Annotated in this window: 56 protein-coding genes, 2 rRNA genes and 1 riboswitch (2 of these 59 only partly in view); of the genes, 55 read left to right on the forward strand and 3 right to left on the reverse strand. The window is 50.0% G+C overall.

The genetic code is table 11. The features are described from left to right. From NYE54_RS00055 to NYE54_RS00065, 3 genes are all read left to right on the forward strand, one after another. A 23S ribosomal RNA gene (locus tag NYE54_RS00055) occupies positions 1–1,570 on the forward strand (it extends 1,360 nt beyond the left edge of the window). A gap of 66 nt (positions 1,571–1,636) precedes the next feature. Then, positions 1,637–1,753: ribosomal RNA gene (rrf, locus tag NYE54_RS00060) — 5S ribosomal RNA — on the forward strand. A 360-nt stretch (positions 1,754–2,113) separates the two neighbouring features. Further along, on the forward strand, positions 2,114–2,551 hold the full coding sequence (locus NYE54_RS00065; protein WP_339269177.1) for a hypothetical protein: 438 nt from the start codon (positions 2,114–2,116) through the stop codon (positions 2,549–2,551). 97 nt (positions 2,552–2,648) lie between these two features. On the opposite strand, the gene NYE54_RS00070 is transcribed toward NYE54_RS00065, so the two are convergent. Next, positions 2,649–3,170 (reverse strand): hypothetical protein, encoded by a 522-nt coding sequence (locus NYE54_RS00070; protein WP_339269179.1) that lies wholly within the window; start codon positions 3,168–3,170, stop codon positions 2,649–2,651. Positions 3,171–3,402: 232 nt separating this feature from the next. Here NYE54_RS00070 and NYE54_RS00075 point away from each other — a divergent pair, with 232 nt between their 5' ends. The 10 genes from NYE54_RS00075 (at position 3,403) to rsmI (ending at position 11,487) form a co-directional block, all read left to right on the forward strand. Continuing rightward, the gene (locus NYE54_RS00075) at positions 3,403–3,588 is read left to right on the forward strand and encodes a sigma factor G inhibitor Gin (RefSeq protein ID WP_071221101.1); all 186 of its coding nucleotides are present in this window, start codon (positions 3,403–3,405) and stop codon (positions 3,586–3,588) included. Between the two features lie 139 nt (positions 3,589–3,727). Next, a complete protein-coding gene (locus NYE54_RS00080; protein ID WP_339269181.1) occupies positions 3,728–5,395 on the forward strand; it encodes an aminotransferase class I/II-fold pyridoxal phosphate-dependent enzyme in 1,668 nt (555 codons plus the stop codon). Positions 5,396–5,484: 89 nt separating this feature from the next. Continuing rightward, positions 5,485–6,129 carry a dTMP kinase gene (tmk, locus tag NYE54_RS00085; RefSeq protein ID WP_339269183.1) on the forward strand — a complete coding sequence of 215 codons (645 nt, stop codon included), beginning with the start codon at positions 5,485–5,487 and terminating at the stop codon, positions 6,127–6,129. Between the two features lie 64 nt (positions 6,130–6,193). Then, a complete protein-coding gene (locus NYE54_RS00090) occupies positions 6,194–6,523 on the forward strand; it encodes a cyclic-di-AMP receptor (protein WP_006207400.1) in 330 nt (109 codons plus the stop codon). 335 nt (positions 6,524–6,858) lie between these two features. Continuing rightward, on the forward strand, positions 6,859–7,302 hold the full coding sequence (locus NYE54_RS00095) for a YaaR family protein (protein WP_076326561.1): 444 nt from the start codon (positions 6,859–6,861) through the stop codon (positions 7,300–7,302). 81 nt (positions 7,303–7,383) lie between these two features. Further along, positions 7,384–8,370 carry a DNA polymerase III subunit delta' gene (gene holB, locus NYE54_RS00100; protein ID WP_076326557.1) on the forward strand — a complete coding sequence of 329 codons (987 nt, stop codon included), beginning with the start codon at positions 7,384–7,386 and terminating at the stop codon, positions 8,368–8,370. A 56-nt stretch (positions 8,371–8,426) separates the two neighbouring features. Continuing rightward, on the forward strand, positions 8,427–9,227 hold the full coding sequence (locus NYE54_RS00105) for a stage 0 sporulation family protein (RefSeq protein WP_076326556.1): 801 nt from the start codon (positions 8,427–8,429) through the stop codon (positions 9,225–9,227). A gap of 32 nt (positions 9,228–9,259) precedes the next feature. Beyond that, on the forward strand, positions 9,260–9,628 hold the full coding sequence (gene yabA / locus NYE54_RS00110; RefSeq protein WP_076326555.1) for a DNA replication initiation control protein YabA: 369 nt from the start codon (positions 9,260–9,262) through the stop codon (positions 9,626–9,628). Between the two features lie 201 nt (positions 9,629–9,829). Further along, positions 9,830–10,597 carry a tRNA1(Val) (adenine(37)-N6)-methyltransferase gene (locus NYE54_RS00115; RefSeq protein WP_339269187.1) on the forward strand — a complete coding sequence of 256 codons (768 nt, stop codon included), beginning with the start codon at positions 9,830–9,832 and terminating at the stop codon, positions 10,595–10,597. Next, positions 10,594–11,487, forward strand: a complete 894-nt coding sequence (rsmI, locus tag NYE54_RS00120; RefSeq protein WP_339269188.1) for a 16S rRNA (cytidine(1402)-2'-O)-methyltransferase — start codon at positions 10,594–10,596, stop codon at positions 11,485–11,487. The genes NYE54_RS00115 and rsmI overlap by 4 nt, the downstream gene beginning before the upstream one ends. Positions 11,488–11,752: 265 nt before the next feature. Here rsmI and NYE54_RS00125 read toward each other — a convergent pair whose 3' ends face one another. Beyond that, positions 11,753–12,007 (reverse strand): AbrB/MazE/SpoVT family DNA-binding domain-containing protein, encoded by a 255-nt coding sequence (locus tag NYE54_RS00125; RefSeq protein ID WP_006207408.1) that lies wholly within the window; start codon positions 12,005–12,007, stop codon positions 11,753–11,755. Positions 12,008–12,329: 322 nt separating this feature from the next. Between NYE54_RS00125 and NYE54_RS00130 the strand changes: the two genes are divergently transcribed. From NYE54_RS00130 to NYE54_RS00190, 13 genes are all read left to right on the forward strand, one after another. Further along, positions 12,330–13,619 carry an HD domain-containing protein gene (locus NYE54_RS00130; RefSeq protein WP_339269189.1) on the forward strand — a complete coding sequence of 430 codons (1,290 nt, stop codon included), beginning with the start codon at positions 12,330–12,332 and terminating at the stop codon, positions 13,617–13,619. 95 nt (positions 13,620–13,714) lie between these two features. Next, positions 13,715–14,479 carry a TatD family hydrolase gene (locus NYE54_RS00135; protein ID WP_098741212.1) on the forward strand — a complete coding sequence of 255 codons (765 nt, stop codon included), beginning with the start codon at positions 13,715–13,717 and terminating at the stop codon, positions 14,477–14,479. Positions 14,480–14,684: 205 nt separating this feature from the next. Then, positions 14,685–14,899: riboswitch (cyclic di-AMP (ydaO/yuaA leader) on the forward strand. 271 nt (positions 14,900–15,170) lie between these two features. Next, entirely contained in the window at positions 15,171–16,358 is a 1,188-nt protein-coding gene (locus NYE54_RS00140) for a 3D domain-containing protein (protein WP_098741213.1), read from the forward strand. Between the two features lie 188 nt (positions 16,359–16,546). After that, entirely contained in the window at positions 16,547–17,098 is a 552-nt protein-coding gene (gene rnmV, locus NYE54_RS00145) for a ribonuclease M5 (RefSeq protein ID WP_339269192.1), read from the forward strand. Next, positions 17,095–17,979 carry a 16S rRNA (adenine(1518)-N(6)/adenine(1519)-N(6))-dimethyltransferase RsmA gene (rsmA, locus tag NYE54_RS00150; RefSeq protein WP_098741215.1) on the forward strand — a complete coding sequence of 295 codons (885 nt, stop codon included), beginning with the start codon at positions 17,095–17,097 and terminating at the stop codon, positions 17,977–17,979. The genes rnmV and rsmA overlap by 4 nt, the downstream gene beginning before the upstream one ends. 113 nt (positions 17,980–18,092) lie before the next feature. After that, the gene (gene yabG / locus NYE54_RS00155; protein WP_076326547.1) at positions 18,093–18,995 is read left to right on the forward strand and encodes a sporulation peptidase YabG; all 903 of its coding nucleotides are present in this window, start codon (positions 18,093–18,095) and stop codon (positions 18,993–18,995) included. Positions 18,996–19,285: 290 nt separating this feature from the next. Then, complete coding sequence (locus NYE54_RS00160) at positions 19,286–19,561, forward strand: Veg family protein (RefSeq protein ID WP_006207415.1); 276 nt, start codon at positions 19,286–19,288, stop codon at positions 19,559–19,561. A 229-nt stretch (positions 19,562–19,790) separates the two neighbouring features. Further along, positions 19,791–19,973 carry a small, acid-soluble spore protein, alpha/beta type gene (locus tag NYE54_RS00165; protein ID WP_076326546.1) on the forward strand — a complete coding sequence of 61 codons (183 nt, stop codon included), beginning with the start codon at positions 19,791–19,793 and terminating at the stop codon, positions 19,971–19,973. Between the two features lie 178 nt (positions 19,974–20,151). Then, a complete protein-coding gene (gene ispE, locus NYE54_RS00170) occupies positions 20,152–21,006 on the forward strand; it encodes a 4-(cytidine 5'-diphospho)-2-C-methyl-D-erythritol kinase (protein WP_076326545.1) in 855 nt (284 codons plus the stop codon). A gap of 109 nt (positions 21,007–21,115) precedes the next feature. Further along, complete coding sequence (gene purR / locus NYE54_RS00175) at positions 21,116–21,943, forward strand: pur operon repressor (RefSeq protein WP_339269195.1); 828 nt, start codon at positions 21,116–21,118, stop codon at positions 21,941–21,943. Positions 21,944–22,126: 183 nt separating this feature from the next. Beyond that, the gene (gene spoVG / locus NYE54_RS00180; RefSeq protein WP_006207419.1) at positions 22,127–22,411 is read left to right on the forward strand and encodes a septation regulator SpoVG; all 285 of its coding nucleotides are present in this window, start codon (positions 22,127–22,129) and stop codon (positions 22,409–22,411) included. 110 nt (positions 22,412–22,521) lie between these two features. Next, a complete protein-coding gene (gene glmU, locus NYE54_RS00185) occupies positions 22,522–23,916 on the forward strand; it encodes a bifunctional UDP-N-acetylglucosamine diphosphorylase/glucosamine-1-phosphate N-acetyltransferase GlmU (RefSeq protein WP_339269197.1) in 1,395 nt (464 codons plus the stop codon). Between the two features lie 81 nt (positions 23,917–23,997). Next, a complete protein-coding gene (locus NYE54_RS00190) occupies positions 23,998–24,951 on the forward strand; it encodes a ribose-phosphate diphosphokinase (RefSeq protein ID WP_006207421.1) in 954 nt (317 codons plus the stop codon). A gap of 153 nt (positions 24,952–25,104) precedes the next feature. Here the strand turns inward: NYE54_RS00190 and NYE54_RS00195 are convergent, their stop codons facing one another. Further along, on the reverse strand, positions 25,105–25,305 hold the full coding sequence (locus NYE54_RS00195; protein WP_006207422.1) for a hypothetical protein: 201 nt from the start codon (positions 25,303–25,305) through the stop codon (positions 25,105–25,107). A gap of 106 nt (positions 25,306–25,411) precedes the next feature. Between NYE54_RS00195 and pth the strand changes: the two genes are divergently transcribed. The 29 genes from pth to NYE54_RS00340 all read left to right on the forward strand — a co-directional run. Beyond that, the gene (pth, locus tag NYE54_RS00200) at positions 25,412–25,975 is read left to right on the forward strand and encodes an aminoacyl-tRNA hydrolase (protein ID WP_076326543.1); all 564 of its coding nucleotides are present in this window, start codon (positions 25,412–25,414) and stop codon (positions 25,973–25,975) included. A 128-nt stretch (positions 25,976–26,103) separates the two neighbouring features. After that, positions 26,104–26,334 (forward strand): anti-sigma-F factor Fin family protein, encoded by a 231-nt coding sequence (locus NYE54_RS00205; protein WP_339269200.1) that lies wholly within the window; start codon positions 26,104–26,106, stop codon positions 26,332–26,334. Positions 26,335–26,520: 186 nt separating this feature from the next. Continuing rightward, complete coding sequence (mfd, locus tag NYE54_RS00210) at positions 26,521–30,048, forward strand: transcription-repair coupling factor (RefSeq protein ID WP_339269202.1); 3,528 nt, start codon at positions 26,521–26,523, stop codon at positions 30,046–30,048. Next, positions 30,032–31,117 carry a peptidylprolyl isomerase gene (locus NYE54_RS00215; protein WP_339269204.1) on the forward strand — a complete coding sequence of 362 codons (1,086 nt, stop codon included), beginning with the start codon at positions 30,032–30,034 and terminating at the stop codon, positions 31,115–31,117. Before mfd ends, NYE54_RS00215 begins: the two co-directional genes overlap by 17 nt. 327 nt (positions 31,118–31,444) lie before the next feature. Then, positions 31,445–31,987, forward strand: coding sequence for a stage V sporulation protein T (gene spoVT / locus NYE54_RS00220; RefSeq protein ID WP_071221080.1), 543 nt, complete (start codon positions 31,445–31,447; stop codon positions 31,985–31,987). A 204-nt stretch (positions 31,988–32,191) separates the two neighbouring features. Then, positions 32,192–33,871, forward strand: a complete 1,680-nt coding sequence (locus NYE54_RS00225; protein WP_339269206.1) for a polysaccharide biosynthesis protein — start codon at positions 32,192–32,194, stop codon at positions 33,869–33,871. A 92-nt stretch (positions 33,872–33,963) separates the two neighbouring features. Then, positions 33,964–35,478, forward strand: a complete 1,515-nt coding sequence (mazG, locus tag NYE54_RS00230; protein WP_339269207.1) for a nucleoside triphosphate pyrophosphohydrolase — start codon at positions 33,964–33,966, stop codon at positions 35,476–35,478. A gap of 166 nt (positions 35,479–35,644) precedes the next feature. Next, the gene (locus tag NYE54_RS00235) at positions 35,645–35,917 is read left to right on the forward strand and encodes an HU family DNA-binding protein (RefSeq protein ID WP_009591918.1); all 273 of its coding nucleotides are present in this window, start codon (positions 35,645–35,647) and stop codon (positions 35,915–35,917) included. Next, entirely contained in the window at positions 35,917–36,195 is a 279-nt protein-coding gene (locus NYE54_RS00240) for an RNA-binding S4 domain-containing protein (RefSeq protein ID WP_339269209.1), read from the forward strand. Before NYE54_RS00235 ends, NYE54_RS00240 begins: the two co-directional genes overlap by 1 nt. A gap of 218 nt (positions 36,196–36,413) precedes the next feature. Continuing rightward, complete coding sequence (yabP, locus tag NYE54_RS00245; protein WP_009591926.1) at positions 36,414–36,695, forward strand: sporulation protein YabP; 282 nt, start codon at positions 36,414–36,416, stop codon at positions 36,693–36,695. Beyond that, positions 36,692–37,261 (forward strand): spore cortex biosynthesis protein YabQ, encoded by a 570-nt coding sequence (yabQ, locus tag NYE54_RS00250; protein ID WP_098741226.1) that lies wholly within the window; start codon positions 36,692–36,694, stop codon positions 37,259–37,261. Before yabP ends, yabQ begins: the two co-directional genes overlap by 4 nt. A gap of 11 nt (positions 37,262–37,272) precedes the next feature. Beyond that, entirely contained in the window at positions 37,273–37,623 is a 351-nt protein-coding gene (locus tag NYE54_RS00255) for a septum formation initiator family protein (protein WP_098741227.1), read from the forward strand. 114 nt (positions 37,624–37,737) lie between these two features. After that, positions 37,738–38,226, forward strand: a complete 489-nt coding sequence (locus NYE54_RS00260) for a S1 domain-containing RNA-binding protein (RefSeq protein ID WP_009591896.1) — start codon at positions 37,738–37,740, stop codon at positions 38,224–38,226. A 345-nt stretch (positions 38,227–38,571) separates the two neighbouring features. Beyond that, a complete protein-coding gene (spoIIE, locus tag NYE54_RS00265) occupies positions 38,572–41,082 on the forward strand; it encodes a stage II sporulation protein E (RefSeq protein WP_339269213.1) in 2,511 nt (836 codons plus the stop codon). Between the two features lie 167 nt (positions 41,083–41,249). Then, a complete protein-coding gene (locus tag NYE54_RS00270) occupies positions 41,250–41,990 on the forward strand; it encodes a vWA domain-containing protein (RefSeq protein ID WP_076326532.1) in 741 nt (246 codons plus the stop codon). After that, positions 41,974–42,894: a serine/threonine protein kinase gene (locus NYE54_RS00275; protein ID WP_339269215.1), complete on the forward strand. Its 921-nt coding sequence runs from the start codon at positions 41,974–41,976 to the stop codon at positions 42,892–42,894. Before NYE54_RS00270 ends, NYE54_RS00275 begins: the two co-directional genes overlap by 17 nt. Positions 42,895–42,942: 48 nt before the next feature. After that, on the forward strand, positions 42,943–44,373 hold the full coding sequence (tilS, locus tag NYE54_RS00280) for a tRNA lysidine(34) synthetase TilS (RefSeq protein WP_339269217.1): 1,431 nt from the start codon (positions 42,943–42,945) through the stop codon (positions 44,371–44,373). Between the two features lie 68 nt (positions 44,374–44,441). Next, the gene (gene hpt, locus NYE54_RS00285) at positions 44,442–44,981 is read left to right on the forward strand and encodes a hypoxanthine phosphoribosyltransferase (protein WP_076326696.1); all 540 of its coding nucleotides are present in this window, start codon (positions 44,442–44,444) and stop codon (positions 44,979–44,981) included. 99 nt (positions 44,982–45,080) lie between these two features. Then, positions 45,081–47,156 carry an ATP-dependent zinc metalloprotease FtsH gene (gene ftsH / locus NYE54_RS00290; RefSeq protein ID WP_339269219.1) on the forward strand — a complete coding sequence of 692 codons (2,076 nt, stop codon included), beginning with the start codon at positions 45,081–45,083 and terminating at the stop codon, positions 47,154–47,156. A 229-nt stretch (positions 47,157–47,385) separates the two neighbouring features. Then, positions 47,386–48,324, forward strand: a complete 939-nt coding sequence (gene nadA / locus NYE54_RS00295) for a quinolinate synthase NadA (RefSeq protein ID WP_098741232.1) — start codon at positions 47,386–47,388, stop codon at positions 48,322–48,324. A 38-nt stretch (positions 48,325–48,362) separates the two neighbouring features. After that, on the forward strand, positions 48,363–49,979 hold the full coding sequence (gene nadB, locus NYE54_RS00300) for an L-aspartate oxidase (protein WP_339269221.1): 1,617 nt from the start codon (positions 48,363–48,365) through the stop codon (positions 49,977–49,979). Next, complete coding sequence (nadC, locus tag NYE54_RS00305; RefSeq protein ID WP_339269223.1) at positions 49,969–50,844, forward strand: carboxylating nicotinate-nucleotide diphosphorylase; 876 nt, start codon at positions 49,969–49,971, stop codon at positions 50,842–50,844. The genes nadB and nadC overlap by 11 nt, the downstream gene beginning before the upstream one ends. Beyond that, the gene (locus NYE54_RS00310; RefSeq protein WP_339269225.1) at positions 50,841–51,605 is read left to right on the forward strand and encodes a type III pantothenate kinase; all 765 of its coding nucleotides are present in this window, start codon (positions 50,841–50,843) and stop codon (positions 51,603–51,605) included. The genes nadC and NYE54_RS00310 overlap by 4 nt, the downstream gene beginning before the upstream one ends. 57 nt (positions 51,606–51,662) lie before the next feature. Beyond that, a complete protein-coding gene (hslO, locus tag NYE54_RS00315; RefSeq protein WP_339269227.1) occupies positions 51,663–52,547 on the forward strand; it encodes an Hsp33 family molecular chaperone HslO in 885 nt (294 codons plus the stop codon). A 20-nt stretch (positions 52,548–52,567) separates the two neighbouring features. Beyond that, positions 52,568–53,503: a peptidyl-prolyl cis-trans isomerase gene (locus NYE54_RS00320; RefSeq protein WP_339273342.1), complete on the forward strand. Its 936-nt coding sequence runs from the start codon at positions 52,568–52,570 to the stop codon at positions 53,501–53,503. A gap of 427 nt (positions 53,504–53,930) precedes the next feature. Beyond that, a complete protein-coding gene (cysK, locus tag NYE54_RS00325) occupies positions 53,931–54,866 on the forward strand; it encodes a cysteine synthase A (RefSeq protein WP_339269229.1) in 936 nt (311 codons plus the stop codon). A gap of 271 nt (positions 54,867–55,137) precedes the next feature. Next, positions 55,138–56,802, forward strand: coding sequence for an anthranilate synthase component I family protein (locus NYE54_RS00330; RefSeq protein WP_339269231.1), 1,665 nt, complete (start codon positions 55,138–55,140; stop codon positions 56,800–56,802). 1 nt (position 56,803) lies between these two features. Further along, positions 56,804–57,385: an aminodeoxychorismate/anthranilate synthase component II gene (pabA, locus tag NYE54_RS00335; protein WP_098741239.1), complete on the forward strand. Its 582-nt coding sequence runs from the start codon at positions 56,804–56,806 to the stop codon at positions 57,383–57,385. Then, positions 57,382–57,671, forward strand: the 5' end (the start) of a protein-coding gene (locus tag NYE54_RS00340) for an aminotransferase class IV (RefSeq protein WP_339269234.1). The gene runs 598 nt beyond the window's last position; the window shows 290 of its 888 coding nt (coding positions 1–290); its start codon is at positions 57,382–57,384; its stop codon lies off the right edge, out of view. Before pabA ends, NYE54_RS00340 begins: the two co-directional genes overlap by 4 nt.

Consider the following 57,671-nt stretch of genomic DNA (forward strand, 5'->3'; position numbering starts at 1 on the left):
TGAGGAAGGCTCGTCCGCTCAGGGTAAGTCGGGACCTAAGGTGAGGCCGAAAGGCGTAATCGAAGGACAACAGGTTGAAATTCCTGTACCACCGTAAACCGTTATGAACGATGGGGTGACGCAGGAGGGTAGTGACGCGGACTGATGGATGTCCGTCCAAGCAGTGAGGCTGATGTGTAGGCAAATCCGCACATCAATAAGGCTGGGCTGTGATGGGGAGTGAAAATTATAGTAGCGAAGGTCATGATCTCACACTGCCAAGAAAAGCCTCTAGTCAGGTGAAGGTGCCCGTACCGCAAACCGACACAGGTAGGCGAGAAGAGAATTCTAAGGCGCGCGGAAGAACTCTCGTTAAGGAACTCGGCAAAATGACCCCGTAACTTCGGGAGAAGGGGTGCCTCGGTAGGGTGAATAGCCCGAGGGGGCCGCAGTGAAAAGGCCCAAGCGACTGTTTAGCAAAAACACAGGTCTGTGCGAAGCCGTAAGGCGAAGTATACGGGCTGACGCCTGCCCGGTGCTGGAAGGTTAAGGGGAGCGGTTAGGGAGTAATCCCGAAGCTGTGAACCGAAGCCCCAGTAAACGGCGGCCGTAACTATAACGGTCCTAAGGTAGCGAAATTCCTTGTCAGGTAAATTCTGACCCGCACGAATGGCGTAACGACTTGGGCGCTGTCTCAACGAGAGATCCGGTGAAATTTTAATACCTGTGAAGATGCAGGTTACCCGCGACAAGACGGAAAGACCCCATGGAGCTTTACTGCAGCTTGATATTGGATTTGGGTACGATCTGTACAGGATAGGTGGGAGCCTTTGAAGCATGAGCGCCAGCTTGTGTGGAGGCGACGTTGGGATACCACCCTGATCGTATCTAGGTTCTAACCTGGTACCGTAATCCGGTACGGGGACAGTGTCAGGCGGGCAGTTTGACTGGGGCGGTCGCCTCCTAAAGAGTAACGGAGGCGCCCCAAGGTTCCCTCAGAATGGTTGGAAATCATTCGAAGAGTGCAAAGGCATAAGGGAGCTTGACTGCGAGACCTACAAGTCGAGCAGGGACGAAAGTCGGGCTTAGTGATCCGGTGGTACCGCATGGAAGGGCCATCGCTCAACGGATAAAAGCTACCCTGGGGATAACAGGCTTATCTCCCCCAAGAGTCCACATCGACGGGGAGGTTTGGCACCTCGATGTCGGCTCATCGCATCCTGGGGCTGAAGTAGGTCCCAAGGGTTGGGCTGTTCGCCCATTAAAGCGGTACGCGAGCTGGGTTCAGAACGTCGTGAGACAGTTCGGTCCCTATCTGTCGTGGGCGTAGGAAATTTGAGAGGAGCTGTCCTTAGTACGAGAGGACCGGGATGGACGTACCGCTGGTGCACCAGTTGTTCCGCCAGGAGCATGGCTGGGTAGCTACGTACGGAAGGGATAAGCGCTGAAAGCATCTAAGCGTGAAGCCCCCCTCAAGATGAGATTTCCCAATTCGTAAGACCCCTTGAAGACCACGAGGTAGATAGGTTGGAGGTGGAAGTGCAGCAATGCATGGAGCTGACCAATACTAATCGGTCGAGGGCTTATCCAAAAACTATTTCAATGTGCTGCAAATTCGTTTCGTATCTAGTTTTCAGGTGATCAAGCATCTGAACCGTTTGGTGGCGATGGCGGAAGGGTTCCACGCGTTCCCATACCGAACACGACCGTTAAGCCTTCCAGCGCCGATGGTACTTGGACCGAAGGGTCCCGGGAGAGTAGGACGTCGCCAAGCGAAAAACCACTGTCGATGTAATCGATGGTGGTTTTTATTTGTTTTTTATGAGAATTGTTTTTTTGATATTTGGATGAAATGCAGATTTAGAGATTGTCCGACTAAGGATATATGCTGCAGCGTGATGTCAGCAGCTTCTCTGTTATATAACATGATCATAAAATTGACGTAAACAGATGAAAATTTTGTTACCGATACCATGCCAAAAATCAGTATAATAGAATTAGGCAAAATCGGGTAGTGATTACCGATTTGCGCAGGCTGTAGGAAATAAGGCCTGATTGGAAGGTTCTCCATTAACCAACCAACTACGAATACTCATCTGGAGACCGGTTATTGTGGGGGAAGGAGGACAATTACATGTTGTGTAAACGTGGTCTGCATGTGGCAGAGATAATCTGCGCGGTTACGATATTGTTGATCGGATCCGGATGTGGGGCATCCGCAGAACCAAGCTGGGAAACCTTTGACGGCGCGGCGAATGTGAAGTCATTCCCGGTTCCGAAGGAAGCGAATAAAACGGAGCAAACAACAGGCAATAGTGACTTGGATTATGTACGGTATGCGCTTCCAGGCTTAAAGGGAGACGACAGCATCCCTGAAGCCTACCTGGAAGAGATTGAGTCCTGGGGATGGAAGCAGAAGGAAGTTGAAGATGACGGTTCTTCGTTAGTATTTGAAAAAGGGAAAAGTATCGTCCACCTATCGGTGCATGACGATTTTCTTATAATTACGGTTCCGAGTCAGCTAAAAAAACAAGCCATACAAGGATTGGAAAGCAATAAAGCCAATGAATAAAGACCTCTTCCCGACTTCGGAATGAGGTCTTTATTCATTGATGAAACGAAAAATAGGGTTTATAGCGCTATGTAGTGATGGACGCAGAACTCTAATATTATTGCTGGTAGTAGGAGATGTCCTGCTCATTCATTTTCAACATGCCATCTTTACGCTGGCCGCTTAGACGCAGCATGGTATAGCCGCGCGGGAGAAGGAACCACAGATGCCAGACCAGAAGCGTGATGGCAAAAGGCAGCGGTGACCAGAAGGCCATGATAGCGCTTAAGACAATCCCTACCCAACAGGTATAGAACTGCACTAAATTAAATACGCGACGGCTGACGTGTTGATCCGGTATATAACCAAGCCAAGGCAACCTCAGACGGAAGCGCCAACGTTTCCGGTAGCTTGTTCCCAATAGGACGAGCACGGTATGCCCGACGACATATTGGATCCATAACATAAGCGGAAAGGCGATTAGCAGATAGAGCAGGAAATACGGTGACACCCAAAATGTCCCTGCAGCCGCAGCAAGCCAAGGCAGAGTTAAGTAGAGGATGAGCAAGCTTTTGGAAAGTTGGATTTTCTTAATTAATCGATAGTGATAAAAGGTGGCTTGACCATGTGGATCTGCCATTGGGCTATACTGTCCCCCTTTAAGTAGAAGTAAATTACGATAGACGGGAAATTTAAGTCTTTTATGTTTTTATCGGACAAAATCATATTTTTATTAAGCTGAAAAAAAAGGTACAGACACAAGGCCACCAAGGGGTACATATATATAAAGCGTAGACCGATATCCTATGAAAAGGTTTAAAATAATAGAAACTGTGTCATACTAATAGGAAAAGGATCAAGGTGGGATGGTTATGGAAGAATTGACCGAACACGTGTGTATCATATGCAATCAGACGAAGACAGAGGGGATTACCATTGTTTCGCAATTCGTATGTGAGGAATGTGAATCCGAAATCGTTCATACCAGCGCGGAAGATGCCAAATATCATTTTTTCATCCGTCAATTAAAACAAATTGCCATGCCGAAAAATGCATAGGCGCGGATACACGCGTCAAATGGGCCTGAATAAAAGGCCTTTTTTTGTTTAGAGGGGACTTTCCGTGCTTGGAGACGTAGGCGTAGGTTTCAAATTGCGTTAAAATAGGTTAGAGAATGTAATCCGAAGGGATATATCAATGACTACACATAGAGAGCGTGCCCCACTAGCAGAGGCTATAATGTTGTATCGAGAACGTGGGGCTTCATCTTTTCATGTACCTGGTCATAAAAATGGCAGGGCATATGCGGGAGAAGGTAAGACTACGGAGATGCTGCGAGAGGCCATGCGCATTGATGTGACGGAAATTACCGGAACCGATGATTTATTTCATCCTGAAGGCGTTATTCAGGAAGCGCAGGAACTAGCCGCAGATTGTTTTGGTGCGGAGGAGAGCTTCTTCCTAGTGGGCGGGAGTACAGCCGGCAATTTGGCATTAGTTCTGACGGTTTGCCGTGAACCGGGCGATATCGTGCTTGTACAGCGGAACGTACATAAGTCCGTGTTGAACGGATTGATGCTGGCCGGTGCCAGGGCGGTGTTTCTTCAACCGGAGCTGGACAAGCAGAGCGGTTTAGCCGTTGCTCCCTCTGTAGCTACACTCGTAGCGGCTCTGGAGGCTTATCCAGAGGCCCGGGGGGCGATCATCACGATGCCGAACTACTACGGGATGGGGAGCGACTTAAAGCCGCTAGCGAAAGCTTGCCATGAGTTCGGCATTCCACTACTCGTGGATGAAGCGCATGGAGCTCATTACGGACAGCACCCCCAGTTGCCTATGAACGCTTTGTCATGCGGCGCGGATGGTGTGGTTCAATCCACACACAAGATGTTAGCCGCCATGACGATGGGAGCCATGCTGCATGTACAGGGCGGGCTGCTCGACCGCAGCCTGCTGCGCCAGCGGCTGGCCATGGTGCAGAGCTCCAGCCCCTCGTACCCGCTCATGGCTTCGCTGGACTTGGCGCGGCGCCTGCTGCACACACAGGGCGCAGACGCCTTCACGGCTGGCCTGGCCGCCGTGAAGGCCTTCCGGCGCGGCCTCGCGAAGCTGCCGCGGTTCGGGCTGCTGCAGCCGCCGCAGCCCAGGGGCCACGCCGCGGGCACAGCCGCAGCGGCGTATACCCGCCAGGACCCGTTCAAGGCGGTCATATATGACCGCACCAGGTCCCTGAGCGGGTATGCACTCCAGCGCGAGCTAGAGGCGCGCGGCTGTGTGCCGGAGATGAGCGACGAGTTGCACGTCGTCTTATTGTTTACGCTGGGATCCACTCGGGAAGATGCGAATCACGTCTTATGGGCCCTTGTGCATATTGTAGAGCAGGGGGAGAAGACAGAAGGGATCGGAACCGAATCCGGCACTACGGCAGAGAGCACGGAATTACTGATCCGGACATTGCGGGATCAGGGGGATTTCATGAGTTATGAGCCGCGAGTAGACCACAAGAATATGGATTCTATCCATTTCGATGTCGATGCTAACTTGTTAACTGAAGCAAGACCAGTCTCCGATGTTTCCACGTGGAACAATTTGCCCTCGGAGATTCCTTATTCGGCCCCAATTCCTTTCTCACTGAAGCCGAATGACAGGGAGAGGTTAGAATCGGTGCCGTTAGAGAAGAGTGCTGGGCGTAAGGCAGGGGAGATGGTTATTCCCTATCCGCCAGGTATACCGATCTTATACCCAGGTGAAGAAATCTCAGCGGGAATGAAACAGAGGCTCCTGGCATTAAGGAATGCAGGGGCGAAATGCCAGGGGATATCCGATCCAGCGCTGCAAACCATTGTCGTTTATAAGGAAACGTAAAGGAAGAGACTCCACTATACGTTGGTAAATATACCGGAGCGTATAATATCGAGCTCCACGATCAACAAATGATGAAAGCAGGATACGCTATGAATAATCGCAGACCACTATTTATTACCATCGAAGGAGGAGACGGATCCGGTAAAACGACTATGATGGGCAGACTCGCCGCTTTTATGCAGAATCATTCGATCCCGTATCTGATTACACGCGAGCCCGGCGGCATTGAGATTGCGGAGAAGATCCGCTCTATTATTCTCGATCCGCAGCATACCGCGATGGATGCACGTACTGAAGCATTGTTGTATGCGGCTGCCCGCCGCCAGCATCTTGTGGAGAAGGTGGAGCCAGCTTTGAGTCAGGGCTTGACTGTGCTGTGTGACCGATTCGTGGACAGCAGTCTGGTTTACCAGGGATATGCACGCGGACTGGGCATGGAGGAAGTATGGAACATCAATCAATTTGCGATCGATACCCGCATGCCGGATCTAACGCTGTTGTTCGATGTGGAGCCGAAGATTGGCATGGCACGGATCACGGCGAATGCAGAACGGGAATTAAATCGGCTGGATATGGAGAACATGGCATTTCACGAGAAGGTTAGGGAAGGCTATCTATTGGTAGCAGAGCGTAATCCGGATCGAATTCGCATTGTAGATGCTTCCAAGACGCCGGCTCAGGTGGAAAGAGAAATGATTCGTCACTTGGAAGACGCGATATTAAAGGATTTTTGAGGTTGTTTGTCAAATAAGTAGTGTTAAGGACATATGATGTCCAAATAAACAAGGAGGGTTTACCATGAAATTGATTGTTGCGATTGTCCAGGATAAAGATAGCAACCGTCTCTCCGCCGCATTGGTCAAAGCTAATTTTCGGGCAACAAAGCTTGCAAGTACAGGCGGCTTCTTGAAGGCGGGGAACACCACCTTTATGATCGGGGTAGACGATTCACAGGTTGAAAGTGTGCTCAGCGTCATTCGCACAAGCTGTAAGGTTCGTGAACAGCTGGTCACTCCGGTAACCCCAATGAGTGGTACAACCGATTCCTACTTGCCGCTTCCGGTCGAAGTACAGGTTGGTGGCGCAACGGTGTTTGTCCTCCCTGTAGAACGATTCGAGCATTTCTAAATTCATTTTCTGGATCTGCGATAGATACGTAACGGATGTTTTTATTGGGATATTTGACGGCTGTGTTCTCCTGTAACCCAAGTCTTCTGAAGCACTTCTGTATCATAATAAAAATAGTTACCGTAGATCGCTGCACTCGGGAGATGCTTTTAATAGATGGATGATCTCGATGGATTCCGGAAAATCACCCAATTCATCGATAATTATCGATGAATCGCTTGACAAGCAAACCATTTCAAGGTACGTTCACGTGAGGCATAGGTTTGTTCGATATGAACGTACCAGGTGCCTCCGTTTTATTAGATGCAAAGAATACGCAACAGGCGGTGGATCAGATGAAAATCAATCCGGGCTTTCGGCCCATGAAAAGTGAACTCACGGTGCCGGATGGCAACGCCAGACCGATTCAGCAGCGATCGTTCTCGGATATGATGCAGCAGCAGGGAGAACGCGCGACCCATGAAGAGTTGAGTCGTCAAATGCGTGAAATTGCAATGCAAGGCGATCGTTTGGCAAAAGTGATGACCGTTCGGGAGCTAAAAGCGTATAAATTGATGGTTCGCCGATTCCTGGAGGAAACGGTTCGTCGCGGTGTGAAAATGAAGGAAACGCGCGGCTGGGACCGCCGGGGACGCGGCAAGCGTTATAATGTAATTGATGAAGTCGATTCTGCGCTGCTCGCGATGGCGGATGAACTGCTGGATACGGAGCAGGGGAGAATTGATCTATTGAACAAGGTTGGAGAAATTCGAGGCATGCTGATCAATCTTGTATTCTAATCGCAAGAAGCAAGGAAGCGGATCGTGATTCATGACTGCTAAGTCTGGAGGATCATGAGGATTGATAGAAAGTGAGGACTTATGTCTTTTAATGATATCGTAGGTCAAGAGACTGCGAAGCAACTGCTGCAAAATGCCTTGCGCCGTAATGCGGTCAGTCATGCCTATCTGTTTAGCGGCCCCCATGGTGCCGGACAGATGCAGACGGCGCTTACGTTTGCCAAGGCATTGTTTTGTACGGAACTTGAAGACGATGCCTGCGGGCAGTGTTTGGAATGCCGCAAGGTAGATCATGGCAATCATCCCGATCTGACGTTGGTTGAGCCTGATGGAGCCAGCATTAAGATCGATCAGATCCGTGATCTTCAGCGTATATTCTCCTATCGATCGGAGAATCGAAATCCCAAAGTCTATATTATTGACCGAGCGGAGAAGATGACCACGCAGGCAGCCAACAGTCTGTTGAAATTTCTGGAGGAACCCCAGGCGCCGGCTGTAGCTATTCTGATTGCCGAGAATGGACAAGCCCTTCTGCCTACCATTCAATCGAGATCCCAGCAGGTTCCGTTCCGGGCTTTGGATCCGCAGATGATGGAGAAGGTTCTTGTAGGGGAAGGTTATCCTGCCGCACTTGTACGCTGCGCAGTTCATCTTTCGTCAGGACTTGATGAGTGCAGGAAAATATTGAGTGAGAATTGGTTTGCAGAAATTAGAAACCTAGTGTTACAATTAGGTAAGGAGTCTTTGAACCGCAGTGGCTCAGCAATTATCACAGCGAGTCAAAAAGTGTTCAAAACCGAGCTCTCTGATCATCTGGACCTATTGTTCAGTATGTTTCATTTATGGTTTAAGGACATGATCCATGTCCAGTATGGAAGGAAAGAGTCTCTCGTTTTCATAGATCAGGCAGAGTATATCTCTGGTCATGCATCAGCCCGCAGCACAGCACAGTGGGTGTCATACATGGATTTGGCCGCAGAGTGTCAGAAGAAGTTACGCTATAATGTCAATGGACAGCTCAGTTTAGAGCAGTTATTGATGGGTTTGGGCGGTAACACTCCGGCGTGAGCACACCCCCAGGCCCGCAGAATGGCCATTATGTACAGGCACAAGGGGGTTTATTTTTGTACAGTGTAGTAGGTGTCCGCTTTAAGAAAGCGGGCAAAATATATTACTTTGATCCGCTCGACCTGCCCGTGGAGAAGGAACAATCCGTCATTGTGGAAACCGCGAGAGGCATTGAGTATGGTCAAGTTGTGATAGGAAAGAAGGAGGTCGGTGAATCGGACGTTGTCCTTCCACTCAAGAAGGTCATTCGGATCGCGGGTGATTCTGATGCCCGTGTGGTTGAAGAGAACAAACAAGCGGCCAAGGATGCATTCACCACCTGTTTAAATAAAATTCGGGATCACGAACTGAAAATGAAGCTGGTTGATGTGGAATTTACGTTTGACCGCAACAAAATCATTTTCTACTTCACGGCCGAAGGCCGTGTGGATTTCCGTGAACTGGTCAAGGATCTGGCCAGTATATTCCGTACAAGAATCGAACTTCGCCAGATTGGAGTTCGTGATGAAGCGAAAATGCTCGGCGGTCTTGGACCTTGCGGACGCGTACTGTGCTGTTCCTCATGGCTTGGTGATTTTGAGCCGGTATCGATCAAGATGGCAAAGGATCAAAGCCTATCGCTCAATCCGACTAAAATTTCCGGGCTATGCGGAAGATTGATGTGCTGCCTAAAGTTTGAGCATGATAATTATGAAAGCGTGAAAGAAGAGCTTCCATCCGCGGGGAAATTGGTCATTACTTCGCTTGGAGAAGGCAAAGTAGTCGGACTGAATGCGGATAAGCGGACGGTTCATGTTCAGCTGTTTGAAATTGGAAAGGTTAAGGAACTTCCAATGGACGACGTTGTCATCAAATAGTCCAATAGAATGTTTATTTTCGGGGTGTAGACTTGGAGAAGAAAAACATTTTTGTGCTCATTCAAGAGTTGGAAACACAGATGGGAAATATACACAGTGAACTGGGTGGACTTAAGCTGGTCATCAAGGAACTGCTGGAAGAGAACCATCGCCTCAGTCTTGAAAATGAACAGCTCCGGAAAATTTTAAAGCGGGAAGTCAATCCGGCAGAATTGGAAAACCCAGTGGCTTTACAACCTCAGCCTCATGTGAAGGATGAGGCACATGAAGATGTGGTCGGCGAGGGGTATGATAACCTGGCTCGGCTGTATCATGAAGGCTTCCACATCTGCAATGTCTATTATGGACATCTGCGGACGGAAGGGGATTGCCTGTTCTGCTTGTCTTTTTTGAATAAATAAGAAGCCGTAGGAGAAACTGCCTACGGTTTTTTTCTAGAATGGAAAGGTTATACTGTAAGGATCGCGATTGAACAAATAACGGCTGCTTGTCATGCAATGTGAAGAGCAGCCTTTTGTGTATTTCATTTTATCAGGTACTATGTAGAGAGCCGATACACCAAAAACGCGTGTTTGGAATTTTGGAGATAAAGGGTTGAAACTATGAAATTGAAAGAAGTGTTATTGCAATCATCCGAGCGGATTGATGATCTGCTCACCCATGAGCTTGGCATCATCCAGAGTGAGGAGGTATTCAGCTTTTCCATGGACGCCGTCCTGCTCGCCAGGTTTGCCAGCATACCGCGCAGGGGCCGTATTTTGGATATGTGCACGGGAAACGGGGTTGTTCCAATCCTGCTGTCGACTCGTACAGGTGCGCTGATCGAGGGGATTGAGATTCAGCCCAGACTTGCGGACATGGCCAGACGGAGCGTCGAGATGAATAATCTCCAGGACCAGATCACGATCCATGAGGGCGATCTGCGGGAACTATACAAGGAACAAGGATATGGAGCGTACGACCTGATTACGGTCAACCCGCCTTATATGCCGATGAATGGCAGCGACTTGAAGCTGAATGAGCACCAGGCGATTGCCAGACATGAAATCCACTGTACGCTTGAGGAAGTGATTGAATCCTGTGCAAAGCTGCTTCGCCAAGGCGGAAAGATGAGCATGGTCCACAAGCCCCTACGACTAGCGGAGATTATCACCTTGATGAGCAAATACCGGATTGAGCCCAAAGTCATCCGATTTGTCCATCCGCGCGTGAATATGGAAGCAAACATGGTGCTTATCGAGGGTATTCGGGACGGGAAGCCTGAGGTTCGGCTGAAGCCCCCGCTGATCGTATATGATGAGCAAGGAAACTACGGACGAGATTTTATGGAAATTTACTATGGAACACATAAGGATGAGACTAAAGAATGAGAAATCTTGTGCAACAGAGTTATGCCGATCAGGGAGAGGGAAGCCCGGGTTCTCTGTATTTGGTGGCAACACCGATTGGTAATTTGGAGGATATGACCTATCGCGCTGTACGCATCCTCCAGGAATGCGATATTATCGCGGCAGAGGATACACGGCAGTCACGCAAGCTGCTGACCCATTTCGAAATTCCGGCTAAGCCGCTGTTTAGTTATCACGAGCATAATAAGGCGGCCAGTGGACCTGAAATTATACGTTATATAATAGAAGGAAAAAATGTGGCACTCGTCAGCGACGCCGGTCTGCCGGCGATTTCGGACCCTGGCAGTGATCTGGTTTCACTTGCGATTGAGGCGGGAATTTCGGTCATTCCGATCCCGGGGGCCAATGCCGCTCTTTCGGCCTTAATCGTGTCGGGTTTGCCGACCGAACGATTCACGTTTATCGGCTTTTTGCCGCGGGAGCGTAAAGATATCATTCAGCAGCTGCAAGTTTTGCAAACGGCGCAGGGAACGCTATTATTTTATGAATCTCCGCATCGCGTGAAAAAGACGCTGGAGATCTTGCAGGAGGTACTGGGAAATCGGAAGGTGACCTTGGCTCGTGAACTGACTAAACGCTATGAGGAATTCTTGCGCGGGAGCATTTCCGAATGCCTGGACTGGCTCACGGAGCATCCGCCGCTGGGGGAATATTGTTTGGTGGTGGAAGCCGGTAGTGCAGAAGAGGAGCTGAAGGAGAAAAATGCCTGGTGGCAGGAGCTTTCGCTGGAGGAGCATGTGGAACATTATGAGCGGGAAGGACTAAGCCGCAAGGATGCCATGAAAAAAACCGCGGGTGATCGCGGTGTATCGAAGAGGGATATCTATAATGCGCTCCTGACGGAATCGTGATAATACTTAACTTGGTGCAGGGGGATAACAAAATAGCCCCACAAAGTGGAGCCTATGCTTCGATGTTTATTCCAAATACTTTGCGGGGACCCCAAAACCAATAAATGAGAATAAAGAATAGCTTACGCTTCGCTGAAAACTTAAATTCTGTAAACTCAAAAAAAGACCCTCCTGCGGCCGGGTTCATAGCCGAGGAAGGCACCAAGGAGATATGAAAAAGGTTAGAATTAACAAAATGTAATAATGCTATTATATACTAAAAATCTTAATTTGTCACAGGTGTAGGGATTTCCGAGATACATTCATGGCAAACAATTTTACCTTTGAAGTAAGTGACATTCTCAGCGTTACCACAGAAGATGCAGGCAGGCTCATATTTCTTAAGCATGATGCGTTCGCCGTCTACATAAATCTCCAATGCATCTTTCTCACCAATTCCGAGCGTACGGCGTAATTCGATCGGAATGACGACCCGTCCAAGCTCATCGACTTTCCTTACAATTCCTGTTGATTTCATCATAACTTATAAATGCCCCTCTCGCCATAATTTAAAAAAGTCATAATTCGACATAGTTCTAGTTTTTATGTTATTTATAGTACCAACGATTCCCAAAACAGTCAACCTATATTTTTGAAAAATCGGAACCTATTTACGAAAGTATAGTGAACAAAACCCTTATATAGCAACGTAATTACCATAATCGTACCAATTATTGCTGCGTTTTTTGATTTGTCGATTTGGAAAGCGCAATTTTCCCTTATTCGACATGGTTCGACATTAGATGTCAAAAGAAGTGTTTATCGGCTAAATCCCAATCGAAACGATAAGGAGTTGAGATGGAATGTATTCACCAATTTCGGAAGAAAAAGTGTTTAAGGATCCCGTCCACAATTATATTCATGTGCAAGACGACATCATCTGGCGATTAATCGATACCCCGGAATTCCAGCGACTCCGCCGGGTTAGACAGCTTGGGACCTCTTTTCTGACCTTTCATGGGGCCGAACACAGCCGATTCTCCCATTCACTGGGAGTCTATGAAATTACGAGAAGAATCATCTCTCAATTCGAACGGAGGGGGTATTCCGATTGGCCTGCCGAGGAAAGGCAAGTTGCGCTCTGCGCGGCTCTGCTGCATGATTTGGGGCATGGCCCTTTCTCTCATTCTATAGAAGAAGCTTTTCATATGAATCACGAGGATTGGACATGCCGGATCCTGCTCGGGGATACTTGCGTCAATCAGGTACTGCGAGAGCTCGGAGCGGATTTCCCCGAGAAAGTGGCTTCCGTGATTAACAAAACCTACGATAAGCCGATTGTGATAAACCTGGTCACTAGTCCGCTGGATGCAGACCGGATGGATTATTTGCTAAGGGATGCGTATTATACGGGAGTTAATTATGGAACGATTGATATTGACCGGATCTTGCGGATGCTGCGGCCATACCGCGATCGGGTCGTTGTGAAGGAATCGGGCATGCACGCCGTGGAGGATTACCTGATGTCACGGTATCAGATGTATTGGCAGGTATATTTTCATCCCGTCACTCGAAGCTCCGAAATCATCCTGCGCCAAATCTTTCGCCGGGCAAAGGAACTGCATGACAGCGGATATGCCTTTCGGTTCATGGTCGAACCGCTTCCTGCGTTGTTTGCGGGCCATATTGACGTGAGTCAATACCTGCGTCTGGATGAAGCCCTGATCCAAACGGCCTTTCTGCAATGGACGGAGGAGGAAGACAAGCTCCTTAGCGAATTATGCGGTCGTTTCATGCACCGAAAGCTCTACAAATATGTAGAAATCGACAATATTGATCTGGAAACCATCGACCGGATACGCCAAGCGTTCCGTGCCGTGGGATTACATCCGAAATATGACCTGGAGATTGATTTTCCAACCGATCTTCCTTATGATAAAGTTCATTCCGATATGCCGCTTAACGAGAAACAGATTCTGCTTCTGGATCGGCATGATGAGCTGAAGGAAATCTCGGAGGTTTCCGATATTGTACGCTCGATCAGCGGTATTCATAAAGGACGGTACCATCTTTATTATCCGGAAGAGAAAGTGACTCCGCTGCTGGCTCAGATGCCGGAGAAGATAGCCGATGTTTTCAAACAACAACATTAACCTAGAGGAATAGACAATGCTTGGTACATCTGCAATTTACCCAGCTAATGGAAGATAAACGACACAGAAACGACAGGAAGGAGAGTGTGGATCTTATGTTGTTCGACACGCACACTCATATGGACGCTCCCCAATTCGACGAAGACCGGGAGGAAGCAATTCAGCGGGCGCTTGAAGCTGGCGTGACCCGGATGATCAATATCGGATTTAACCGGGAGACGATCCCGACTACGATGAAGCTGGCAGAGACTTATGATTTTATATATGCGGCAGTGGGCTGGCATCCTGTAGATGCGATTACCATGGAGGATCAGGACCTGGATTGGATCGCCTCTTTATGCAGTCATGAGAAAGTGGTGGCTATTGGAGAGATCGGCCTGGACTATCATTGGGATACATCTCCGAAAGAAGTGCAGCACCGAGTGCTTCGGCGTCAGATCGGACTTGCCCGGGAACTGAACATGCCGATTGTCATTCATAATCGGGATGCGCATGAAGATATTATCAAAATTTTACGGGAGGAAAAGGCCTCCGAAGTGGGCGGTGTCATGCATTCCTTCTCCGGAAGCTGGGAAACTGCCAAAATATGTCTCGATATGGGATTCCATATTTCATTTGGCGGGCCGATTACCTTCAAGAATGCAAAGCAGCCCAAAGAGGTATTGGCGCAGGTTCCGCTGGATCGATTATTGATCGAAACGGACTCCCCTTACCTGACGCCTCATCCCTTCCGTGGGAAACGAAATGAGACCGCTTATGTGAAATTGGTGGCGGAGACCGCAGCCGAGATTAGAGGGTTGTCTTATGAGGAATTGGCCCAAATTACCACCAAAAATGCACTGGAACGATTTGGTATTTAACGAAAAAGAGAGCAAAAGCGATGAAAAAGGGAGCAATCGCGATTAATTAAAGTTTTTTAATCAGAAAAGGCGTCAATATTACAATAATTTAACCTTTTACATGAGAAAATGTGGTTGAATGTTGCTTTACAACCTGCATGTAAACAGGATATCATCTTTTCAGTGATAGGAAGCTGCGATGTGCAGATCGTAGCCGAATATTTCATGAACCGTCTCGCTTAATCTCCGGAATTCTGGAGAACGGGGGAACCGATACCGCCGTGCATACTGGTCTGAATGCACGCAGCTGTATTTGATTTCTTTTTCGGGTCTTTGGGGTGAATTTGAAGGATCTCGCCATGAGCGGGTATCCGGATCTAGGGCGTCTCTCTTACGTCCGAACCCGACAGCTAACTCCGTAAGCGAAATAAGAGGGGAAATCTCGTGCATACCATTTCCATGATTCTAATCATCAGGAAGCCACGTTAGAGCCTCTAGTACTCTTTCATTGGCTTTCTTTTATTTTTGAATAATGGAGAAGGGATCATCATACTCTTGGTAAACAGGGGGTGGTGGTAGATGGACGAAATGACGGGAATTGACGCAGGGTGTAGATAGATAGCAGGGCGCCTTGTGAGAAAAATTGCTATAGTCACGTCAAATGCATTCATGCGTTTACCTAGACGGCGGGACTATGAAGGAGGATGGAATAGTGGGCATTTTTCAACCTGAAGAAACCCATGAATCACAATCATCCAGCATGTCTTACGCATTGAGATGGAAGCATGACAATTTGCGTCAACTGATGTTGCTCGGTGCCATGGGTGCCGTTACGGTATCACTTCTCATATCGTTGGTCGTACATGATCAGGCAGGCAAGGAGGTTCAGCTTGTCGTCGATGGTCGTGTCACCACAGTAGAAACACGTGGATCATTGCTGCAGGAATTGCTGGATGAGCAAGCGATCACGTTGAGTCCTCAGGATCAGATTTCGATGCCTTTAAACGGCGCGATCCAGGATGGAGATCGGATCATCATTGAACGGGCAATTCCAGTTAAAGTTACAGTAGGCAGCACAACTAAAACCATATTTACATCCCAGGATACGGTTGATCATGTACTTAAAGAGGCTGGTATTACGATCCAGGGTGAAGATATAGTACAACCGGCACAGAACACGAAGCTGACCAGCAATATGAATATCCATGTTGTCCGCGTCACGAAACAAAAAGTTAAGGAGACGGAAGACCGGGAATTCCGTGTGATCAAAACAGCCGACCCATCGCTTGAAAGAGGGGATAACCGCGTAATTCAGCGGGGCGAGTCCGGTCTCATGGTGAACCATTATGAGAAGGTCTACCACAATGGCAAGCTGGTTTCGAAGACGAAGGTCTCCCAAAAAGTCGAGCGCAGAACAAAGGATAAAATTATTGCCGTAGGCACGAAAAAGGTGGAGAAGCCCGTCATTGTTCAGGCGGCCGCCACCGATGTGAAAGCCACACCGGCCAAATTGTCTGGCACGAAGAAAGTAACAACCGCCAAGGCTGTTGAGAACAACGTGGTTTCTCGGGCAGGCGTTGATTTTAAATACAACAAGGTATTGAACAATGTGTCGATGACGGCGTATTCTTCTGAGCAACAAGGAATCGGTACACGCACTGCATCCGGCACACGCGTTACAGAAGGGCGCACCATCGCCGTTGACCCTAATATCATCCCGATCGGATGGTGGGTCTATATCGAAGGCATTGGCTTCCGTCGTGCAGAAGATACGGGCGGCGCCATCAAAGGCAACAAAATCGATGTTTATTATGATTCACTCAAATCGGCCACGAGTTTCGGCCGGAAGAGCGGCCGCACCGTTTATGTGATCGGTCCGGTTAAACCTGAATTGAACTAGACGCATGAATTCCAATTTACAATGCCATTCTAATGCTATACTATTTAGCTTATAATATATAATGATGAAGAAGAGGGAGTATTTCCTCTTCTTTTGTTTTGTTAAGAACGGAGTATACAGAGCTAAGATGGTTGGAAATCTAAAGTTGTACAAGCGTGGCTTTGCTTGGGAAGGAAGAGAACAAACGCATGATTAAAGAAGTGATTGTTGTGGAAGGCAGAGACGATACCGTTGCCATTAAACGGGCCGTAGAAGCGGATACGATCGAAACGGGCGGATCAGCGATCAACAAGCAAATCCTGAAACGTATAGCGCTTGCTCAGGAGCGCAGAGGCGTCATTATATTAACGGATCCTGACCATGCAGGGGAGCGGATCCGCAAAATCGTGGATCAGGTCGTACCCGGCTGTAAGCATGCCTTTATCCCGGAAGCGGATGCTACCCGCAAAGGGGATATCGGCGTGGAGAATGCCTCGCCAGAGGCGATACGGCGTGCGCTGGAGCGGGTCCATACCTCCTTCGAGGGTGGAGAGAGCCTGATTAGTCTGGAGGACATGCTGGAGGCCGGATTATCGGCTCATCCGGAAGCAGCGGCAAGGCGTATGACGATGGGTAATCTGCTGGGGATCGGTTATTGCAATAGCAAGCAGTTCCATAAACGACTGGCCATGTTTCAAATATCACGTGAAGAATTTCTGGCCGCACTTGCACAGTTGGAAGAAGGGGGCGTAAGCCAATGAATCGGATCGAGGATATATCAACACCAAGACGGACGAAGGAGATCATCTCACGGCATGGATTCTCTTTCAAGAAGAGTCTGGGTCAAAACTTTCTTATTGATCAGAATATTCTGTATAAAATTGTGGAAGCTGCAGGACTGGATGAGGATAAGGGAGCCCTTGAGATCGGCCCTGGTATCGGTGCATTAACGGAGAAGCTGGCGCAGACGGCAGGGACCGTCACCGCGGTCGAAATTGATCAGCGCCTGATTCCCATCCTGAGGGAGGTCCTGGAGCCCTATGAGAATGTGAAGGTGCACCATGGAGATGTACTGAAGGTGGATCTTCATGAGCTGTTCCGTCAGGATTTTGCGGGCGTATCGAAGGTAAGTGTGGTTGCGAATCTGCCGTATTATGTGACGACGCCGATTCTCATGAAACTGCTGGAGGAAAAGCTGCCGCTGGAGAATATCGTGGTGATGATTCAGAAAGAAGTGGCAGAGCGGATGGCAGCGGCGCCGGGAAGTAAGGATTATGGCAGCCTTAGCATTGCCGTTCAATATTACAGTGAGCCTAAACTGGTCTGTATTGTGCCGCATACGGTGTTTATTCCGCAGCCGAATGTCGCTTCGGCCGTGATTCGCCTGGCGGTCCGGGAACAGCCTCCTGTTAGTGTAGAAGACGAAGGATTCTTCTTCGAGGTGGTTCAGGCTTCTTTCGCACAGCGGAGGAAGACGATTGCCAACAATCTGAAGAGCCGGTTCTTTCCGGGAGAAGGCCGTGAACGGCTGGAGCAGCTGCTGCAGGAAGCGGGCATTGAGCCCTCACGGCGCGGTGAGACCCTTAGTATTGAAGAGTATGCCCGGCTCAGCAACATATTGTACAACGCGGATATTCGTTAATACAGCCATTAGAGAGCCCATAGGGCCCGCGAAGGCCTTAACGCGATAAATTGATGTTTCGCAAGAACCAATAGTCACAGTGGCCCATACCATAGGGTAGGGGTGATGTTGTGATGAACTTGGGAGACTTGGTCGTTCGTAAATCCTACGGCGGCGATGTAACGTTCCGGGTAGAAGGCATGCGGCAAAATAATAATATCGTCATCAAAGGGACAGAATTCCGGTTACTTGCCGATGCTCCCATTGATGATTTGGTCACGGTCCCGCATCCCAACTTAAGCGAACGTACAAAGCAGGCGCAGATCAAAGCCAATGAGTCGCTGGACCGTCTGCAGAAGCACAGACAGGAGCAGAGTGAGCGTCAACTGGCCAGCCTGCGCAATATTGAAGGCGGACAGCTTGCGGAAAAAGGATATTTTGACGTGCCGGGCAAGGTGCTGCATTTGGATGGAGATCCCCAATACCTGAAGAAGAGTTTGACCTTGTACAATCAGCTTCGGGTCCCAGCGGAAGGCCATTATATCAATGAGTCGGGGATGGCCGATTCATTATATCGTCTTCTTCCGCGGGTAAGACCTGATATCGTGGTAATTACAGGTCATGATGGAGTTCTGAAGAGACGACAGCCATACGATTTATATAGCCTGGACAGCTATAAGAATTCACACAACTTCGTCACGGCGATTCAGGTAGCACGTCAATATGAGCGGAATCTGGATTCCCTGGTCATTGTGGCTGGGGCGTGCCAGTCGCATTTTGAAGCTCTGCTGCAGGCGGGAGCCAATTTTGCCAGCTCGCCAGGGCGAATCCTCATCCATGCGCTGGATCCTGTCTACGTTGCCGCTAAGGCAGCCTATACGTCAGTCAGGGATACCGTCAACATCCATGATGTCGTTCATCATACGATCAGCGGCAGTCAGGGCGTGGGCGGAATCGAGACGAGAGGCAGCTACCGGATCGGTCTGCCCAAGCTGCAGGATTTGTCCACGTTGAAGGTTACGCCTTCGGTCAGTTAGCTCATATTGCGTTCTAAAAGAGGTGTAATAGGCCGTTGTAGAAAGAACAGAGAAGAACCCCACAAGTTGGGGTTTTTTTATTTTTTGTTTCAATTCTTTAAGAAAGTTGTCAAAAAAAATACATAAAGCTTGTCAATTTAGCGCATATTAAAGCAAATGCACACGAGAAATCCAGGGTCAAAAAAAATACGTTGACAATATATTTTTGATGCTGATATAATTAATGTTTTTGAATTGACAAATGACTGAATCTTTTGTATAATGGACAAGGAAAGAGGTGGTCGTCGACAATGGCTAAAAACGCGCTGTTGGAAATCAAACGCAGTCTCGATGCCCATTTAGGGCAAAAAATTACGCTTCGGGCTAACGGTGGCCGTCGGAAGACCGTCGAGCGTACTGGTGTTTTGGAAGAAACGTACCCTTCTGTTTTCATTGTGAAGCTGGATCAAGACCAGCAAACTTTTAAACGTGTGTCCTACAGTTATGCCGATATTCTGACCGAAACCGTGGAAATCATGGTAACCGGTGATGACAACGAGATGCGAATCACCTATATCAAGTCATAACGATATGTCATGAGAGAGCAGTCTCCACTAACAGGGAGGCTGTTTTTTGTTGCCATCGATCCGGGGAATGACAAGCGGGGGTTGAACACATACTAAGGCTGCGCGAGGCCTTCTTCATTCGCATATGCGGTGAAGGAGGTTAGCTTGCAGGGGTTCGTAAAAGCCACTGCAATCGCGCCGGATGCTGTTCATGCCATACTCAATTACATTTTCCAAGGAGGCGGGATTGATGAGCAGGAGAAGACGAAGCATTATGTCCGATCAATTGAAGACCGAATTGGCTAAGGAATTGGGGTTCTACGATACCGTGGAAAAAGAAGGCTGGGGAGGCATTAAGGCCAAGGATGCCGGCAACATGGTAAAGCGGGCGATTGAGCTCGCCGAGCGGGCAGCCAGCAAATCCGATCTGTAAGAGAAAGACCATAATGCGGCAGGGGCTTCCGGTTAAGCGGAAGCCCCTGTTTGTTTACCCCATCAAACGGTCCCATGACTTCAAAGCCTGAGTTTGTTAATATAGAGGCATTAGATGTTTTTCCTCGAATATGTTAAGTTCAAGCATATGGGGAAAAGCTAAGGATAGGTGAACGTTCTTGAAAATATACGAAAAAGCACCGGCCAAAATCAATTTGATGCTGGATGTACTTCATAAACGTCCTGACGGCTTCCATGAGGTAGAGATGGTCATGACGATGATTGACCTCGCCGATCGGCTCGAAATGTCCGAACAGAAGCGGGACACCATCATCATCACCTCACAGGCAGGGTACATACCGCTGGACGAGAAGAATTTGGCCTTTCAGGCAGCAAGACTAATTAAAGAGCGCTATGACGTGAAAAAGGGTGTGCATATTCACCTGGACAAAAAAATTCCCGTTGCCGCTGGACTCGCAGGAGGCAGCAGTGATGCAGCGGCAACACTGCGCGGCTTGAACCGCCTCTGGGGACTGGGTATCCCCCAGGAGGAGCTGCTCGCGCTGGGCGCAGAGCTCGGCTCGGATGTGCCGTTCTGTGTAACCGGCGGCACCGCACTGGCTACAGGGCGCGGCGAGGTACTCACGCCGATCCCAAACCCGCCGCAGTGCTGGGTGATCGTGGCGAAGCCGCCGATCAATGTGTCGACGGCGGAAGTGTACGGCCGTTTGCGCAGCGAGCAGATTCAGCACCATCCATCGGCTGAACGCATGGTCGAGGCGCTTACGCAAGGCAGTTTCCAGCAGATGTGCCAATCGCTGGGTAACGTGCTGGAGGAGGTTACCTTGAAGATGCACCCGGAAGTTCAGCAGTTGAAGGAAGGAATGCTGAAATTGGGAGCTGACGGTGCGCTCATGTCCGGAAGCGGTCCAACGGTCTTCGGTCTCGTCTCCAAGGAATCCAAGGTAGCCCGGATTTACAATGGCCTGCGGGGATTCTGTAAGGAAGTGTATGCCGTTCGCCTACTGACTTAGAAACGGTTATGTTTGACAATTCGGGGTCGAATTTCAAACAAAGTTGTATAAATACGTACAAAGGTGTTATATTTAACATATAATATTCGGATTTAGCGAGGAACCCTAGGTGAAAAAATTAAAACGAAGCGAACGATTGGTCGATATGACCCAATATTTACTATCTAAACCGCATACGCTGATTCCGCTGACAACGTTCGCTGAGCGATATGGAGCAGCCAAGTCATCCATCAGTGAGGATTTGGCAATCATTAAGGACGTGTTCGAGAGCGAGGGGCTCGGAGAGCTTCAGACGCTGGCCGGCGCAGCGGGAGGAGTCCGCCACATTCCGAAGCTGCGCAAAGATCATGCCTTGCGGTTTGCGGAGGAGCTGTGTCAGCAGCTTCAGCAATCGGATCGGATTTTGCCGGGAGGTTATTTGTACATGTCTGATCTGCTCGGACAACCTTCGCTGATGAATGAGGCGGGCAAGATCATTGCCACGGCGTTTGCCGACCGGGATATCGATGTGGTCATGACCGTGGAAACCAAAGGGATTCCGCTGGCCTATGCGACAGCGGCACAATTGAACCTGCCGGTCGTACTAGTTCGACGGGACCATCAAGTGACGGAAGGATCGGCCGTAAGCATCAATTATGTATCGGGATCACATAAGAGCATTCATACCATGTCATTATCCCGCCGGGCGCTCAAGGAACGCTCTCGTGTGCTGATCGTGGATGATTTTATGAAGGCAGGCGGGACCATTCAGGGAATGGTCGATCTGCTTGGTGAATTTAATGCAGAAGTCGCAGGTGTCGGTGTGCTGGTAGAGTCAGGAGCGGTGGAAACCGAGGAAAGACTTCTGGAGGACTATATTTCACTAGCCATCTTAAGCGATGTGGACTCCAAAACGAAGAGAATTACCGTAAACCCTGGTAATTACTTCGAAAAATAGAGTCGCGATATTTGTCGATATAATAGCGTTTTCATTCGAATTAGCCCGAAGTCTGTCGAAAATATCACATTCTAAAAAAAATTCCTGTTTTTAGGACATTTTGTATTAGAAAAAAGAAGGATTTATGGTTTGCTGTGTGGAATTATACACCAAGTCTCTGATGGAAAAAGGTGGTGAACACATATGCAAATTACGGATGTCAGACTCCGCCGTGTTAACTCTGAGGGGAGAATGAAGGCAATCGCATCCATTACCATCGATAATGAATTTGTCGTTCACGACATTCGCGTCATCGACGGAAACAATGGAATGTTTGTTGCAATGCCGAGCAAACGCACTCCTGATGGAGAATTCCGCGACATTGCCCATCCCATTTCTTCCGGTACTCGCGAGAAAATTCAATCGGCTGTATTGGCCGAGTATGAGCGAGCGGCTACTGAAGAAGAAGTGATTGAAGAAGGCGCTTAAGATTTACAATTGGGGTTCAAGGAAAAGAGAGCCATACCTGTGGCTCTCTTTTCTTTTTTTGTAGAATGATATATATTCAGTAGTGAGTTCAAGAGGAGGAGGCATGGCCCTTGAAAAGATTTGCTATTGTGCTCGCCGCTGGGCAGGGCAAACGTATGAAATCCAAACTATATAAAGTGCTGCATCCTGTTTGTGGCAAGCCGATGGTCGGACATGTATTGCAAACTGTACAGCAGGTAAACTGTGAACGCAGTGTTGTGGTCGTAGGCCATGGTGCGGAAACGGTTCGCGCTTATCTGCAAGACGCAGCCGAGTATGTACTGCAGGAGCAGCAGCTCGGAACGGGTCACGCTGTGAAGCAAGCTAAGGAATTACTTGGTGGCGAAGAAGGATCCACGATTGTCATTTGTGGGGATACTCCGCTGGTGACGTCCGAGACACTGGAAAATCTTTTGAAGCTTCATGAAAGCAACAATGCGGCCGCTACGGTGCTTACCGCGCATATGGATAACCCGAAAGGCTACGGCCGGGTCATTCGAGGCGAGGATGGCAGCGCACTTCGGATTGTTGAGCAGAAGGATTGCAGTCCGGAAGAGGACGCAGTCACTGAAATTAATACCGGTACCTATTGTTTTGACAATAAAAAGCTATTCGCTGCACTGGATAATGTAACCAACCAGAATGCGCAGCAGGAATATTACCTGACCGATTGCGTCGGCATTTTGAAACAAGCCGGCGAGACCGTGCTTGCTTATCAGACCGATGATTACGCGGAATCGATTGGCGTTAACGATCGCCTAGCGCTGTCGGAAGCTGAAGGCTTCATGAGAGAGCGCATCAACCGCAAGCACATGTTGAACGGTGTTACGATCATTGACCCGGCTTCAACCTATATCGGAGCTGATGTTAAGATTGGTTCAGATACAGTGCTTTATCCCGGTACCGTCCTGAAAGGGAATACAGTGATCGGTGAAGATTGCGTGATCGGACCGGATACCGATATCGAGGACTCTGTTATCGCGGATGGCGCAAGCGTCAAACATTCGGTGCTCAGCAGCGCTGAAGTCGGCACCCGGACCTCCGTAGGACCGTTTGCTTATCTTCGTCCAGGCGCCAAGCTGGGGGATGATGTAAAGGTGGGCGACTTCGTCGAAGTGAAGAACGCCACGATTGACAACGGCTCTAAAGTATCCCATCTCAGTTATGTTGGTGATGCCAAAGTCGGCAAAAACGTTAATATCGGCTGTGGTGCGATTACAGTCAACTATGATGGTTATAATAAGTCCATTACCGAAATTGAAGATGATGCATTTATCGGCAGTAATGTGAATTTGATTGCACCGGTGAAGGTGGGCAAGGGCGCATTCGTTGTTGCAGGCTCTACCATTACGCATTCCGTTTCGGACAATGATCTGGCCATCGCCAGACATCGTCAGGAGAACAAGCCAGGGTACGCAGAGAAGATCCGGGCACGCGCCATCGCCAAGAAGAACAAGAAATCGTAATTATCCCTGCTTCCATAACCAAGATATGAAGCGGTGATCGGATACCTAATTCAACGAACCAGCACGGAGGGTTTTTATTCTATGACTTATCTTGATTCTAAATTAAAAATATTCACGTGTAATTCCAATCCTAAACTTGCCCATCAGATCGCCGATTATATCGGCATTCCGATGGGGGAATCGCATACAACCAGCTTTAGCGACGGCGAGATTCAAGTAAAGCTCTCCGAAAGCGTACGGGGCTGCCATGTTTATATTGTGCAGTCCACTTGTTTGCCGGTGAATGATAACTTGATGGAGCTGCTGGTTATGGTGGATGCGCTCAAGCGGGCATCCGCGAAGAGCATCAACGTGGTTATTCCGTATTACGGATATGCCCGTCAAGACCGCAAAGCGCGTTCGCGGGATCCGATCACCGCTAAGCTGGTTGCGAACCTGATTGAAAAAGCAGGAGCTCATCGCGTCATTACGATGGACCTGCATGCGATGCAGATTCAGGGATTTTTCGATATTCCGGTGGATCATCTGCTCGGCGTACCGATTCTTGCCCAATATTTCCGTTCAAAGCAGATCGAGAACCCAGTCGTTGTATCTCCGGATCACGGCGGTGTGGTTCGCGCGAGAAAGCTTGCTGATTTCCTGAATGCGCCGCTGGCGATTATCGATAAACGCCGACCGGAGCCGAACGTCAGTGAAGTCATGAACATTATCGGGAATATCGAAGGCAAGACCGCTATTCTGATTGATGACATTATCGATACCGCCGGTACGATTGTGCTGGGTGCCAATGCGTTGATGGAAGGCGGCGTGAAGGAAGTCTACGCGTGCTGTACACATCCGGTTCTCTCGGGCCCTGCCCATGAGCGACTGGAAAACTCCCCGCTGAAGGAAGTTGTTGTAACAGACACCATTCCGATCACCAATCCGAACCCGAGCAGCAAGCTGACGGTGTTGTCGGTTGCTCCGTTGATGGGTGAAGCCATCATCCGGGTTCATGAGGAATTGTCGATTAGTAAATTGTTTGAAATAGAATAATAAACCGTGTAAAGGCAGGGTTACATCTCCTCATGAGGAGATGTAACCCTTGTCGGCTATAACGACTTTGCCGTTTTGGTTAGCAAAAAGCAGAGGAACAGTCAGAAAGAAAACGTTTTCATAAGTCCAGCCTGTTAATAGAGATCCAGCTTGTTAATATCCGGGCCTAGAGATAAAAGTGAACGTACTCCGGTTGTACAGCGTTCCCTCAAGCTCGACAAAGTAGGCGTCGACTGCCGTGATCAGACCCACGTCTATGTGACAACCCAGTTCATAGACTTGAACAGGGATGCCATGCTTCATATGGTATTGAAAATGGCTGTGGTGCGTTAATTTCTGTTCGAAAGCTTTCAATGCCGATTCACCTTCTTATGAGGCATAACGCCGATAGGTTTTGTTCATATTGTACTCAGAAATGCGCAAAGAAGAAAGTATAAATCGTGAAAGGAATCAACCTGTGATGAAATGGATTGTCGGACTGGGCAACCCCGGTTCAAATTATGAGAAGACACGCCATAATGTTGGATTCATGGCGCTGGATGCACTGGCAGAGCGACACGGTATGAAGTTCAACCAGAATAAATGCAAATCGGTCATCGCCGAAGGGATGATTGGCGGCACCAAAACCGTCCTGATCAAACCGATGACGTTCATGAATCTTTCGGGCGAGGCCGTGCGTGCTTATATGGATTATTATAAAGTGAGTCTTGAGGACATGATTGTGGTCTATGATGATTTGGATACCGTGGTCGGTAAGATCCGCCTGCGGTATCAGGGCAGTGCCGGAGGACATAATGGCATTAAATCCATTATTCAGCATACCGGGACTCAGAGCTTCAACCGTGTTCGTATGGGCATATCGAGGCCTGAGCCGGGTTATGCGATTGTGGATTATGTGCTCGGTACTTTTCCGAAGAAGGAACGCGAACAGCTGCAGAGCATGGTAGAGGAGACCTGTGACGCGCTGGAATTCAGTCTGGATCATACCTTTGAACAGACGATGGCGAAGTTTAACAAGTCTTAGAAAAGCATCATAGAATGGAAGTATCCAAAGAGATGATTCCTAAGTCATAGGGCAACCGTAACATCGAAGTCTTAAACGAGGAAAATCCGGGCATACTGAAGGTATACACGACCTTCAGGAGGCATATGATGGCGATAACCTATGTTTGCAGACATTGTCGGGCGTTTCAAGGCCGCATCGATTCCAATTACGTATCCGAAGCTCGTCTCGGATTTGATTCCTTGACCCCTGAGGAACGCAAGGATATAATAGCCTATGATTTTAACGGAGAAATGATGGTCCGGGTAACCTGCGATCATTGCAGAGAAGCCCTCGAAGCCAATCCGGAACTTAGCCTTTTGGCAAATCCCCTGCAATGAGCGTATAATGGGGTACACGACGTTTTTTTGGTAGAAGACATACAGCGGCAGGCTTTGCCGCTGCTCTAGCCTTGGCAGTTTTGCTCAAGGCTTCTTTTCGGTTATAATTTTTTGGCAATCGTCTAAAATTCCATAAGAAATAGAGTCTAGGAAATTCATTTCTTTTGCATAAGAGAGGTGCCCCTTTTGTTACAAGCACTTATTGATGTATTTTCGAAGGATTCGGACTTCAAATCCATAACCGCTGGCGTCCAAGCCGGCATGAGGGAGCAATTGATCTCCGGTCTTTCTGGGTCGTCCAGGCAGATCTTAATGGCCGCATTGCACCAGGACCAGGAGCGACCGCTGCTCGTTGTCACTCATAATATGTTTTCAGCCCAGAAAATTGCGGATGATTTACAGGAAGCGCTCTCACCGGACCAAGTATTGTTATACCCGGCGAATGAACTGGTAGCGGCCGAATCGGCCGTTTCAAGCCCCGAGACTCTGGCGCAGCGGATTGATGTACTCGTCCGTTGTGCCAGAGGCTTCCGGGGTATTGTCGTTGCGCCATTTTCCGGCGTGCGTCGTCTGCTTCCAGCTCCTGAAGTGATGTCTGATGCACGAATTGTACTTCATGACGGCGGGACACTCGTGCTGGATTCCTTCCTGAACCAGATGATCGAGATGGGATATGAACGGGTGGAGCGCGTCGAGAGCCGCGGCGAGATGAGTGTCCGCGGCGGTATCATCGATTTTTATCCGATGACAACGACCATGGCGTACCGCGTCGAACTGTTTGATGAAGATATCGACTCCATTCGTACCTTCGACCCGGCAGATCAGCGCTCGATTGACAAGGTCCGGGAAGTCACCATTACACCATGCAAGGAAATTATTGCAGATTCAGAGCGGCTAAGCCGTACAGCGGATACGGTGGTCCGTCTGCTGGAGACGCAGCTCGAGCGCATGAGTGATCGTCAGGCCAAGCTCCGTCTGCGGGATGAAATACACCGGGAAGTTGAGATGCTGCGCGAGCGGATATATTTCCCTGAAATCTATAAATATATCTCCCTGTTGTATCCGGAGAAGACCAATCTATATGATTACTTGCCGAAGGATACGATTCTGATTATGGATGAGCCTGCTCGTCTGTTAGAAACAGCCAAGCAGCTGGAGCGGGATGAAGCGGAATGGAATTTGCATCTGATGCAGAATGGCAAATCGCTGCCGGATCTGCCGCTTTCACTGGATACGGAAGAACTGATCTATCAGCATCCCTATCAAAGTCTACTGATCTCGATCTTCCTGCGACAGGTGCCAAGAATGCAGCCGCAGAATATCGTCAATGTGATTACGCGCGGCATGCAGGATTTCCATGGCCAGATGAACGTGCTCAAGGCTGAGATGGAGCGCTGGAAGAAGTCGGGTGTTCAGGTCATGATGCTGGCAGGCGATGCGGAGCGGATGGACCGCATGCGGCGGGTACTGCTGGACTATGGCATCGAAGAACCGATTATGTTTGAGGGGCATCTGCAGAATGGCTTCGAGATGCCTTCGGTTCATGCTGCCATTATTACAGAGAGCGAAATGTTCTCCTCGAAGCAGCGCAAAACACGCAAAACCACAAAGAATATGGACAACGCCGAGCGCATCAAGAGCTATACGGAGCTCAAAGTCGGCGATTATGTGGTGCATCAAAACCACGGTATCGGGAAATATATGGGGATCGGGACGCTCGAAATCAACGGAATCCATAAGGACTACATGCATATTCTGTATGCCGGGGGCGATAAGCTGTCCGTTCCGATTGAGCAGATCGATCTCATCCAGAAATATGTCGGTTCGGAAGACAAGGAGCCGAAGGTTTACAAGCTGGGCGGAAATGAATGGACGCGGGTTAAGAACAAGGTTCGCTCTTCCGTTCAGGATATCGCCGACGATCTGATCAAGCTGTATGCCGAGCGTCAGACTGCGCCTGGGTACGGATTTGAGAAAGATACGTCGGAGCAGCAGGAATTCGAGGACATGTTCCCATATGATGAAACACCTGATCAGCTTCGAGCGATTACCGAAATCAAAAAAGACATGGAGCAGAACCGGCCTATGGATCGGCTGCTGTGCGGTGATGTCGGTTACGGGAAAACGGAAGTGGCCGTTCGCGCTGCGTTTAAAGCAGCGATCGAAGGGAAGCAGGTTGCGGTACTAGTACCGACGACGATTTTGGCCCAACAGCATTACGAGACGTTTCGGGAGCGTTTTGCCAATTATCCGATCAACATTCAGGTGCTGAGCCGTTTCCGGAGCCGTAAGGAGCAGAATGAGACGATCAAGAAAGTAAAGCAGGGCTCTGTCGATATTTTGATTGGGACGCACCGATTGCTGTCGCAGGATATTGTGTTCAAGGATCTGGGACTGCTGATTGTGGATGAAGAGCAGCGGTTTGGCGTTACGCATAAGGAGAAATTGAAGAAGCTGAAGACCAATGTCGACGTACTGACGCTGACGGCAACGCCGATTCCGCGTACGCTGCATATGTCGATGCTCGGCGTTCGGGATTTGTCCGTGATCGAGACACCGCCGGAGAACCGTTTTCCAGTGCAGACTTATGTCGTAGAGCATAGCCAGACCCTGGTGCGGGAAGCCATCGAGCGAGAGCTGGCCCGGGGCGGTCAAGTTTACTATCTCTACAATCGGGTTCAGGGCATTCAGGAGATGGCAGCCCAGATATCCATGCTGGTACCGGAGGCCCGAGTGGGTGTGGGACACGGGCAAATGTCGGAAACGGAACTGGAAAAGACCATTCTCGACTTCCTGGACGGCGAACACGACGTATTGGTTAGTACGAGCATTATTGAGACGGGTGTGGATATCCCGAATGTAAATACGCTTATCGTGCATGATGCGGACAAAATGGGCCTCTCCCAGCTGTATCAGCTGCGCGGACGCGTCGGACGTTCCAACCGGATCGCTTATGCTTATTTCACGTACCAGCGGGATAAGGTGCTGACCGAAGTGGCCGAGAAGCGGCTGCAGTCCATTAAAGAATTTACGGAGCTTGGCTCCGGATTCAAGATTGCGATGCGGGACCTGTCGATTCGCGGCGCGGGCAATCTGCTCGGAGCGGAGCAGCATGGCTTTATTGCTTCCGTCGGGTTCGACCTGTATTCACAGATGCTGGCGGAGGAGATACAAAAACGCAAAGTCAGCATGCTGGGCGAGCCGCCATTGCCATCGAAGGACTGGAACACTTCCATCGATCTTGGGATTGATGCTTATTTGCCGTCAGATTACATTTATGACAGCATCCAGAAGATCGAAATTTATAAAAAAGTGGCTGTCGTTTCGTCTATCGACGAATCGGCGGAGCTTGAGGATGAACTGCTTGACCGCTTTGGCGAGCTGCCGCTTGCGGTAAGTAACCTGCTTGCTGTATCCCGCTTGAAGGTATATGGTCGTACGTACGGGATCGACTCCATTATCCAGCGCGGCGACGATGTGCTGCTGCAGTTTTATGAAGGGCAGGATAAGACGGTTGATACAGCAGGACTTGCGCAAATTGGAAATATGTTCGAAAGACGTGTACAATTTGAACAAGGGCCGACGATGGCCATTCGAATCAAAGGCAAGGGACTTTCCGATCAACAACTGTTAGAATTGCTGGAGCAATTCCTGGAGGCCGCAAAAGGGCCATTCAACCTGAAGGGAGAACTACAAAATGCCGTCAAGAAATAACAAGGCATGGAAGACGTTTATGGTATCCATCACAGCAGTGCTATCCATGTCGATGATCGCTGCGTGCGGAAACGACAAGACTAAGGGAACCGAAAATGATAATAGCAAAGTTATTGTCAAATATAAGGGTGGAGAGATTACCGAGAAGGAATTTGATCTGGAACAGCGCATGATTCAGTTCATGTCCCCGGAATACGCCCAATTTTTACAAATGGATGAATTTAAAGAGTATTTGGCGAAACAGGGGGTAGCCTATGAATACCTGTACGCCAAAGCTGACGATAAAGCGAAGGAAGCTGCCGGGAAGCAAGCGGACGATTTGTTAAAGCAGCAGAAGAGCGGAATGGGCGAGGAGCAGTTTAAAGCTGCTCTAGAATCGCAGAAATTGACGGAAGACGATCTCAAAAATTATATGCTTCGCGTCATGACCGTTATGGAATATGAGAAGAGTCAGGTAACCGAAGAGAATATCAAGAAGGAATTCGAGGCGAACAAGAAGGATTACACCAACATTAGCGTTCGTCATGTCCTGATTGGTTTTAAGGATGCGGAAGGCAAGGAAAGAGCGGAAGGCGAGGCGCTCAAAATTGCCAAGGAAGTACAGTCCAAGCTGAATAAAGGCGAGGACTTTGCTGCGGTCGCTAAGAAATACTCCGAGGATCCGGGCTCCAAGAACAGCGGAGGCCTGTATGAGAACAAACCGGCAGGCACTTGGGTACCGCAGTTCAAGGAAAAGGCGCTGACGCTTGAGCTTAATAAGATCAGCGATCCGGTAGAAACTGACTACGGTTACCATGTCATGAAAGTAGAGAAGCGCGAGGAAGTGTCTTACGACAAGCTGCCTGCCGATCAGAAGGAAGGCATTCGTAATGAACTTGCCTCGGCGAAGATCGACAACTTTATGCAGAATGAGCTCAACGACCTGATTGAGAGCATGAATCTTCCGAAGAGTGAGAACGCGGACAAGCCTGCCGAAGGCACAGGAGACCAGAAGAAAGACGGTACCACTGACAAACCTGCCGAAGGTGATCAAACACCGGATGCAGGCAAGGAAGACACGGGTAAATAAGCCCGCAGACAAGGTCCGGCAATTGATATTGTAATGCGCTGCGGGTAATGCTGGATGTTACGGCTAGCGCATGATCAAATGGTGGGATCTTCGAATCCATAACGTGCGAAATCGCGCGTTATGGATTTTTTCTCCCCTGACATCCGTCTCTTTCGAATGATATTTATTTTTGGATTTCGCAACCAACAGAGGGTAGATGATGTATAAGGAATTGGGAATGGATGAATACTATGGTCAGACATTAACTCTTATATACCTGGGGACATCCTCTTCCCGAATGGAACAGTAGTTGAAAAATCTTCTTATGAAAGTGGGGCAACAAGTGACATGAAAGCTACTGGTATCGTCCGCCGTATTGATGACCTCGGGCGCGTGGTCATTCCAAAAGAAATTAGACGCACACTGCGGATTCGCGAAGGTGACCCGCTGGAAATTTTCGTTGACCGGGATGGAGAAGTCATTCTGAAGAAATATTCACCGATCGGTGAATTGGGCGATTTTGCGAAGGAATACGCAGAGTCCCTTTATGAGAGCACAGGTCACATCACGATCATATCGGACCGTGATACATTTATCGCCGTAGCAGGCGGCTCCAAGAAGGAGTATTTGGACAAGCCGATTGGCAACCTTCTGGAAAACTGCATGGAAAATCGCAAGACGGTGCTGGAAAGCAACAGTGGTACGTATGAGATCAGCAAAGACAATCCGGAAACTTTATCCGCTTTTGTCGCTGCACCTATCATTGCTGGAGGAGACCCGATTGGCAGTGTTGTGCTGCTGAACAAGGACGAATCCGTGAACATGGGTGAGATGGAAGTGAAGATGTCTGAAACCGCCGCAGGCTTCCTCGGCAAGCAAATGGAACAATAAGACAAGGACATGAATCCTTGGATGGAGACTCCCGCTGAACGTTGATCACAGGGTCAATCGGCAGCTGGGAGTTTTTGTTGTCCGGTTTCTCTTTTTTGTACCCCTCTCCCGCCCTTGGTTATAATGGAGGTACACATGGCAGCATCTGCGCAGATGTTTGTTCTGTGATACGAAAAAAAAGAAACTAGGGGATTGGAAGAGGATATGAAACCAGATCAAACAGGGGCAAGGCTTCTGCAGGGAGCGTTTATTCTCAGTGCGGCCGCGCTTCTGTCCAAGCTGATTGGCACACTGCAAAAAATACCGCTGCAAAATATGGGTGGGGATGCCGTCTTTGGCATCTACAATACGGTTTATCCGTTCTATATGATGATCATTACGATAGCGGCGGTTGGCTTCCCCGCGGCGGTCTCCAAATATGTGGCAGAATATGAGGCCGAAGGGCGCACTGAGGACGGCCATCGCCTGCTGCGCCTGTCTTCCGTCTCGTTGGTGCTGTTCGGTCTATTTCTCGGCTTCCTGATGTATGTCTGTGCTCCGTGGATCGGGATGTGGATCGGAAGCAGTCAGGTTGTGCCCGCCCTCCGCGCAGGTGCGTTGGCGCTGGCATTCGTGCCTTGGATGTCGGTCCTGCGCGGTTATTTTCAAGGGCTGCACAATATGGTGCCAACGGCAATCTCCCAGATTACGGAGCAGGTTGTCCGTGTTGGGGTCATGATTGTGCTGCTGCTCTACATGATCCGTGCCGGTGCCGATCCCGACGTAATTGCCGCCGGAGCGCTGCTCGGATCTGCTGCCGGTGGCGCCGCCGGTCTATTGGTGATGGGAATATACTGGCGCAAGCATGTCCGGTCAACTCGGGGTGAAATACAAGGAGAAGTAAGTCAAGGATTCGGAGCGGCGGGTATGAACGAAACGGGGATGCGTGCCGATGTAACTAGAGAGGGAGCAGGTGTTCTACTTGGCCGCCTGCTTGCTTATGGAATCCCCGTCTGTCTTAGTCTGCTCGCTGTTCCACTGATTGGACTGGTGGATACCTTCACGGTGCCCCGGTTATTGACATCCGGTGGACTGGGCGAAGCAACGGCCATGGCGGAGTTTGGGGTCTATAACCGCGGATTGCCGCTTGTCCAGTTGGTTACGATGCTGGCTGCTTCGTTGTCGGTTCTGTTTATCCCTGCGCTGGCGGAGGCCAAGTTCAAAGGAGAGTCCGCCCGGGTTGCAAGCCAAACCCGCATGGCCCTCCGTTGGTTTTGGCTGATTGGAATGACGGCCTCCGTAGGCCTGGCAGTGCTGGCTGAGCCGATTAACGTCATGCTGTACGAGGATGCTGCTGGGACGGTGACGATGCAGGTGATTGCCTTTACGGCTGCTGGGGGTACGCTAAGCACGATTACTGCTGCGCTGCTTCAAGGGATCGGTATGGTCAAAGCACCGGCGGTTCATCTGCTGGTTGCGGCTGGGCTCAAGCTGCTGCTCAACCTGATGTTGGTGCCGCAGTTCGGCATTACCGGCGCAGCCATCGCCGGCGTGGCTGCGCATCTGACCGCCGCCGTGCTCAACCTTGCGCTGCTCTCGCGAAGCGCCGGCACCCGCCTTGACGTCGGCGGCATGTTCGCGAGGACGCTGCCGGTCCTAGCCGCGGTGGCACTGGCCGCCTGGGGCGCAGGTGAGGCAGCCGGCGGCATCCTGGCGGCTGCCGGCTTCGCCCCGGGCCGCCTCACCCACGCGGCTGCGAGCCTGAGCGGCGTCGCGGCTGGCTGCGGCGCCTTCCTTATCGGCGCCGCACTCACGAAGCTCCTCACCGAGGAGGAGCTTCGGATGCTGCCAAAGGTCGGAAGACCGCTGGCGGCCTTCTTGCGGGCCCTGCGCGTGCTGCGCTGACCCGGGCTGACGTGAGATGTTTGATCTTCTGTGATATAGTAGTGTACGATAATGACGTCGACAAGGCGGACGAAGACGAAAGGAAGTAGCGTATGAGTGCATCCATTACGGTGGTCGGCTTGGGTTCTGGCAACCCAGATCGATTGACGATAGGTATCATAAAAACCATGCAGCGGGCATCGAAGGTGTATGTGCGTACATTATCTCATCCCGTCATCGCTGCGTTGAATGAGTTCCAGATTCACCCGGAATCGTTTGACCATGTGTATGAAGCGCATGACACCTTTCCCGAGGTGTACGAATCCATTGCATCCGCGCTAATCAACTTGGCTAAGGCTGCTGAGGATGATCGTGAGCTTGTCTACGCGGTGCCCGGGCATCCGATGGTAGCGGAGGCAACGGTTCGGTTATTACGGGAGCGCTGCCCGGGAGAGCATGTGACGCTTACGGTGCTCGGCGGTGAGAGCTTTCTGGACGAGGCCTTCGTTCGCCTTGGTTTCGATCCCATTGAGGGCTTCCAGCTTCTCGATGCGGCTGAGCTACGTGCAAGTGTCATCCAGCCGCAGCTCCATACCCTGATCGGCCAGGTGTATGATATGTTTACCGCTTCGGAAGTTAAACTGGCGCTGATGGAACTGTATCCGGACGAATATCCGGTCATTGTCGGCCATGCGCTGGGCGTTGAGGGCGAGGAAGTGATCCAGCGCGTGCCGCTCTACGAGCTTGATCGCATCGACGGGTATGGAAATCTTTCGCTGGTCTACGTACCCCGAAGCGATGACAGCCTGCTTCGACAGCGAACGTTTGCCAGACTCCATGAGATCGTTGGCATTCTGCGCAGTCCTGAGGGCTGTCCATGGGACCGTGAGCAGACCCATGAATCCATCCGCAAAAATCTGATCGAAGAAACCTATGAGGTATTAGAGACGATTGATGAGGATGATCCTGAGCATATGCAGGAAGAACTCGGGGATCTGCTGCTGCAGATTATGCTGCATTCTCAGATGGAAGAGGAGCTCGGTACCTTTACGGTGTATGATGTCATTCAAGCGTTGAATGACAAGTTGATCTTCCGTCACCCGCATGTCTTTGGCGAGAGCAGCGCCAAAGATGCGGAATCTGCCCTGCAGAACTGGGAGCAGATGAAAGCGGAAGAGAAGCGCCGCAAAGGGCTCTCCCCAGAGAAAGCTTCGGCACTGGATGGCATTCCGCGGGATCTTCCCGCCTTGATGAAGGCGTACAAGCTCCAGAAGAAGGCATCCAAGGTTGGTTTCGATTGGGATAATATCGAGGGCGTGTTCCAGAAGATTGAAGAGGAACTCGGTGAACTGAGGCAGGCGGTGACCGAGGGCCAGTCTGATGAGGATACGGCGCTTGAGCTCGGCGATCTGCTGTTCGCGGTCTCCAATGCGGCAAGATTTATTGGGGCGGACCCGGAAGAAGCGCTTTCGAGAACGAACCGGAAGTTTGTCAGTCGCTTCAGCTACATAGAGGAGCAGCTTACCGCCCAGGGGAAAACCTTGCAGGAAAGTACCCTGGACGAGATGGAAGCCCTATGGCAGGCAGCTAAATCGGGATCGACACAAAGCGGCGGTATCGATGTGTGAAAAAGGCAACTTTTCACGTAAAAAATAAAAAAATAGGGATTTGCGGCAGGAATTCCGCAAGGCATCCAGAATAATCATTAATGGTGAAATCTTGCAGATTGCAAGGCGGTTTAACCGAATAACCGTAAAATCTTATATTTTTCTGATAATTGGGAGGATTTAATTCATGAACAAAACAGATCTGATCAACAACATTTCCGGTAAAAGTGGATTGACAAAAAAAGACGTAGAGAACGTCTTGAACGGCTTCCTTGGTGAAATTACTGAAGCTTTGGCTAATGGCGATAAAGTTCAATTGATCGGCTTTGGTACATTCGAGACTCGCAAGCGCGCTGGACGTACAGGCCGCAACCCGCAAACAGGTAACACAATCGAAATTCCAGAATCCAACGTTCCTGCGTTCAAGGCAGGCAACAAGCTTAAAGAAGCCGTAAAATAATGCGTGTCGATAAATTCCTGAAAGTATCGAGGTTAATCAAGCGGCGTACCGTAGCGAAAGATGTATCGGATCAAGGTCGGGTGCTGATCAATGGCCGTGAGGCCAAGCCGAGCAGCAAGGTTAAATTGGGCGACGAGATCACCGTCCAATTTGGTCAGAAGCTGGTGACCGTCCGGGTCGAGCGTCTTACCGAGACAACCCGTAAAGATGAGGCGACCAGCCTCTATACCTTGGTCAAGGAAGAACCGATCGTTAAAGATCGCGGATTGGACTGGTAATCAGCCCGAGCCGTTCCATCAAACGTCCCTCTCACCATATGGTGTGGGGGACGTTTTTTATGTTTATCATGGGTGTATAAACGTTGGACCTCCCGCTCTCGTTCTTTCTCCGTGCATTCCTTGCAGCATCACGATCATTCCTGAAGCGGTTACTCTTCTTCCGGTTCTAAAGGCAGGCGCCTTCCCATAAGCTATTGTTAAAAGGAGGGGTACATGCCATGATCGACCAAGGGAAGGGCAAGTTTCATGACCTGCGGATGCAGAACCGGAAGCTGCTGGACATTACGGGTGTCCAAAATGTGGAGAGCTTTGACAGTGAAGAATTTCTGCTTCAAACCGAGCTTGGGCATCTCACCATTCGGGGGCAAAATTTACATATTAAAAATCTCAGCCTGGAAGAGGGGCTTTTGTCGATTGAAGGTCAGGTGCATTCACTGATTTATTTGAATCCCGGTTCGCAGACCAAGAACAAGAGTCTGCTGGGTAAGCTGTTTAAATGAACCCCAGCGTACAATGGATCACGCTGCTCTGGATGCTCTTCTCCGGAGCAGCGATGGGAGTCGCCTTCGACAGCTACCGGGTGCTGGCAGGGCAGCTCCGTTTCCCGCAATGGTCCAAGCATACCCTGGACTTCCTTTACTGGATTGCGGCAGCCTTCTTCATTTTTCGCATGTTGTATGTGACCAATGACGGTCAACTGCGTTTTTATGTGTTTGTGGGCCTGTTTATAGGGGTTTGGATCTATTTTTTATTATGGAGTGTCATAACCCAGCGTTTTGTGGTAATGTTAATTCAAGTGACAAAAGGCTTGCTGTCCTTTTTGTACAAGCTGTTCCGTATCTTATTGTGGAATCCGATCAAAGGAATCCTGATGCTCATCTTAGGATTGTTAAGGTTTCTATGGAAGTTTCTCCTGTCGCTGTTGCGTTTAGTCCTTAAATGCCTCATGCCTTTTTGGCGACTCTTGAAATGGATGCTGAGACCGATCACATCCAGAGTCAGGCTGCCGGCATGGTGCAAGCAATTCGCGGACAAGGTTATCAAGGCGTGGAAGCGCTGGTTTTAGGAGGTATGGTCATGGGAAGATTTGCTGATCCATCGAAGCAGGCTCCCCAACAAACCAAGACAAAGAACAAAGGCGCACGCCGGCGTAAAAGAATGTTTGTGGCGATGATGGCGCTGTTTTTGATCTGGGCAGGTTCAACGCTCTGGTCCCAGAATGACCGCATCCGTAATCAGAACGAAGCGCTAGCTCAAAAGCAAGAGGATTATAAGTCCGTTGAACAGTCGCTAATCCAGATTACTCATGAAGTGGAGCGATTGAAGGACCCTGAATATATCGGGCAGATTGCCCGCAAGAAGTTTGGACTGTATCTGCCAAATGAGACGCCGATCATTCAGCCCCAAAATTCGGGCGAAGAGCCGTAATTAGGCATGACAGACGTCTGTTGACCTTGTTTAGGTCATTATCGTATAATCAAATCACCGCAGCGCGATTTATAAATCGGACTGTATATTTTTAAGGGAGGATCATTTTATTCTATGGCAATTGAAGTGGGCACCAAGTTAGAGGGCAAGGTGACAGGCATAACGCATTTTGGAGCATTTGTGGATCTGTCAGGAGGTGTCACGGGTCTCGTTCACATCTCGGAGATCGCCGACAACTACGTTAAGGATGTCAACGATCATTTGAAGATCAACGATGTCGTTACCGTGAAGGTGATTAATGTCGACAAGGACGGCAAGATCGGTCTTTCGATCAAGCAGGCCGTCGACAAGCCGGCTTCCGAAAGTCGTCCACCCCGCGCACCGAGACCGGAACGCAGTGGAGGCGGCGGAGAACGATTCGGAGGTGGCGGTGGTGGAGGATTCAACCGTGAACGCGGTGGACGCCCGTTTAAGCCTGCGGCCAACAAGCCTTCATTTGAGGATAAAATGTCACGCTTCCTGAAAGACAGTGAAGAACGAATCTCTTCGCTTAAGAAGAATACGGAAGGCAAACGCGGTGGACGCGGAGCCAAACGTATGTAATTCGATAAAATATAAACTGACCGCAGAGGGAAACCGCCTTCTGCGGTTTTTTTGTCGTTGTATCCAAGGGTACGACAGGTTCCTACGCAATTTACGGCGCTTCCGTGTGGAATGAACACGGGATGTCTGCCTCAATTCGGGAAATGATCTGCAAGAATGCTCCAGGTTTGAGTCGTGTAAACACCGCTGGGCGTGGGGGATGAAGGCTCTTTTCCCGAACGTTCGCAAGGCCCGTTGATTTTGTCGGAAATTTCTTTGGGGCTTGTCCGGTGTTCTGACAAACTTTCCTGAACAGGGGTTTTATAATGGGACCAACAAATTCGTGAAGAATGGGGTGCCAGCGTAATGGATAAAAGAAATCTGGTGATGTTTCCGGGTACTGAGGCAGTTAAAGGGGGAGCGGGTTCCATTCGTGCCCGTGTAACAGAACGGTTAGGGCAGCTGCCTTTTCTACAGCGTCCCATCCACTTCCTGGCCGCTAAGAAGTGGATGATCCTGCTAACCTTCATGGGTTTTCTGCTCGGACGAGCGATGATTCTGGGAGAGCTGTCTCCATTTGCAATCGCTTATTTTGCAGTCATTGCCTTTATGCGCCGTGATTATTTGCTGCCGGTAGGCGCCGCTATCGTTGCAGGAAGTTTATTTGCGTCCTTTCCGGTGGCATGGATGGTACCGGCAGAAATCTTGATCTTTTACTTTATGATGCGGGGATTGGAGACCTATGATCGGGCAGAATTGTCGTATGCACCGTTGATGGTATTTGTCTCCACCTTCTTCGTGAATCTGTTCAGTGTTCTCATCGGACCGAGCATTACCTGGTATTCCATGATGATGCTCACCTTGAATGCCGTGCTCAGCTTTGTCCTGACATTGGTCTTTATTCAAGCGATTCCCGTGCTGACGCTTCGTAAAAAAACGCATGCTCTTCGAAATGAAGAAATTCTATGTATTATCATTTTGCTGGCGTCGGTCATGACAGGTGCCGTTGGCTGGACGATCCAATCTCTGTCGGTAGAGCATGTCTTATCCCGATACTTAATTCTGCTGTTTGCCCTAGTCGGGGGAGCTCCGCTAGGCGCCTCGGTTGGCGTAGTAACGGGCCTCATCCTCAGTCTTGCCAACATTTCGGCATTCTCCCAGATGAGTTTGCTCGCCTTTTCCGGGATGCTCGCAGGTATGCTAAAGGAAGGGAAGAAAGGCGGTGTTTCGCTGGGAATGCTGCTGGGGGCAACTATTCTCTCCATCTATTTCAGCAATCCTGGAGAAGTGATGATCTCCACTTGGGAAACCTGCGTGGCTATCGTGTTATTCCTCATTACGCCCAAGAGTGTGATGCAGGCTATAGGCAAATATGTGCCTGGCACGCAGGATCATACCCGTTCACAGCATGAATACGCCAAGCGGGTCCGGGATCTTACAGCGGACCGTGTGACCCAATTTTCCCGGGTGTTCCGGCAGCTCTCGCAAAGCTTCGGACAGACGTCCGGGGTTATACAGCCTCCGGGCAAACAAACGGAGGAGATGAATCATTTCATGAATGCCGTGGCGGAGGGAAGCTGTGCCACATGCTTTAAACGGAATCAGTGCTGGGATATGAAGTTTTACCAGACTTATAAATATATGACCGATATGATGACCTCGATCGAGGAGAATCCTGAGATGGAAGCAGACGATCTGCCGCCGGAATGGAGCCGGATCTGTGCCAAGAAGGAGGAGGTGCTTGGCATCCTCAAGCAGCAGTATCATCTTTACCAACATGATATGCAGTGGAAACGCCAAATATACGATAGCCGTCATCTGGTAGCGGAACAATTATCCGGGGTTTCGCAGGTCATGGAAGACTTGGCCCGAGAGATTAAGCGGGAAAGCCAGACCATGCACATTCAAGAAGAACAGATTCGGGAAGCGCTTCAGCAGCTGGGCTTATCGGTTCAAGGCATCGATATCATCAGTTTGGATTCCGGGCAGGTCGAGATTGAGATCATTCATGCATACACCCGGGGTTATGACGAATGCAGGAAGATTATCGGACCGCTGCTGTCCGACATTCTTGGGGAGCATATCGCCGTAATGGAAGAGACCTTGACCCATCCAAGAGATGGATTGGCCACCGTGCGATTCGGCTCAGCGAAAACATATGAAATTATGACGGGCGTAGCCGCAGCGGCTAAGGGAGGGGATATTTTATCAGGTGACAGCTTCAGTACGGTCGAGCTGGGCAACGGGACGTTTGCGGTAGCGCTTAGTGATGGTATGGGCAACGGGGAAAGGGCACGGCTCGAGAGCAGCTCGGCTCTGAATATATTAGAACAGCTGCTTCAATCCGGGATGGATGAGAAGCTGGCAATCAAATCGGTCAACTCGATTCTAATGCTGCGTTCGCCGGATGAAATCTATGCTACGGTCGATATGGCCCTAATCGATCAATATACGGCTCAGACCACCTTTATGAAGATCGGTTCGACGCCAAGCTTTATCAAACGAGGCAATGATGTCATACCGGTCTCGGCCAGCAATCTTCCGATTGGGATCATTCAGGATATCGAAGTGGACCTAGTCTCATTACAGCTGCAGGCCGGTGATGTTCTCATTATGATGACGGATGGCATATATGATGCGCCGGGTTATGCGGTAAACAAGGAGTTATGGATGAAACGAATGATTCAGGAAGTGAACAGTGAGGATCCGCAGGAAATTGCCGATTGTTTGTTGGAGAAGGTGATTCGTTACCAGCAGAATCAAATTCATGATGATATGACGGTGGTGGTCGGGCGTGTGGATCACTTTCATCCGGAATGGTCGAATGTGCATGTTCCGGGCTTTGCCCGAATGGAGCGGCCGCGAACGGTTAGCTGATGCGTTAGATAAATCAAGCGATTACCCGGGAAATGGAGGCCCCCGGAGATGGTAAATCTTTTTACGTCTATTCTTCCTATATATCGTTTGAACTCTCTTGAATGTGGAAATGATAGAGATAGAAGTCAAATCGATAGGAATGGATGAGACGGAGGCGATCATTTATTATGAAGCAAATTCTACTGATTACGGACGGGTGCTCTAACGTTGGGGCCAGTCCAGTTCTGGCCGCAGCCCATGCGCTCCAGGATGGTATTGTTGTGAATGTGGTGGGGGTTCTTGATTACGGGACGATCGGTGAGCTAGGGGGATTGGAAATTCAGGAGATAGCCAAAGCGGGAGGAGGCATACACCGGATCGTAGGCACACCGCAGCTGGCGCAGACGATACAGATGATGACTCGGAAAACGGTGGTTCAGACGATCCAACAAGCGGTAAATAAGGAGATACAGCATATTCTGGGGGGCGGGTCGCTGGAGGAGCTTCCGCCGGACAAGCGTTCGCAGGTCGTGGAAGTGGTGGATGAGCTGGCTGAGACATCATCACTGCAGGTCGCGCTGTTAATCGATGCAAGTGCAAGTATGAAACCCAAGCTGGCTGCCGTTGAGGAAGCGATACGTGATTTGATGCTGAGTTTGAAAGCGCGCGCAGGCTCAAGCGAATTGTCCGTATTCCATTTTCCTGGAAAACACAGCGGCGAGGATATCGTGATGGACGTGAATTGGACCTCAGATCTTGACGGCGCCCGGGGAATGTTCAGCCGCTTGCAGATGAGAGGGGCGACGCCGACTGGACCTGCCTTGTTAAAGGTGATTGAATTTTACCGATATGGTACACTAGAAGGTAATCAATCATGGCAGGGTCATTCCAGCCAAGAGGAAGGGATGCTCGGTGACTACGTTGTCTAACCCGGGTTATCCGCCAGGAACCGTAATTAAAGGCAAGTGGCGGAACAGCCGGTACATCGTGGAACGTATGCTCGGCAAAGGGGCTAACGGCAAGGTGTATCTGGTTCACCGGGCAGGAGTACGCGGGCGTTATGCTTTGAAAGTAGGGTATGACGCTCTGGATCTTCAATCCGAAATTAATGTGCTGAATGCGTTAAAAGAACAGATGCCGGACCCGTATCTCGTGGAGGCGGACGATCATCATGACGGCAGTGGCGAAGTGTCCTTCTATGTTATGCGTTACATTGAGGGGAGTCCGCTGCATCATTTTATTCGCAAACGCGGTGCCGACTGGATCGGATTGATCGGACTGAAGCTGCTCGAGAAGCTGTCCGTGCTGCATGCATCCGGTTATGCATTCGGTGATTTGAAGCCGGATAATGTGATGGTTTCGGCATACGGAAGAGTGGAACTGATCGATTACGGAGGCGTCAGCCCTTTCGGACGCAGCGTAAAGCAGTTTACGGAATGGTATGATCGGGGATACTGGAATGCCGGAAGCCGGACTGGCGACGTAACCTATGATTTGTTCTCGTTTGCCGTGATGTGTATCGGCCTGCTGGATGAGAAATCATTACGGGAGGCGTCTTGTCAGCTTCCCCAGACCCGTAGTGTTGCAGATCTGCAGCTGGTGCTGCGAAGAAACCTTGTGTTCAAACCATACGCTGTTTGGCTGAACAAGGCTTTATCGGGGGATTTCGTGGATTCACGGGAAGCGTTGAACGAGTGGAGAAAACGAATATACGAAGGTTCGGGGAGGAACGTGCGTCCTAATCCAGGACGAACTCCGCGTTGGCTGAAGAACGCGTTTGGTTTATCGTTAGTCATCATGGCCCTTGCTGTTTATTTTTTCTTCCGCTCATGAAGCTGAATTGTTACCTTGTTACTGGGAGTTCATAAAGGGGACCTGGAAGTGAAACAGGATTATTTACGGACATTCGTCCAACATGTCGAGCGTACAGCCGCAGAGTTTGATCTGTGGTCAGAAGGCGATAGCATCGTGGTCGCTGTTTCCGGCGGGCCTGATTCCGTTGCGCTCCTGCACGTGCTGCATGAAATTTCTTTGCACCGGACACCGCTCCGATTGATCTGCGCCCATGTGCATCATGGGTTTCGGAAAGAGTCGGACCAAGAGGCGGAGATGGTGCGTGAACTGGCGGAGCGGCTCGGACTTCCATTTGAAACGGCGTTCATCGATATTCCTGCTTATATGGAAGAGAGCGGTAAGGGTGGGCAGGAGGCTGCAAGAGAGAAGCGTTATGAATTTTTGCTGCAAACGGCTCATAAATACAACGCGCGCTCCGTGGCACTGGCTCATCATGCTGACGATCAAGCCGAGACGGTGCTCATGAGGCTTCTGCGCGGGAGCGGCGTGTCCGGACTTGCCGGAATAAAATTTAAGCGCACGGAAAAAAAAGTGGAACTTATCCGCCCGTTCCTTCGTATGTACAAGGCGGATATCGTGGAGTTGTCCCGCGTATGCGGATTCCAGTATGCGGTGGATCACAGCAATCTACAGACGAAGTACCGCCGTAATGCGATTCGCCTGGAAGTATTGCCTTTTCTGGAACGATATAATGGGCAGTTCTCCTCCTCACTCAATCAGCTGGCCGAAATAGTCCAGCAGGAGGATGATTTTGTGGAGCTTGAAGCTGCGAAGCAATTTCGGAGTATGGTACAGGAGAACGATGGGAGGCTCGCTTTCGACGCGCCTTCCTTTTTGGGCTTACATGTCGCTTTACAACGGCGTTTGATTAAACTAATATTAAATTACCTGCCCTCAGACCAGGAAAACACCGATTTTGTCAAGATTGAAACGGTGCGCCATGGCATTCTTAACGATCAGCGAAGCAACTGGCGTCTGGATCTGGGTGACGGCATTACCTGTGTTCGTGAGTATGGAGTGATCCAGTTTTGGCCTAAGCCTCCGAATGAACAGGGACAGTACATATACATTCTTGATTCTCCTGATGTTTCGCAGCAGTATGTTAAGGAAATCGGAAAAATGCTGAAATTGTCGTCAATGACAGGAAGCGAAAGCCGGAACGGCTCCAGACCATCAGCCTTTGTGGCGGATTTTGATGCGGATGAGCTGAGGTTTCCCTTAACCTTGCGTAACAGACAGCCGGGGGACAAGATGAAGATCATGGGATTAAACGGAAGCAAAAAGGTGAAAGATATTCTCATTGATGAGAAAATCCCACCGTCTGTCCGTGCCCGGATTCCTATTCTTTGTGACGGTTCCGGCAGCATCGTGTGGATTCCAGGTGTACGACGTTCCGTTCACGCCGCTTGCGGGCGGCACACATCACGAGTTCTCCGGATGGAGCTATCGGATGCTTAAGGCAAGTGTAAAACGAAGAATGGCCCGTTTCACGCTTTCATAGTATAAACGTAGGAGGTCCACTTAAGTTGCAGAATGACATTCAGGAAATACTCATCAGTGAAGAAGAGATTCACGCAAAGATTAAGGAACTTGGTTCCAAACTCAGCGCCGAATATGTGGGACGCAATCCACTCGTTATTTGCGTTCTTAAAGGTGCATTTATTTTTATGGCCGACTTGGTTAAATCCATAACAGTACCTCTTGAGTTGGATTTCATGGCTGTATCCAGTTATGGGGCATCAACCAAATCCTCCGGCGTGGTGAAGATCATTAAAGATCTGGACGCATCCGTTGAAGGCAGGGATGTGCTGATTGTGGAGGATATTATCGACAGCGGTCTTACGCTGAGCCATTTGATTGAGCTTTTGAAGAGCCGCAAGGCAAACTCGGTGCGCGTTGTCACGCTGTTTGACAAGCCGGCACGCCGTACGGTGGATTTGCAGGCCGATTACACCGGATTCGTGCTGCCGGATGCTTTTGTTGTCGGATACGGGCTCGATTATGCCGAGCATTACCGGAACCTCCCCTACATCGGGATTTTGAAGCCGGAAATCTACAGCAGTTAAACCGCGGCAATGGGCTGCTATCACAGTTCAGGGCCCTTTGTTGAGATGGCCAGACAGGCTGTGGTAAAATATCTTATGTGTCTTGAGAGGAGGTAGGGGATGAGTCGGTTCATCCGGAATTCTGGTTTTTATTTGATTCTATTTTTAGTCGTGGTGGGCATAGTACAATTCGTTACTAATGGCGGCGAGCAAGCCGATGCCCCTAGTTATAATCAACTGCGGCAGGAAGTCAAAGCTAACAACATAGAGGAAATGACGGTACAATTTGACGGTTACGCTTATCTGGTGACCGGTAAGTATAGGGAGATTTCCGAAGAGAAAAAATCGGAGAATTTCTCAACCTATATTCCTGCCACGGATGCAGCGATGCAAGAGCTGACTGCAGCCAGTGATAGCAACAACGTCAAACTGTCCGTGCAGCCAATGGAAGGCCAAAGCATTTGGCTGACATTGCTTTCATCCTTTATTCCGCTCATCATTATGTTTGTTCTGTTCTTCTTCCTGTTCAATCAGGCCCAAGGCGGCGGCGGCAAAGTGATGAACTTTGGTAAGAGCAAAGCCCGCTTATATAATGAAGAGAAGAAACGGATTACATTTGAGGATGTAGCCGGAGCAGATGAAGAGAAGCAGGAACTTGTTGAAGTTGTTGACTTCTTGAAAGATCCGCGCAAGTTTAACACGGTTGGCGCTCGCATTCCGAAGGGCGTTCTGCTTGTCGGTCCTCCGGGAACAGGTAAGACGCTCCTGGCTCGTGCCGTTGCTGGTGAAGCAGGAGTGCCATTCTTTAGTATTTCCGGTTCCGACTTTGTTGAGATGTTTGTCGGTGTCGGTGCTTCTCGTGTACGTGACTTGTTCGAAAACGCGAAGAAGAATGCACCATGTATCATCTTTATTGATGAGATTGATGCTGTGGGTCGTCAGCGTGGCGCCGGACTTGGCGGCGGTCATGACGAGCGTGAGCAGACACTCAACCAGTTGCTGGTTGAAATGGACGGTTTCGGAGCGAACGAAGGCATTATCATCGTTGCTGCGACCAACCGCCCGGACATTTTGGACCCGGCGCTTCTTCGTCCGGGACGTTTTGACCGTCAGATTACCGTAGATCGCCCGGATGTGAAGGGCCGTGAAGCCGTACTGAAGGTTCATGCACGCAACAAACCATTGACGAAGGATGTTAAACTTGACATCATCGCCAAACGTACAACCGGTTTTACAGGTGCCGATCTGGAGAATCTCCTGAACGAGGCTGCCTTGCTTGCGGCTCGCCGCAACCGTAAAGATATCTCCATGCGAGAAGTGGATGAGGCGATTGACCGTGTTATCGTCGGTACGGAGAAACGCAGCCGCGTGATCAGTGATCGCGAGAAACGTATCGTAGCTTACCATGAAGCAGGTCACACCATTGTGGGTTACTTCCTCGAGCATGCGGATACGGTGCACAAGGTAACGATTATTCCTCGTGGCCGTGCCGGTGGATATGTCATCATGATGCCGAAGGAAGATCGGATGCTCGTGACGAAGCAGGAATTGCTGGATCGCGTAACCGGTTTGCTCGGCGGCCGTGTTGCTGAGGAACTGTTCATCGGTGAAATCGGAACCGGAGCATATAGTGACTTCCAACAAGCGACGGGCATTATCCGCAGCATGGTTGTGGAATACGGTATGAGTGAGAAGCTCGGACCGATGCAGTTCGGTACATCCCAAGGACAAGTGTTCCTTGGACGTGATATCGGACATGAGCAGAACTATAGTGATCGAATCGCTTATGAGATCGATCAGGAAATGCAGCGATTTATTAATGATTGCTATGAGAAATGTAAAGAGATCCTGAATAAGCATGCAAAAGAGGTTCACCTGATTGCGAACACGCTCCTCGAGATGGAAACGCTGGAGCTTGAGCAAATCAAGAATCTCATTGAGACCGGATCAGCTGAAGGCAACGGCAGTGGCGACGGTGAAGGAGAAGGTTCTACCGAGAATGGTGAACCGATCATCGACAACATTGGCGACGTGAAAGTTCGTATCCAAGGGAAAGAAGACGGCGAGCAGCCGACTTCCACGGAAGAAATTCCGACCAACCCGATGGATTCGAATGATCCAGGGCCGGAGCGAAAAGATTCCGAGCGCAAGGATCCTCCAGGCGGATCGGACAACGGTAACAGCAGCTTAACGTAATATTCGCTGATAAAACATCGAATACCGAATAAAATTGAAGAACCGGAGAACGATAATTCGTTTTCCGGTTCTTTTTGTGCTTTCTATCACATTGACAGGGGGCAGAACGAACGTGTACATTAGTTGTTAAATAAGGATGCGCATCCTTTCACAAAGGTGGAAACCATCCTGAAAGTCACATGGTCATCAGCGGCGAACCGCCGGACTACATAAAGGGAGAGGGTCGATCATGGAAGCTTTGGCACTGGAGCGTAAAGCAGAACAGAACCGTGAACTGCGTGAGCGGTTAATGCAATTGAAGAAGGAACGTAATGCAATCATTTTGGCTCATTATTATCAACGGGACGAAATACAAGAGGTCGCTGATTTCCGGGGGGATTCCTTCCTGCTCGCGCAGAAGGCAGCACAAACCGATGCTGAGGTCATCGTATTTTGCGGTGTGCATTTTATGGGCGAGAGCGCTAAAATTCTGGCACCGGGCAAGACGGTTCTTATACCGGATGAGCGGGCTGGCTGCCCTATGGCGGATATGGTGAACGTGGACGGACTTCGGAAGCTGAAAGCGCAGCATCCGAATGCGAAAGTGGTCACATACATCAATTCATCGGCTGAGATCAAAGCCGAAACGGATATCTGCTGTACGTCATCCAATGCCGTTAAAGTGATTCAGTCGGTGGATTCGGATGAAATTATATGGGTGCCTGATAAAAACCTGGGACATTATGTTCAGCAGCATACCGACAAGAAGCTTATTATCTGGGAAGGGTATTGCAACACGCATGACATGCTGACGGTTAAGGATGTTGTCGAGATGAAGGCCAAATATCCTCATGCGGAATTTGTGGTGCACCCGGAATGCCGTCCTGAGGTTGTTGCGATGGGCGATTTTGTAGGGAGTACCACCGCTATTCTGGAATATTGCAAAAATTCATCTGCCAAGGAGTTTATTGTAGGCACAGAGGATGGAACCGGATATCAGCTTCGATTGGATAGCCCGGATAAATCGTTCCACTTCGCTACGAAGTTCCTGGTGTGTCCGAATATGAAAGTGAATAACCTCAAAAAGCTGGTTAAAGCGTTGGAAACGATGAAGCCGCAAATTTATGTGCCGCCGGTCGTTGCAGAGAAAGCCAGAACTTCATTAGAGCGCATGTTACAAGTTAAGTAGCATGCGCTACTCTTTCGTGAAAAGACAGGTGAGGCATCGTGATACCGCAGTATTTAATTGATTTTGAGCTGAACGATCTTCCGGTCATTGAGACGGATGTCATCGTGATCGGTTCAGGCATTGCGGGTTTATATACGGCGATCATGGCAAGCGCGACTCAGAATGTGCTATTGATTACGAAGAAATCGCTGCTTGAAAGCAACACGCGTTATGCACAGGGAGGGATTGCAGCCGTAACAGCAGAGGATGACTCTCCGGCCTACCACCGGCAGGACACCCTCCTGGCAGGGGCGGGCCTATGTTCTTCTACCGCGGTGGATGTGCTTGTCAACGAGGGCCCGGTCGGTGTTCAAGAGCTGATTCGGCTCGGTACGATGTTTGATGTGGAGAATGGCGAGCTCGCACTCACCCAAGAAGGCGCGCACAGTCATCGCCGGATCCTTCATGCCAACGGGGATGCAACCGGATATGAAATCGTGCGTGCCCTTTCCATTCAGGTTGAAATGCTTCACAATGTAGAGGTGTGGGACGATCATTTTGTCATTGACCTGATTACCGAGCAGGAAGAGTGTCATGGCGTTTTAGTACAGATGCCAGACGGCAAACGGGTATTCGTACGTGGACGGGCGACGGTGATGTGTTCCGGCGGCGCCGGTCAATTGTACCGGTATACGACCAATCCGGAGGTTGCCACAGCGGATGGCGTTGCCATGGCTTATCGGGCAGGCGCAGAAATTCGGGATATGGAATTTATACAGTTCCACCCGACGGCGCTTAGTTATCCGGGGGCGCCCCGATTCCTTATATCAGAGGCGGTTCGGGGTGAAGGTGCCGTTCTTCGGAATATACGAGGGGAACGGTTCATGCCCAAATACCATGAATTGCTGGAGCTGGCGCCACGGGATATTGTAGCACGGGCCATTGTCAGTGAGATGGAAGCAACGGGGTCTACCTTTGTTTATCTGGATATCACCCATGAGTCGCCGGAGATGGTCAAACATCGATTCCCAACGATTTATGAAACCTGCATGCAATATGGACTCGATTTATCGTCAGATTGGATTCCGGTCTCCCCGGCTGCGCATTATATGATGGGGGGCATCAAAACCAATCTGCATGGCGAGAGCAGCGTGAAGCGTTTATTTGCTTGCGGGGAGGTATCGTCTACCGGTGTTCACGGGGCGAACCGTTTGGCCAGCAATTCGCTGTCGGAGGCGATTGTGTACGGCAGTCGTATTGTCGAGCGCATTAAGAGTCTGCCGGAACCCTCAGGAGATCCACTTCATGTATCATTCCATCTCGGTCGCAAGGACACCCCGTCCCAGGCAATGGTGGAAAAGCGCTTGAAGCTTCAGAAGGTGATGGTACGTTATGCAGGACTTCGGAGAAATCGGGATACTCTATTAAGAGCAGCAGAAGAGCTCGGCCGTCAGCTGCCATTGTTCCATTCGATGCTTTCCAAGCGTGAGGAATACGAGTTTGCCAACATGCTCACAGCATCCTTACTTGTGGTGCAGGGTGCGCTGGGTCGTGAAGAAAGCCGGGGAGCCCACTACCGTGAGGATTTCCCGGAGCGGAATGACAGCGTATGGCAGAAACATATTGTCCATACACGGGATCAAGAAATGACGGAGGAATTAAGCGATGATGTTTAACGGATACAACGATGGCCTTCTCCAGAGTATACGGACTTGGCTGCAGGAGGATATTGGGTCGGGGGACATTACGACTCTTACCACCATTGAGCCGGGTCATGAATCCAAGGGCGTTATCCATGCCAAGGAGGCTGGAATCGTGGCAGGGATGCCGGTAGCAGAGCTGGTATTCGAAACGGTTGATCCGTCGCTGACGTTTACGGCATTGGTTCGGGATGGGGACGAGGTTGAAAAAGGAACGGTTCTCGCTGAGGTGGAAGGAAGCACTCATCGTATTTTGACAGGCGAGCGTCTCGCTTTGAATTTGCTTCAGCGTATGTCGGGTATTGCAACAAGAACACGTTCTTTTGTAGATGTACTTGAGGGATTGCCGACAAGATTGGTGGATACCCGCAAAACGACACCAGGCCACCGAATGCTCGAGAAGTATGCTGTTCGGGTTGGCGGCGGCGCGAACCATCGTTTCGGTCTGTACGATGCCGTTATGATTAAGGATAATCACATTAAGGGTGCAGGAGGAATCGCGCAAGCGGTCAGCCGGGCAAGAGCCCATATTCCACATACCATGACGATAGAAGTTGAAACCGAGAGCTTGGCGCAGGTGGAGGAAGCACTGGCTGCAGGCGCAGATATTATTATGCTGGATAACATGAGTCATGACATGATGGCGGAGTCTGTTCGAAGAATCAAGGCCAAGGTGCCTCATGTGCGGGTCGAAGCATCGGGGAACGTGACGCTGGAGACCGTACGCGGGATTGCCGAGACCGGGGTCGACGTGATATCCGTTGGTCGGCTGACTTATTCTTTCCATAGTCTCGATATCAGTCTGGATCTGAATGCGAAGAAAGGAGGGACAGAAGGTTGATTCTAGTTGTGGATGTAGGGAATACCAATATTGTACTGGGTGTGTATCAGGGGAAGAAGCTGCTGCATGATTTTCGAATCAGTACATCGCGTCAGTCCACCGTGGATGAATACGGTGTACTGATTCACAATTTGTTTCAAATGTCCAATATATTGGTAAGCCAAATAGAAGGCGTAATTGTTTCTTCCGTAGTTCCTCCTCTTGTACGTGTGGTCGAGGAGATGTGCAATAAATATATTGGCAAGGCGCCCCTGATTGTAGGACCGGGGATCAAAACAGGACTGAATCTGCGGTATGAGAATCCGCGCGAGGTTGGCGCTGACCGGATCGTGAATGCAGTAGCAGCCGTCGAGCAGTACGGGGGGCCGCTGATTGTGGTGGATTTCGGTACGGCGACGACGTTTGATTGCATTGATAAGGCAGGCAATTATCTTGGCGGAGTGATTGTGCCTGGTATTGGCATTGCTACTGAGGCTCTGGTACAGCGTGCTTCCAAGCTTCCTCGCGTAGAGCTCGAAAAGCCGAAAAAAGTAATTGGGCGCAATACCGTACATGCCATGCAGGCAGGCATCGTTTTTGGTTATGCGGGACAGGTTGATGGCCTGGTCAAGCGTATAAAAGCCGAGATGGGTACGGACAATGTTAAGGTTATCGCTACCGGGGGAATGGCCGAGCTGATTGCCAGCGAAACGGAGTCCATTGAAGAGATTTCTCCCCTTCTGACATTAGAAGGCTTGCGTATTATTTATGAGCGTAACTAGAACCGCTATAAAACCGTTAGATATTACAAACAACTAGAAAGACAAGGAGGCCTCAAGATGGGTAATCAAAAAGACCGTTTGCTGCGGGGAACAGCATTAAACGGGAAAGTACGGACATTTGCCGTTCGGACAACCGATTTGGTTGAAGAGCTTCGCCAAAGACATGATACGTTTCCTGTCGTCACAGCCGCTTTGGGCCGCACCGTGTCAGCAGCAGCGATGATGGGAGCTATGCTAAAAGGAGACGAGCGTCTTAGCATTCAAGTGCGAGGCGACGGACCGATCGGTTTGATTGCGGCGGAGAGTAATGCCAACGGCGAGGTCCGCGGATATGTCAAAAATCCGCATGTGGAGCTGACGAATATCCGTCCGGGTAAGATGGATGTTGCCGCTGCTGTAGGAACCACCGGCCATATTGATGTGATCAAGGATTTCGGGTTGAAGGAGCCTTACCGTGGCAGCGTACCGATTATTTCGGGCGAGCTCGCTGAAGACTTCACATACTATTTTGCCGTATCCGAACAGACCAACTCGGCGGTAAGCCTGGGTGTGCTGGTTTCACCGGATTATTCCGTGTCGAATGCGGGCGGCTTCATCATTCAGCTTCTCCCCGGCGTTACCGAGGATGAGATTACGGAGCTTGAGCTTGCGCTGAGCAAGATTCCACCGATCACCGAGATGCTGGAAGAAGGACTGGAACTGGAAGACATCCTGAAACGAGTAGTTCCGGATGTGACCATTTTGGAGGAAATGGACGTGTACTTCAGCTGTGACTGCTCGCATGAGCGAGTGGAGCGCGCTTTGATCAGCTTGGGGCAGGAAGAGCTTGAGCAGATGATCGAAGAGGATGGCAAGGCCGAAGTTTCTTGTCATTTTTGCAATGAAAAATATACGTTCGATAGAGAACAGCTAAAATCCGTGCTAGAGCGGGCCAAATCTTAACGTTGGGATGAGCGACCGTGATGACGAGACAAGAGAAGGGATTGTGGGCGACCGTCATTGTCTTGACAGCATGCGTATTGGGTATGGGGGGCTGGATGCTGTTTTCCGGGAATTTATCGCAAGAGGCTTCACCATCTTGGAAAGATGGCTCCCAACCAGTTGCATCCATCCAGGACAGGGCGATTACCGAAGACGAGTGGGTTGACGAGCTAAAGAAGCGTTATGGCCGCGAAATGCTGATGACCATGCTGAATCGGCACGCCGTGGCTCTGGAGGCCAAAGCGAAGGATATTGATGTTATGCCGGCGGAAGTCGATGCAGAAATCGAAGTCATGAGCCACAGCTACGGTTCTAAGGAACGTTTCTTATCGGAAATGGAAGATCAGCTTGGCATTACGGAGAGTGAACTAAAGACAGAGATGATGTATCGGCTGCTGCTTGAGAAAATTGCGACTTCCGACGTACACATCGAAGAGCAGCAGATCGATTCGTATCTGGAACAGTACCCTGACCAATTTCGCCCCAAGAAGCAGTTGAATTTATCCATGATCGAGGTCGCTTCGGAAAATGAGGCAGAACGGGTCATGGATCGGCTGGAGAATGGAGAAGCTTTTGCGGATCTCGCGGCTCAGGTATCTCTCGATGAGTATACTCGCGAAGACGGCGGGCAGATCGGCTTGGTCGAGGAGGATGATCCCTTCTTGCCGCCGGCACTGCTGGATGCAGCTTCAACGCTTGAGCCCTGGGATATTGCGGGACCGATCTCACTCACAGACACCTATGCCATTGTTTATGTGAAGGAAATTATCGAGCCTAAGGCCCCGAGCGAGGAAAGTGTCCGCGAGGCGGTTCGTAAGCAGCTGGCCCTAGAGCAGTCGGTGTCTTTATCCGAACTGGAGCGTCAGCTTCGCGAGAAATACGAGGCCCGGATTAGCGCTGGTACGGTCACGTTGTAAATAGAAGAAGAACATGGAGAAAGCTCGCTGTGGCGGAGTAAGATGTGGCTGCAGGAGCTTTTTTTGCGTTGAAGGTTGCAAAAGGTTTTATTCACTGAGGAATGGTGGCTTTCTGAGCGTGCATGGCTAGAGACGAATTCGTGTTTCCTCGTCCGGGAGGCGGAGGAAAATCCACCTAGAAATGTTGATTTTCGAGATGTGGGATATTGACAATGACACGTAACGTTGTTAAGATGAAGGTATAAAAACCTACCTTTTTACTCGGATATCAGCAACCTCAATAATCAAGAATTAGAGTCTATATGCTGGCTCTGCTTTTCTTTCAACATCCAGACACCACAAATTTAATGATTCGACATTAGAATGTATAACACCATTATGGATTTACTAGTTTATTCAGATTCATATTTAGAGGAGGGCTTCATTCATGGCAAAAGTCGTAAACAATGTGACAGAATTAATCGGTGGAACTCCACTCGTCCGTTTGAACCGGATCGTACCGGAGGATAGCGCAGAGGTTTATCTGAAGCTGGAATACCAGAACCCGGGTGCAAGCGTTAAAGACCGGATCGCGATCAGCATTGTGGAAGAAGCGGAGAAGGACGGGCGTTTGAAGCCGGGCGATACCATTATTGAAGCAACAAGCGGTAATACCGGTATTGGTCTAGCTATGGTGGCAGCTGCCAAAGGCTACAAAGCGGTTATCGTTATGCCTGAAACCATGAGCTTGGAGCGCCGCAACCTGCTGCGTGCCTATGGCGCGGAACTGGTACTGACACCGGGGTCGGAAGGAATGAACGGTGCGGTTAAGAAGGCGGAAGAAATTCTGAAGGAAAATGCCGGATTCTTTATGGCCGATCAATTCAATAACCAAGCCAACGTGAAAATCCACCGTGAAACAACAGGTCCGGAAATCGTTGAAGCGATCCAATCCATCGGCGGTTCCTTGGATGCGTTCGTGGCAGGTATTGGAACAGGCGGAACGATTACAGGGGCGGGCGAAGTGCTGAAAGAGCAATTCCCTGATATTAAGATCATTGCAGTTGAGCCTGCTGCATCGCCAATCCTTGCCGGAGGCAAACCAGGTCCTCACAAAATCCAGGGCATTGGCGCAAACTTCATTCCTGAAATTTTGAACCAAGAAGTCTACGATGAAATCGTTCATGTCGAGAATGATGATGCCTTTGAAACCTCCCGCCGTGTGGCGAAGGAAGAAGGCGTTCTTGGCGGCATTTCTTCCGGTGCGGCTGTATATGCGGCATTGAAGGTTGCCAAAGAGCTTGGTAAAGGCAAGCGGGTGGTAGCCGTGATCCCAAGTAATGGAGAACGTTACCTGAGCACGCCGCTCTATAACTTCGAGTAACGAGTAAGATGATATTGTAATATGCGCGCATGGTCTCACCTCATCTGGGTGAGATAATGCGTGACAAGGAAGGGGTCCTCAATGTGTTTTTATAGCATTGAGGGCTTTTTGCGTATACTAGTCCCAAAGATAACGCTTTATTGGAATCCACGGGATGACCGCTTCAAAAAATTATTGTTGGACGAGCTTCTATTTAGGGTTTTCAAGAGAAGCGGGATACAGTATACTGACAGGCAACAGTAAGGCTTTTGATGACTAAGGGAGGATCGGCATGGAGAGAAGAGTGGAGCTGGCCCAGTGGCAGGCATGGGCTAAAGAGGGCTGGTCCGTCGTTCCCTATCTGGTTCAATATAAAGGAGCAACAAGAGGGTTACCCCTGTCATGGAGACATGCATGGAAAGCGGCATCGCCGTATGCCTTTGTGCTGGAGAGCGGTAAGGGCGGACGCTATACGTATCTTGGATTGCGGCCAGTGTCCATTCTGCAGGGGAAGGGAAGCTATGGAGAGATCATAGAGCTGTCGGGGGATTCGCGAACGCAGGTAACGGGAAAGCCACTGCATCTGTTAGAGCAGTGGATGAAAGAATGGCGGGCTCCCCGTGTTCCGGGCTGGCCGGACTTTCGCGGAGGCTGCGCCGGTTTTCTAAGCTACGATGTAATCCGATCGATTGAGCAGCTCCCCAAGATGGCCAAAGATGAGCCGGGGTTCCTGGATTATATGTGGATGCGCATGGAAGAGATCTGGATCTATGATCATACAGATGACAGCATCTACTGTTCGGTACATGTCCCTCTGCCTTGGGCATTCGGGACCGGGGAAGTTTCGGAGGAAAAGGCGGCATCCGGTGCTTCTGTTGATGCATCCAGAGGTTCGGTGCTTTCAACCGATCAAGAGAAGCTATTGCAGGAGTTATATGATCGGGCTGTCGTAAGGGCTGAATCGATGCTGTTCCAATGGAATCAAATGTTCGGAACAGTCGTAGGGAACGGCTCGGAGTCCGAAGATGAGCACGTACGGCAGGAACGATGGAAGAAAGCGCAAGAGCTGTCCGGGCCGAATGTCGAGATTTGGGATCGGCTGGAGATTGATTTTACGCAGGAAGCGTTCGAGCAGGCGGTACGCTCGATTCAAGAATATATTCGGCAGGGTGATGTATTTCAGGTCAATTTGTCTCTGCGCCGTCATTTGCAACTGCATGCGGACCCCGCGGATATTTATGAGTGGCTGCGTATCCTGAATCCGTCGCCGTATATGGGGTATTTATCCTCGCCGGGCTTCAGCTTGGCTAGCGGCTCACCGGAATTGCTGGTGAAGCTGGATGGCGATGTCGTATCTGCACGACCGATTGCGGGAACTCGGCGCCGGGGAAGCAATCCGGAAGAGGATGCGGCAATGGAAGCGGAACTGCTTGGCAGCGAGAAAGAACGGGCGGAGCATATTATGCTGGTCGATTTGGAGCGCAATGACATTGGCCGCATTGCCGCATACGGATCCGTGCATGTTCCGGAGCTGATGACTGTCGAGAGGTACTCTCACGTGATGCATCTGGTGTCGCAAGTAGAAGGTCGGATTGCAGAGGGCAACCATGCACATGATGTCATTGCGGCAGCGTTCCCCGGCGGCACCATTACAGGCGCACCCAAAATCCGGACCATGGAGATCATCGAAGAGCTGGAGCCCGTGACGCGGGGGCCCTATACCGGCTCCATGGGCTGGATCGATTATAATGGTGATATGGAGCTCAACATTATTATTCGGACCCTCGCCGTAAAGGATGGGGTCGGCTATATTCAGACGGGTGCGGGGATTGTCATTGACTCCGATCCGTACCGGGAATACAGGGAGTGTCATAACAAGGCAAAGGCTTTGATTGCTGCACTGATATGCAGTGAAGAAGAAGCGGCAGTGTTGTCCGCGAATATAGGGGGGAACTAATATGATACTTGTCATCGACAATTATGATTCGTTTACGTATAACCTGGTTCAATATTTGGGTGAGCTCGGCGAGGAAGTGAAGGTTTACCGGAATGATGAGATCGACATCGCTGGCATCGAGGCATTGGCCCCGGACCATATCCTGATATCTCCGGGACCGTGCACGCCGAATGAAGCCGGCATCAGTCTGGATGTTATTTCGCATTTCAAGGGTGTGATTCCGATCTTCGGCGTCTGCCTTGGCCATCAGGCGATCGGGCAAGCCTTTGGCGGCAACGTGATTCGTGCGGAGCGCCTGATGCACGGGAAAACATCCGCGATCCAGCATACGGGCGGCTCGGTCTTCGAAGGCTTACCGGTTCCGTTCACCGCAACGCGCTATCACTCGCTGATCGTTGAGAAGGAAACTTTGCCGGATGAGCTGGAGATTACCGCCTGGACCGAAGAGGGCGAAATCATGGGGCTTCGGCATAAACAATATCCCATAGAAGGGGTGCAGTTCCATCCGGAATCCATCATTACGGACCATGGCCATCAAATGCTGCGCAATTTCTTGAAGCGTACAGCTGGCACCAAAGCATGAAGTATATTGGCATGAACGGCGGCATCGTTGAAGCTGCCGAAGCTGTCATACCTGTAATGGATCACGGCCTTCTGTACGGAATGGGGTTATTCGAGACCTTCCGCACTTACGAGGGGAAGCCTTTTTTAATAGAGCGGCACTTGAGCCGGCTCATGAACAGCTGCCGGGAGCTCGGGATCGTCCACAGGGCGGATGCTGAGAGGATCAGCCGCTGGATATCGGAACTGATGGAGGCCAATGGTCTCCAGGATGCTTATATCCGGTATACTGTAACGGCAGGAGAGGG

It is taken from the genome of Paenibacillus sp. FSL K6-1330 (assembly GCF_037976825.1).
Taxonomy (GTDB): Bacteria; Bacillota; Bacilli; order Paenibacillales; family Paenibacillaceae; genus Paenibacillus_AQ.

What these genes read in the sequence shown, in the direction of transcription:
- NYE54_RS00065 (WP_339269177.1), top strand. Translation starts at nt 2,114, where the DNA reads ATGTTGTGTAAACGTGGTCTGCATGTGGCAGAGATAATCTGCGCGGTT.
- NYE54_RS00070 (WP_339269179.1), bottom strand. Translation starts at nt 3,170, where the DNA reads ATGGCAGATCCACATGGTCAAGCCACCTTTTATCACTATCGATTAATT.
- NYE54_RS00075 (WP_071221101.1), top strand. Translation starts at nt 3,403, where the DNA reads ATGGAAGAATTGACCGAACACGTGTGTATCATATGCAATCAGACGAAG.
- NYE54_RS00080 (WP_339269181.1), top strand. Translation starts at nt 3,728, where the DNA reads ATGACTACACATAGAGAGCGTGCCCCACTAGCAGAGGCTATAATGTTG.
- tmk (WP_339269183.1), top strand. Translation starts at nt 5,485, where the DNA reads ATGAATAATCGCAGACCACTATTTATTACCATCGAAGGAGGAGACGGA.
- NYE54_RS00090 (WP_006207400.1), top strand. Translation starts at nt 6,194, where the DNA reads ATGAAATTGATTGTTGCGATTGTCCAGGATAAAGATAGCAACCGTCTC.
- NYE54_RS00095 (WP_076326561.1), top strand. Translation starts at nt 6,859, where the DNA reads ATGAAAATCAATCCGGGCTTTCGGCCCATGAAAAGTGAACTCACGGTG.
- holB (WP_076326557.1), top strand. Translation starts at nt 7,384, where the DNA reads ATGTCTTTTAATGATATCGTAGGTCAAGAGACTGCGAAGCAACTGCTG.
- NYE54_RS00115 (WP_339269187.1), top strand. Translation starts at nt 9,830, where the DNA reads ATGAAATTGAAAGAAGTGTTATTGCAATCATCCGAGCGGATTGATGAT.
- rsmI (WP_339269188.1), top strand. Translation starts at nt 10,594, where the DNA reads ATGAGAAATCTTGTGCAACAGAGTTATGCCGATCAGGGAGAGGGAAGC.
- NYE54_RS00125 (WP_006207408.1), bottom strand. Translation starts at nt 12,007, where the DNA reads ATGATGAAATCAACAGGAATTGTAAGGAAAGTCGATGAGCTTGGACGG.
- NYE54_RS00130 (WP_339269189.1), top strand. Translation starts at nt 12,330, where the DNA reads ATGTATTCACCAATTTCGGAAGAAAAAGTGTTTAAGGATCCCGTCCAC.
- NYE54_RS00135 (WP_098741212.1), top strand. Translation starts at nt 13,715, where the DNA reads ATGTTGTTCGACACGCACACTCATATGGACGCTCCCCAATTCGACGAA.
- rnmV (WP_339269192.1), top strand. Translation starts at nt 16,547, where the DNA reads ATGATTAAAGAAGTGATTGTTGTGGAAGGCAGAGACGATACCGTTGCC.
- rsmA (WP_098741215.1), top strand. Translation starts at nt 17,095, where the DNA reads ATGAATCGGATCGAGGATATATCAACACCAAGACGGACGAAGGAGATC.
- yabG (WP_076326547.1), top strand. Translation starts at nt 18,093, where the DNA reads ATGAACTTGGGAGACTTGGTCGTTCGTAAATCCTACGGCGGCGATGTA.
- NYE54_RS00160 (WP_006207415.1), top strand. Translation starts at nt 19,286, where the DNA reads ATGGCTAAAAACGCGCTGTTGGAAATCAAACGCAGTCTCGATGCCCAT.
- NYE54_RS00165 (WP_076326546.1), top strand. Translation starts at nt 19,791, where the DNA reads ATGAGCAGGAGAAGACGAAGCATTATGTCCGATCAATTGAAGACCGAA.
- spoVG (WP_006207419.1), top strand. Translation starts at nt 22,127, where the DNA reads ATGCAAATTACGGATGTCAGACTCCGCCGTGTTAACTCTGAGGGGAGA.
- NYE54_RS00190 (WP_006207421.1), top strand. Translation starts at nt 23,998, where the DNA reads ATGACTTATCTTGATTCTAAATTAAAAATATTCACGTGTAATTCCAAT.
- pth (WP_076326543.1), top strand. Translation starts at nt 25,412, where the DNA reads ATGAAATGGATTGTCGGACTGGGCAACCCCGGTTCAAATTATGAGAAG.
- NYE54_RS00205 (WP_339269200.1), top strand. Translation starts at nt 26,104, where the DNA reads ATGGCGATAACCTATGTTTGCAGACATTGTCGGGCGTTTCAAGGCCGC.
- NYE54_RS00215 (WP_339269204.1), top strand. Translation starts at nt 30,032, where the DNA reads ATGCCGTCAAGAAATAACAAGGCATGGAAGACGTTTATGGTATCCATC.
- spoVT (WP_071221080.1), top strand. Translation starts at nt 31,445, where the DNA reads ATGAAAGCTACTGGTATCGTCCGCCGTATTGATGACCTCGGGCGCGTG.
- NYE54_RS00225 (WP_339269206.1), top strand. Translation starts at nt 32,192, where the DNA reads ATGAAACCAGATCAAACAGGGGCAAGGCTTCTGCAGGGAGCGTTTATT.
- mazG (WP_339269207.1), top strand. Translation starts at nt 33,964, where the DNA reads ATGAGTGCATCCATTACGGTGGTCGGCTTGGGTTCTGGCAACCCAGAT.
- NYE54_RS00235 (WP_009591918.1), top strand. Translation starts at nt 35,645, where the DNA reads ATGAACAAAACAGATCTGATCAACAACATTTCCGGTAAAAGTGGATTG.
- NYE54_RS00240 (WP_339269209.1), top strand. Translation starts at nt 35,917, where the DNA reads ATGCGTGTCGATAAATTCCTGAAAGTATCGAGGTTAATCAAGCGGCGT.
- yabP (WP_009591926.1), top strand. Translation starts at nt 36,414, where the DNA reads ATGATCGACCAAGGGAAGGGCAAGTTTCATGACCTGCGGATGCAGAAC.
- yabQ (WP_098741226.1), top strand. Translation starts at nt 36,692, where the DNA reads ATGAACCCCAGCGTACAATGGATCACGCTGCTCTGGATGCTCTTCTCC.
- NYE54_RS00255 (WP_098741227.1), top strand. Translation starts at nt 37,273, where the DNA reads ATGGGAAGATTTGCTGATCCATCGAAGCAGGCTCCCCAACAAACCAAG.
- NYE54_RS00260 (WP_009591896.1), top strand. Translation starts at nt 37,738, where the DNA reads ATGGCAATTGAAGTGGGCACCAAGTTAGAGGGCAAGGTGACAGGCATA.
- spoIIE (WP_339269213.1), top strand. Translation starts at nt 38,572, where the DNA reads ATGGATAAAAGAAATCTGGTGATGTTTCCGGGTACTGAGGCAGTTAAA.
- NYE54_RS00270 (WP_076326532.1), top strand. Translation starts at nt 41,250, where the DNA reads ATGAAGCAAATTCTACTGATTACGGACGGGTGCTCTAACGTTGGGGCC.
- ftsH (WP_339269219.1), top strand. Translation starts at nt 45,081, where the DNA reads ATGAGTCGGTTCATCCGGAATTCTGGTTTTTATTTGATTCTATTTTTA.
- nadA (WP_098741232.1), top strand. Translation starts at nt 47,386, where the DNA reads ATGGAAGCTTTGGCACTGGAGCGTAAAGCAGAACAGAACCGTGAACTG.
- nadC (WP_339269223.1), top strand. Translation starts at nt 49,969, where the DNA reads ATGATGTTTAACGGATACAACGATGGCCTTCTCCAGAGTATACGGACT.
- hslO (WP_339269227.1), top strand. Translation starts at nt 51,663, where the DNA reads ATGGGTAATCAAAAAGACCGTTTGCTGCGGGGAACAGCATTAAACGGG.
- NYE54_RS00320 (WP_339273342.1), top strand. Translation starts at nt 52,568, where the DNA reads ATGACGAGACAAGAGAAGGGATTGTGGGCGACCGTCATTGTCTTGACA.
- cysK (WP_339269229.1), top strand. Translation starts at nt 53,931, where the DNA reads ATGGCAAAAGTCGTAAACAATGTGACAGAATTAATCGGTGGAACTCCA.
- NYE54_RS00330 (WP_339269231.1), top strand. Translation starts at nt 55,138, where the DNA reads ATGGAGAGAAGAGTGGAGCTGGCCCAGTGGCAGGCATGGGCTAAAGAG.
- pabA (WP_098741239.1), top strand. Translation starts at nt 56,804, where the DNA reads ATGATACTTGTCATCGACAATTATGATTCGTTTACGTATAACCTGGTT.